At 56.0% G+C, this 55,954-nt stretch carries 55 protein-coding genes, 1 tRNA gene and 1 pseudogene (1 of these 57 running past the window's edge); 19 read left to right on the top strand and 38 right to left on the bottom strand.

Going from position 1 to position 55,954, the window contains the following annotated elements; translation table 11 throughout:
• Nucleotides 1-306, top strand: partial view of a carboxymuconolactone decarboxylase family protein gene (locus HCH49_RS13575; protein ID WP_014882392.1) — the 3' portion only. It extends 174 nt beyond the left edge of the window; only the last 306 of its 480 coding nucleotides appear in the window; its start codon lies off the left edge, out of view; its stop codon occupies nt 304-306.
• Here HCH49_RS13575 and HCH49_RS13570 read toward each other — a convergent pair.
• Nucleotides 293-1,195 (bottom strand): LysR family transcriptional regulator, encoded by a 903-nt coding sequence (locus HCH49_RS13570; protein ID WP_221702827.1) that lies wholly within the window; start codon nt 1,193-1,195, stop codon nt 293-295. The two genes, HCH49_RS13575 and HCH49_RS13570, sit on opposite strands and share 14 nt — an antisense overlap.
• Nucleotides 1,196-1,295: 100 nt before the next feature.
• Here HCH49_RS13570 and HCH49_RS13565 point away from each other — a divergent pair, with 100 nt between their 5' ends.
• From HCH49_RS13565 to HCH49_RS13540, 7 genes and pseudogenes are all read left to right on the top strand, one after another.
• Nucleotides 1,296-2,711 carry an aldehyde dehydrogenase family protein gene (locus tag HCH49_RS13565; protein WP_221702826.1) on the top strand — a complete coding sequence of 472 codons (1,416 nt, stop codon included), beginning with the start codon at nt 1,296-1,298 and terminating at the stop codon, nt 2,709-2,711.
• Between the two features lie 152 nt (nt 2,712-2,863).
• Entirely contained in the window at nt 2,864-3,187 is a 324-nt protein-coding gene (locus tag HCH49_RS13560) for an antibiotic biosynthesis monooxygenase family protein (RefSeq protein ID WP_033144543.1), read from the top strand.
• A 4-nt stretch (nt 3,188-3,191) separates the two neighbouring features.
• A pseudogene (locus tag HCH49_RS22325) lies at nt 3,192-3,281 on the top strand (amino acid-binding protein); the annotation flags it as partial.
• Nucleotides 3,256-3,951, top strand: coding sequence for a helix-turn-helix transcriptional regulator (locus HCH49_RS13555; RefSeq protein ID WP_221702825.1), 696 nt, complete (start codon nt 3,256-3,258; stop codon nt 3,949-3,951). The pseudogene HCH49_RS22325 and the gene HCH49_RS13555, both read left to right, overlap by 26 nt.
• Before the next feature lie 148 nt (nt 3,952-4,099).
• On the top strand, nt 4,100-4,570 hold the full coding sequence (locus HCH49_RS13550) for a MarR family winged helix-turn-helix transcriptional regulator (RefSeq protein ID WP_221702824.1): 471 nt from the start codon (nt 4,100-4,102) through the stop codon (nt 4,568-4,570).
• A complete protein-coding gene (locus HCH49_RS13545) occupies nt 4,567-5,634 on the top strand; it encodes an HlyD family secretion protein (protein ID WP_139153136.1) in 1,068 nt (355 codons plus the stop codon). Before HCH49_RS13550 ends, HCH49_RS13545 begins: the two co-directional genes overlap by 4 nt.
• The gene (locus HCH49_RS13540; protein WP_023310256.1) at nt 5,624-6,700 is read left to right on the top strand and encodes a DUF2955 domain-containing protein; all 1,077 of its coding nucleotides are present in this window, start codon (nt 5,624-5,626) and stop codon (nt 6,698-6,700) included. The genes HCH49_RS13545 and HCH49_RS13540 overlap by 11 nt, the downstream gene beginning before the upstream one ends.
• Here the strand turns inward: HCH49_RS13540 and HCH49_RS13535 are convergent.
• Nucleotides 6,697-7,968: a DUF445 domain-containing protein gene (locus HCH49_RS13535; RefSeq protein ID WP_045404523.1), complete on the bottom strand. Its 1,272-nt coding sequence runs from the start codon at nt 7,966-7,968 to the stop codon at nt 6,697-6,699. The two genes, HCH49_RS13540 and HCH49_RS13535, sit on opposite strands and share 4 nt — an antisense overlap.
• A 245-nt stretch (nt 7,969-8,213) precedes the next feature.
• Here HCH49_RS13535 and HCH49_RS13530 point away from each other — a divergent pair, with 245 nt between their 5' ends.
• From HCH49_RS13530 to tssD, 3 genes are read left to right on the top strand one after another with little or no spacing between them, the layout of a single operon-like run.
• Complete coding sequence (locus tag HCH49_RS13530; RefSeq protein ID WP_221702823.1) at nt 8,214-8,576, top strand: tlde1 domain-containing protein; 363 nt, start codon at nt 8,214-8,216, stop codon at nt 8,574-8,576.
• Complete coding sequence (locus HCH49_RS13525) at nt 8,576-9,088, top strand: hypothetical protein (protein ID WP_221702822.1); 513 nt, start codon at nt 8,576-8,578, stop codon at nt 9,086-9,088. The genes HCH49_RS13530 and HCH49_RS13525 overlap by 1 nt, the downstream gene beginning before the upstream one ends.
• Nucleotides 9,089-9,580: a type VI secretion system tube protein TssD gene (tssD, locus tag HCH49_RS13520; RefSeq protein WP_221702821.1), complete on the top strand. Its 492-nt coding sequence runs from the start codon at nt 9,089-9,091 to the stop codon at nt 9,578-9,580. It begins immediately after the preceding gene.
• Nucleotides 9,581-9,670: 90 nt separating this feature from the next.
• Here the strand turns inward: tssD and HCH49_RS13515 are convergent, their stop codons facing one another.
• The 6 genes from HCH49_RS13515 to HCH49_RS13490 form a co-directional block, all read right to left on the bottom strand.
• Nucleotides 9,671-10,594, bottom strand: a complete 924-nt coding sequence (locus tag HCH49_RS13515; RefSeq protein ID WP_221702820.1) for a DUF5655 domain-containing protein — start codon at nt 10,592-10,594, stop codon at nt 9,671-9,673.
• Nucleotides 10,587-13,847: a type I restriction endonuclease subunit R gene (locus HCH49_RS13510; RefSeq protein ID WP_221702819.1), complete on the bottom strand. Its 3,261-nt coding sequence runs from the start codon at nt 13,845-13,847 to the stop codon at nt 10,587-10,589. Before HCH49_RS13510 ends, HCH49_RS13515 begins: the two co-directional genes overlap by 8 nt.
• On the bottom strand, nt 13,844-15,163 hold the full coding sequence (locus HCH49_RS13505; protein WP_221702818.1) for a restriction endonuclease subunit S: 1,320 nt from the start codon (nt 15,161-15,163) through the stop codon (nt 13,844-13,846). Before HCH49_RS13505 ends, HCH49_RS13510 begins: the two co-directional genes overlap by 4 nt.
• Nucleotides 15,163-17,430 carry a class I SAM-dependent DNA methyltransferase gene (locus HCH49_RS13500; protein ID WP_221702817.1) on the bottom strand — a complete coding sequence of 756 codons (2,268 nt, stop codon included), beginning with the start codon at nt 17,428-17,430 and terminating at the stop codon, nt 15,163-15,165. Before HCH49_RS13500 ends, HCH49_RS13505 begins: the two co-directional genes overlap by 1 nt.
• 178 nt (nt 17,431-17,608) lie before the next feature.
• A complete protein-coding gene (locus HCH49_RS13495; RefSeq protein WP_221702816.1) occupies nt 17,609-18,247 on the bottom strand; it encodes a LysE family translocator in 639 nt (212 codons plus the stop codon).
• A gap of 47 nt (nt 18,248-18,294) precedes the next feature.
• Nucleotides 18,295-19,038: an AraC family transcriptional regulator gene (locus HCH49_RS13490; protein ID WP_221702815.1), complete on the bottom strand. Its 744-nt coding sequence runs from the start codon at nt 19,036-19,038 to the stop codon at nt 18,295-18,297.
• 151 nt (nt 19,039-19,189) lie between these two features.
• On the opposite strand from HCH49_RS13490, the gene HCH49_RS13485 reads away from it, so the two are divergent.
• Nucleotides 19,190-20,560 (top strand): NAD-dependent succinate-semialdehyde dehydrogenase, encoded by a 1,371-nt coding sequence (locus HCH49_RS13485; protein ID WP_221702814.1) that lies wholly within the window; start codon nt 19,190-19,192, stop codon nt 20,558-20,560.
• Between the two features lie 44 nt (nt 20,561-20,604).
• On the opposite strand, the gene HCH49_RS13480 is transcribed toward HCH49_RS13485, so the two are convergent.
• Nucleotides 20,605-20,925 carry a hypothetical protein gene (locus HCH49_RS13480; protein WP_033144551.1) on the bottom strand — a complete coding sequence of 107 codons (321 nt, stop codon included), beginning with the start codon at nt 20,923-20,925 and terminating at the stop codon, nt 20,605-20,607.
• Entirely contained in the window at nt 20,925-21,470 is a 546-nt protein-coding gene (locus HCH49_RS13475) for a YfaZ family outer membrane protein (RefSeq protein WP_023310269.1), read from the bottom strand. Before HCH49_RS13475 ends, HCH49_RS13480 begins: the two co-directional genes overlap by 1 nt.
• Before the next feature lie 411 nt (nt 21,471-21,881).
• Here HCH49_RS13475 and HCH49_RS13470 point away from each other — a divergent pair, with 411 nt between their 5' ends.
• Nucleotides 21,882-23,240: an esterase-like activity of phytase family protein gene (locus tag HCH49_RS13470; RefSeq protein WP_221702813.1), complete on the top strand. Its 1,359-nt coding sequence runs from the start codon at nt 21,882-21,884 to the stop codon at nt 23,238-23,240.
• Nucleotides 23,241-23,721: 481 nt separating this feature from the next.
• Here HCH49_RS13470 and yjiA read toward each other — a convergent pair whose 3' ends face one another.
• The 14 genes from yjiA to hpaG all read right to left on the bottom strand — a co-directional run bounded on the left by yjiA (nt 23,722) and on the right by hpaG (nt 38,725).
• Nucleotides 23,722-24,675 (bottom strand): GTPase, encoded by a 954-nt coding sequence (yjiA, locus tag HCH49_RS13465; RefSeq protein ID WP_221702812.1) that lies wholly within the window; start codon nt 24,673-24,675, stop codon nt 23,722-23,724.
• A 10-nt stretch (nt 24,676-24,685) separates the two neighbouring features.
• The gene (locus HCH49_RS13460; protein ID WP_003856610.1) at nt 24,686-24,889 is read right to left on the bottom strand and encodes a YbdD/YjiX family protein; all 204 of its coding nucleotides are present in this window, start codon (nt 24,887-24,889) and stop codon (nt 24,686-24,688) included.
• Between the two features lie 100 nt (nt 24,890-24,989).
• Nucleotides 24,990-27,143, bottom strand: coding sequence for a carbon starvation CstA family protein (locus HCH49_RS13455; RefSeq protein WP_023334384.1), 2,154 nt, complete (start codon nt 27,141-27,143; stop codon nt 24,990-24,992).
• Between the two features lie 191 nt (nt 27,144-27,334).
• Nucleotides 27,335-28,252, bottom strand: a complete 918-nt coding sequence (locus HCH49_RS13450; RefSeq protein ID WP_221702811.1) for a YafY family protein — start codon at nt 28,250-28,252, stop codon at nt 27,335-27,337.
• 180 nt (nt 28,253-28,432) lie between these two features.
• Entirely contained in the window at nt 28,433-28,945 is a 513-nt protein-coding gene (locus HCH49_RS13445) for a 4-hydroxyphenylacetate 3-monooxygenase reductase subunit (RefSeq protein WP_047173281.1), read from the bottom strand.
• 17 nt (nt 28,946-28,962) lie between these two features.
• The gene (gene hpaB / locus HCH49_RS13440) at nt 28,963-30,525 is read right to left on the bottom strand and encodes a 4-hydroxyphenylacetate 3-monooxygenase, oxygenase component (RefSeq protein WP_033144556.1); all 1,563 of its coding nucleotides are present in this window, start codon (nt 30,523-30,525) and stop codon (nt 28,963-28,965) included.
• A gap of 177 nt (nt 30,526-30,702) precedes the next feature.
• Entirely contained in the window at nt 30,703-31,623 is a 921-nt protein-coding gene (gene hpaA, locus HCH49_RS13435) for a 4-hydroxyphenylacetate catabolism regulatory protein HpaA (protein WP_221702810.1), read from the bottom strand.
• A 9-nt stretch (nt 31,624-31,632) separates the two neighbouring features.
• On the bottom strand, nt 31,633-32,985 hold the full coding sequence (gene hpaX, locus HCH49_RS13430; RefSeq protein ID WP_181594331.1) for a 4-hydroxyphenylacetate permease: 1,353 nt from the start codon (nt 32,983-32,985) through the stop codon (nt 31,633-31,635).
• Between the two features lie 21 nt (nt 32,986-33,006).
• Nucleotides 33,007-33,804 carry a 4-hydroxy-2-oxoheptanedioate aldolase gene (gene hpaI / locus HCH49_RS13425; protein WP_221702809.1) on the bottom strand — a complete coding sequence of 266 codons (798 nt, stop codon included), beginning with the start codon at nt 33,802-33,804 and terminating at the stop codon, nt 33,007-33,009.
• A 10-nt stretch (nt 33,805-33,814) separates the two neighbouring features.
• Nucleotides 33,815-34,618 (bottom strand): 2-oxo-hept-4-ene-1,7-dioate hydratase, encoded by an 804-nt coding sequence (hpaH, locus tag HCH49_RS13420; protein ID WP_039262280.1) that lies wholly within the window; start codon nt 34,616-34,618, stop codon nt 33,815-33,817.
• Between the two features lie 122 nt (nt 34,619-34,740).
• Nucleotides 34,741-35,121: a 5-carboxymethyl-2-hydroxymuconate Delta-isomerase gene (locus HCH49_RS13415; RefSeq protein ID WP_087823458.1), complete on the bottom strand. Its 381-nt coding sequence runs from the start codon at nt 35,119-35,121 to the stop codon at nt 34,741-34,743.
• A gap of 9 nt (nt 35,122-35,130) precedes the next feature.
• Entirely contained in the window at nt 35,131-35,982 is an 852-nt protein-coding gene (gene hpaD, locus HCH49_RS13410; protein ID WP_221702808.1) for a 3,4-dihydroxyphenylacetate 2,3-dioxygenase, read from the bottom strand.
• 2 nt (nt 35,983-35,984) lie between these two features.
• Entirely contained in the window at nt 35,985-37,451 is a 1,467-nt protein-coding gene (hpaE, locus tag HCH49_RS13405) for a 5-carboxymethyl-2-hydroxymuconate semialdehyde dehydrogenase (RefSeq protein WP_045888121.1), read from the bottom strand.
• On the bottom strand, nt 37,448-38,725 hold the full coding sequence (hpaG, locus tag HCH49_RS13400; RefSeq protein ID WP_221702807.1) for a 4-hydroxyphenylacetate degradation bifunctional isomerase/decarboxylase: 1,278 nt from the start codon (nt 38,723-38,725) through the stop codon (nt 37,448-37,450). The genes hpaE and hpaG overlap by 4 nt, the downstream gene beginning before the upstream one ends.
• A gap of 271 nt (nt 38,726-38,996) precedes the next feature.
• Between hpaG and hpaR the strand changes: the two genes are divergently transcribed.
• Both hpaR and tsr read left to right on the top strand, forming a co-directional pair.
• Complete coding sequence (gene hpaR, locus HCH49_RS13395) at nt 38,997-39,437, top strand: homoprotocatechuate degradation operon regulator HpaR (protein ID WP_182072977.1); 441 nt, start codon at nt 38,997-38,999, stop codon at nt 39,435-39,437.
• Between the two features lie 83 nt (nt 39,438-39,520).
• Complete coding sequence (tsr, locus tag HCH49_RS13390) at nt 39,521-41,185, top strand: methyl-accepting chemotaxis protein (RefSeq protein WP_033146482.1); 1,665 nt, start codon at nt 39,521-39,523, stop codon at nt 41,183-41,185.
• 90 nt (nt 41,186-41,275) lie between these two features.
• Here the strand turns inward: tsr and HCH49_RS13385 are convergent, their stop codons facing one another.
• The 10 genes from HCH49_RS13385 to HCH49_RS13340 form a co-directional block, all read right to left on the bottom strand.
• Nucleotides 41,276-41,791: a GNAT family N-acetyltransferase gene (locus HCH49_RS13385; RefSeq protein ID WP_221702806.1), complete on the bottom strand. Its 516-nt coding sequence runs from the start codon at nt 41,789-41,791 to the stop codon at nt 41,276-41,278.
• The gene (opgB, locus tag HCH49_RS13380; protein WP_221702805.1) at nt 41,791-44,082 is read right to left on the bottom strand and encodes a phosphatidylglycerol--membrane-oligosaccharide glycerophosphotransferase; all 2,292 of its coding nucleotides are present in this window, start codon (nt 44,080-44,082) and stop codon (nt 41,791-41,793) included. Before opgB ends, HCH49_RS13385 begins: the two co-directional genes overlap by 1 nt.
• 270 nt (nt 44,083-44,352) lie before the next feature.
• Entirely contained in the window at nt 44,353-44,835 is a 483-nt protein-coding gene (locus HCH49_RS13375; protein WP_072196596.1) for a DUF2501 domain-containing protein, read from the bottom strand.
• Between the two features lie 83 nt (nt 44,836-44,918).
• Nucleotides 44,919-45,656, bottom strand: a complete 738-nt coding sequence (dnaC, locus tag HCH49_RS13370) for a DNA replication protein DnaC (RefSeq protein WP_023334409.1) — start codon at nt 45,654-45,656, stop codon at nt 44,919-44,921.
• Nucleotides 45,653-46,198: a primosomal protein DnaT gene (gene dnaT / locus HCH49_RS13365; RefSeq protein WP_221702804.1), complete on the bottom strand. Its 546-nt coding sequence runs from the start codon at nt 46,196-46,198 to the stop codon at nt 45,653-45,655. Before dnaT ends, dnaC begins: the two co-directional genes overlap by 4 nt.
• Nucleotides 46,199-46,346: 148 nt before the next feature.
• Nucleotides 46,347-46,775 (bottom strand): organic hydroperoxide resistance protein, encoded by a 429-nt coding sequence (locus HCH49_RS13360; protein WP_023310299.1) that lies wholly within the window; start codon nt 46,773-46,775, stop codon nt 46,347-46,349.
• A gap of 83 nt (nt 46,776-46,858) precedes the next feature.
• Nucleotides 46,859-47,311 (bottom strand): MarR family winged helix-turn-helix transcriptional regulator, encoded by a 453-nt coding sequence (locus HCH49_RS13355; RefSeq protein ID WP_033146484.1) that lies wholly within the window; start codon nt 47,309-47,311, stop codon nt 46,859-46,861.
• A 41-nt stretch (nt 47,312-47,352) separates the two neighbouring features.
• Nucleotides 47,353-47,994 carry a TetR family transcriptional regulator gene (locus tag HCH49_RS13350; protein ID WP_023310301.1) on the bottom strand — a complete coding sequence of 214 codons (642 nt, stop codon included), beginning with the start codon at nt 47,992-47,994 and terminating at the stop codon, nt 47,353-47,355.
• Nucleotides 47,995-48,061: 67 nt separating this feature from the next.
• Nucleotides 48,062-48,535 carry a threonine/serine exporter gene (locus HCH49_RS13345; protein WP_023310302.1) on the bottom strand — a complete coding sequence of 158 codons (474 nt, stop codon included), beginning with the start codon at nt 48,533-48,535 and terminating at the stop codon, nt 48,062-48,064.
• Nucleotides 48,526-49,302: a threonine/serine exporter ThrE family protein gene (locus HCH49_RS13340; RefSeq protein ID WP_023310303.1), complete on the bottom strand. Its 777-nt coding sequence runs from the start codon at nt 49,300-49,302 to the stop codon at nt 48,526-48,528. Before HCH49_RS13340 ends, HCH49_RS13345 begins: the two co-directional genes overlap by 10 nt.
• A 409-nt stretch (nt 49,303-49,711) precedes the next feature.
• Here HCH49_RS13340 and HCH49_RS13335 point away from each other — a divergent pair, with 409 nt between their 5' ends.
• On the top strand, nt 49,712-50,449 hold the full coding sequence (locus HCH49_RS13335; protein WP_167818849.1) for a response regulator transcription factor: 738 nt from the start codon (nt 49,712-49,714) through the stop codon (nt 50,447-50,449).
• Nucleotides 50,446-51,081, top strand: coding sequence for a DNA-binding transcriptional activator BglJ (gene bglJ / locus HCH49_RS13330; RefSeq protein WP_033144569.1), 636 nt, complete (start codon nt 50,446-50,448; stop codon nt 51,079-51,081). The genes HCH49_RS13335 and bglJ overlap by 4 nt, the downstream gene beginning before the upstream one ends.
• A 38-nt stretch (nt 51,082-51,119) precedes the next feature.
• Here the strand turns inward: bglJ and HCH49_RS13325 are convergent, their stop codons facing one another.
• Nucleotides 51,120-51,578: a YbaK/EbsC family protein gene (locus tag HCH49_RS13325; RefSeq protein ID WP_008502085.1), complete on the bottom strand. Its 459-nt coding sequence runs from the start codon at nt 51,576-51,578 to the stop codon at nt 51,120-51,122.
• Between the two features lie 328 nt (nt 51,579-51,906).
• On the opposite strand from HCH49_RS13325, the gene HCH49_RS13320 reads away from it, so the two are divergent.
• Complete coding sequence (locus HCH49_RS13320) at nt 51,907-53,253, top strand: PTS sugar transporter subunit IIC (protein WP_221702803.1); 1,347 nt, start codon at nt 51,907-51,909, stop codon at nt 53,251-53,253.
• Between the two features lie 95 nt (nt 53,254-53,348).
• Here HCH49_RS13320 and fhuF read toward each other — a convergent pair whose 3' ends face one another.
• Nucleotides 53,349-54,137 (bottom strand): siderophore-iron reductase FhuF, encoded by a 789-nt coding sequence (gene fhuF, locus HCH49_RS13315; RefSeq protein WP_221702802.1) that lies wholly within the window; start codon nt 54,135-54,137, stop codon nt 53,349-53,351.
• A 95-nt stretch (nt 54,138-54,232) separates the two neighbouring features.
• Nucleotides 54,233-55,297, bottom strand: a complete 1,065-nt coding sequence (locus HCH49_RS13310; protein WP_221702801.1) for a GGDEF domain-containing protein — start codon at nt 55,295-55,297, stop codon at nt 54,233-54,235.
• Nucleotides 55,298-55,512: 215 nt separating this feature from the next.
• On the opposite strand from HCH49_RS13310, the gene HCH49_RS13305 reads away from it, so the two are divergent.
• Entirely contained in the window at nt 55,513-55,782 is a 270-nt protein-coding gene (locus HCH49_RS13305; RefSeq protein WP_032660829.1) for a DUF1435 domain-containing protein, read from the top strand.
• Between the two features lie 42 nt (nt 55,783-55,824).
• Here HCH49_RS13305 and HCH49_RS13300 read toward each other — a convergent pair.
• Nucleotides 55,825-55,910: transfer RNA gene (locus HCH49_RS13300), tRNA-Leu, on the bottom strand.
• Nucleotides 55,911-55,954 lie beyond the last annotated feature (44 nt).

The following is a 55,954-nucleotide window of genomic DNA, read 5'->3' as shown; positions in this document are numbered from 1 at the left end:
GCCAAAATTGCCGGCGAGCGCGAGCTGCGCCTGTACCATCTGGCGGCCTGGCGCGAGTCCCCGCTGTTCAGCGCCCGCGAGAAAGCCGCGCTGGCCTTCACCGAAGCGCTGACCCAGATTGGCGTTCACGGCGTGAGCGACGCGCTGTACCGCAGCGTGGCGGAGCACTTCTCGGACGTCGAGATTTCAGAGCTGAACTTCGCCATCGTGGCGATCAACGCCTGGAACCGTCTGGGGATCACCTCCCGCATGGCGCCGGGCTCGCTGGATGCGGCTTACGGGCTGAATAAGGCTAACCTGGAATAATCCCGCGCTCGCGGATCGTTGCCACCAGCGCCCGCAGGCCTGGCGGGACGTGGCGATGGCCGGGGTAGTACAGGCGCAGTCCGGCAAAGGGCTGCGCCCAGTCGTTTAGGACGCTCACCAGTTCTCCACGCTCCAGCTCTTCCCGGATATACAGCTCCGGCAAAAATCCCACCCCTAATCCCGCTTTTACCGCCCGGATCGAGGCAAAAAGATCGGACGTCGCAAAGCGCGGCGGCACGGCAAGGGCGTACGTTTCCCCCCGACGGGCCAGCTCCCAGCGGTAGATCCCGCCGTGGGCCATGCGCATGCCAATCCCCTGATGCGAAAGCAGATCGTCCGGCGTCTGCGGAATGCCGTGGCGTGCAAAATAGTCCGGCGTGGCGGTGACCAGCTGGCGGATCTCCCCGGTCAGCGGCACGGCGATCATGTCCTGCGGCACGGACTCTTCAAGGCGGATCCCCGCGTCATAGCCTTCCGCGACGATGTCGATCATTCGCGCTTCGCTGACGGTCTCTACGCGCATCTTCGGGTAGCGGATCATAAACTCGATCAGCAGCTGGTCCAGAAACAGGGCGCCGATATGGTTCGGCACGTTCAGACGCAGCGTGCCGGCGGGTTCCCCGGTGTCGCTGTGGATCTCCTCGCTGGCGAGACGGATCTCCTGCAGGGCCGGGCCGATACGTGCCACGTAGCGCTGTCCGGCGTCGGTGAGCGCCACGCTGCGGGTGGTGCGGTTAAAGAGGCGGGTATCAAGGCGGCTCTCCAGCCCGGCGATGGCGTTGCTGACCGCCGTGGCCGACATGCCCAGCTCCTGCGCGGCGGCGCGAAAGCTGCCGCGTCGCACGACCGCCATCACCACTTCCAGCTCTGTCAGACCTGAACGATGCATAGATTATCCTGAAAATCGAAACAACCCTTGCAGCATAGCGTGGATTATCGCAACGGAGAAGCCGTGACAGACTGTGCTCACACAGCCTGAGGAGGTTTATATGCACACCATCGAACAGATCTTTATTAACGGCGAATTTGTTACCCCGCACGGCACCGAGTGGTTTGATTTGTACAACCCGGCGACGGCGCAGGTCATCGGCCAGGTTCGTCTGGCGGACGAGGTTGACGCGGAGCGCGCCGTTGCGGCGGCGAAAGCGGCGTTTCCGGCGTGGTCGCAGACCACAAAGCAGGAACGCATCGCGGCGCTTAAACGTATGCACGCCGCCGTGGCCGCTCGCCACGACGATCTGCTGGAAGCGGTCATTGAAGAGTACGGCGCGCCCGCCTCGCGCTCGGCGTGGATGGCCAGCTATCCGGCGGAGGTGATTGCTCAGGCCATCGAGGCGCTGGAGGCGTTTGAGTTCGTCATTCCCGCAGGCGCAGCGACGGTGCAGATGACGCCGCTTGGCGTGGCCGGGCTTATCACGCCGTGGAACAGCGACGCGGGGTTTATCTGCGGCAAGCTGGCGGCCGCGCTGGCTGCGGGCTGTACGGCAGTCATCAAGCCGAGCGAAATGAGCGCCCTGCAAACCCGGATTGTCACCGAAGCGCTGCGCGATGCCGCGCTGCCGCCGGGCGTGTTTAACATCGTCACCGGACGCGGCGAAACCGTCGGTGAAACCATCAGCCGTCATCCGGACGTGGCAAAAATCTCGTTTACCGGCTCGACGAATACCGGCAAGGCGATCCTGCGCAACGCGGCGGAGAGCTTTAAGCGCGTTACCCTGGAGTTAGGCGGTAAATCGCCGACGATCCTGCTGGATGATGTGGATCTGGCGCAGGCGATCCCGCTGGTGATTCAGGCCGGATTTATGAACAGCGGGCAGGCGTGCGTGGCCGGAACGCGCATTCTGGTGCCGCAGGCGCGCAAGGCGGAGATCGAAGCCGCATTGGCGCAGGCCGTGGCGGCGGTGAAATCGGGCGATCCGCGCGATAGCGCGACGGACGTCGGCCCGATGGTCAGCGAAAAGCAGTGGCAGCGGGTGCAGGGCTATATCCGTAAAGGAATCGAAGAGGGCGCGCGCCTGCTGGCGGGTGGTGAAGGGAGACCAGACGGCACGCGAGACGGCTGGTTTGTGCGCCCTACGCTGTTTGCCGACGTGAACAACCAGATGACGGTCGCCCGTGATGAGATTTTCGGCCCGGTGCTGTGCGCGATCCCCTATCGTGACGAGGCGGAGGCTGTCGCCATTGCCAACGACACCGACTACGGCCTGAGCGCGATGGTGCTGGGCGGCGATGTGAACCGCGCGCGACGCGTGGCGCAGCAGATTGTTTCCGGTCGCGTGCTGGTGAATACTCTTGCCCATGAGCCGAAGGCGCCGTTTGGCGGGTTTAAGCACTCCGGCGTGGGGCGCGAGATGGGCGAGTGGGGGATTCGGGCGTTTATGGAGCCGAGGTCGATTCTGAGCTAAAACCTGCCCGGTGGCGCTGCGCTTACCGGGCCTACAGGAGCCCACAGGCCGGATAAGCGCAGCGCCATCCGGCACAACACTTCGCTCTTTGCCGAAGCATCGTTCCTCTCTACCCTGCATTCTCTCCCCAACATCACTACGGAGAGACCATCATGATTGCAGTCATTTTCGAAGCCAAAGCCGCGCCCGCCCATCAGGCGCGCTACCTACAGCTCGCTGCCGAACTCAAACCTCTGCTGGCGGACATCGACGGCTTCATTGATATCGAACGTTTTCAGAGCCTGACGACCGACGGCAAAATCCTGTCGCTTTCCTGGTGGCGCGACGAAGAGGCCGTCCGCCGCTGGAAGCAGAACGTATTCCATCAGGCGGCGCAGGCCGAAGGGCGGGAGTCGATTTTCGCGTACTACCGTATCCGGGTGGCGCAGCTGGTGCGGGAGTACAGTTCCGAAACCGGAGGGCACGCGGATGTATGACGTTCACCTTATTCTGCTGACGGATGATGATAAGCTGGCCGCAGAGATCACCGAACCCTGGGCAACACATGTTAAAAACGAGCCTACCTCCTGAGAACGGCGCGGCGCTGGAACAGGCCATTGCCGCGGTGGCTGCCGCAATGGCCGATCCGTCGCGTGTAAAGATGCTGTGCGCGCTGATGGACGGGCGGGCGTGGACCGCTACCGAGCTGAGCGCGGCGGCAGACGTTGCGCCGTCGACCGCCAGCGGCCATCTCGCCCGGCTGGTGGAAGGGCAATTGGTTACCTGCCTGTCGCAGGGGCGGCACCGCTATTATCGTCTGGCGGGGCACGACGTGGCGGCGCTGGTCGAGCATATGATGGGGCTCTCCTGGAGCCGCATCACCCCGCCGGAAACAACCGCGCCGAAAGCCATGCGCGAGGCCCGAACCTGCTACGACCATCTTGCCGGAAGGGTTGCGGTGCAAATCTACGATTTTATGCAGGCGGAAGGCTGGCTGGAGGCAGACGGTTCAGCGCTCACGCCGTATGGCCGCGAGCAGTTCCTGAAGCTCGGCGTTTCGTTAAGCGCTCACCCGCGCCGAAAAGCCTGCTGCGCCTGTCTGGACTGGAGCGAGCGGCGGTTTCATCTGGGCGGTGAGGCGGGCGCGGCGCTGCTCATTCATCTGGAAAGCAAAGGGTGGATCCAGCGGGTGGTGGGATACAGGGAGGTGGTGGTGACGGCTTCAGGTAGGGCTGCTGTTAAGAGACTTTTTAGCCGCTAAACTTCGCTGCGGGCTGGTGCCCTCACCCCGACCCTCTCCCACGGGGAGAGGGAGACGTCGTTTCGCAATTCCTGCTCTTTCACCTCTCGTTTCTTGATACTTATCCTGATAACTATTATCGTGGCCGCGTGTGACGAGAGGTTTCCCCATGAGCGAAGAAGAACTGTTTAGCCGCAGGCCGATGGGCATGCGGATGGCGATGATCGTGCGCCAGTGGCGTGCGGTAATCGACGACGCCATTCTCGATACCGGGTTAACCCAGTCGAGCTGGACGGTGATGATGCAGCTTCATCAGCTCGGGGATAACGTCTCCGTGAGTGAGCTGGCGGAGGTGCAGGGCATTGAACTGCCGCCGCTGATGCGCACCCTGACACAGCTGGAAAAGCAGGGTTACCTGCTGCGCTCCGTATCGCCTTATGACAAGCGCATCCGGCTTCTGACGCTGACGCCTGAGGGAAAAGCCATATTAAAAAGGCTCACTCAGGTGATTGAGACCTATCAGGCGCGCGTATCGCAAAACATCGCGTCGGAACATATCGACATTTTCAGCGCCACCCTGAATCAATTCGCCTGCAATTTGCGGACAATCCGCGAAGAAGATAACAAGACCGAAAAATAATGACCCCTGAACAAAAGTTTGCCCGCTGGGTAAGGGTGAGTATCGCCTCTTTCCTGCTGATGTTTGTCTACTTTATCGTCGCGGATATCTGGATCCCACTGACGCCGGACTCCACCGTGATGCGTGTGGTGACGCCGGTTTCTCCGCGCGTCTCCGGCTACGTGGCGGCGGTACATGTCCACAACAACAGCCAGGTGAAGAAAGGCGATCTGCTGTTTGAGCTCGACGACACGCCGTTTCGCAATAAAGTGGAAGCGGCGCAAATCGCGCTTGAGCAGGCACGCCTTTCCAACGAACAGCTGGATGCGCAGATCGCTGCCGCGCAGGCCAGCCTGAAAACCGCCGTGCTGACCGCGCGTAACGACAAAGTGACCTTCGACCGCTACCAGAAGCTGAGCACCCTGCAGAACGTCTCGCAGGCGGATCTGGATAAGGTTCGCACCACCTGGCAGAGCAGCGAGCAGTCCGTCAGCTCCATTCAGGCCAATATCCATAACCTGCGCATTCAGCGCGGCGAGCGGGACGAGCATCGCAACGTGACGCTGCAAAAATACCGTAACGCGCTGGATGAGGCGGAACTTAACCTCGGCTGGACGAAGGTCTATGCCCAGGCGGACGGCACGGTCAGTAACCTGCAGTTAAGCCCGGGCTTTTACGCTTCCTCGGGTTCAGCCGCGCTGGCGCTAGTGAACAACCAGACCGATATCGTCGCCGATTTTCGCGAGAAGAGCCTGCGCCACACCCATCAGGGCACCGACGCCGCCGTGGTGTTCGACGCCTTCCCGGGGCACGTTTTCCGCGCCCACGTGACCAGCAGCGACGCGGGTATACTGGCGGGTCAGGAGGCCGTTAACGGTCAGCTGTCCGAACCTGAAACCTCCAACCGCTGGGTGCGCGATGCCCAACGCATGCGCATTCACGTGACGCTGGATGAAGCGCTGCCGAAGCATCTGCCGACCGGCGCCCGCGCGACCGTGCAGCTCTACAACAGCGAAGGGCCGTTTGCGCGCTTTTTCTCCGGGATGCAGATCCACCTGGTGAGCCTGCTTCACTATGTCTATTAGCACCCTGGCGCGGGTATTTACCCCGCACGGCAACATCGTCTATACGGCAAACGACTTTCGCCAGACCCTGCGCATCGTCTTCGCCGGGATGATTGCGCTGAGCATCTCCAGCTTCTACAACACCAGCTACGGCGTATTTTTCGTGGTCTACCCGATCATGCTCCTGTCGCTGGTGCCGGTGTTTAACCGCCACGTGGCGAAGCAGTTTATCTTCAGCGCCGCGCTAAACTGCGTCGAAATGATCTTCATTATCGGCTATCTGTCGCAATGGCCGGTCATCATGACGCTGGTGGTGTTCGCCCTGTACGTAATGCGTTTTCGCTTTATGAGCAAGGGGCCGCTGTTCCTGTTTGGCTCAATGGGCGTGGTGTGCCAGAGCGTGATGCTCAACTTTATGAGCTACCCCACCACCAGCTGGCACACGCTGCTGTTTTCCAACATCGAAGCGAGCGTGATGGCGGTGTGCCTGAGCGCGCTGATGAACTATCTCCTGCCGGACGTGGAGCCCCGCAGGCCGCCGCCGCTGATTGAGAAAGACGATGCCCGCGTGCGCCACGAGTCGCTGCTCTCCGGCACCGTCGCGACGCTGATATTCGTGGTGTTTCAGATTAGCGACTTAAGCGATTCGCTTTCGGCGCTGATGGCGGGGATTTTGATCCTGTTCCCCATGCACTACCGCGGTTCGGTGATGAGCTCGATCTGGCGCGTGGTCGGCGTGGTGCTGGGCTGTCTCTACATTCTGGTGGTGCAGCTGATTCTCTACGATCACAGCAGCCATATGCTATTGATGATGCCGCTGATTGGCCTCGGGCTGGCGTTTGGCGCGCGCCTGCACGTGATGGAAAAGGTGGGCGCGGGCGTGGGATTTTCCAGCATCACGACCATCGGCATTATGTTCGGGCAGAACATGCACCCGGACACTGACCTGGTGTTCAGCGATCTCTACCGCATCACCTCCGTCACCTTTTCGCTGGTCGCAACGCTGACGATGGTCTTCCTGGTGCACCTGATCCTCAACCGCTTCGAGGCGACGCGCTACGTTATCGCGCCGCCCAAAGTAGATTAATGTCCCAGCACGGCAGGCAGCTGCGAGAGTAAAAACAGGATCAGGCCAATCGTCCCGCCGACCAGCGTGCCGTTGACGCGGATGAACTGCAGATCTTTACCGATGTTAAGCTCAATCTGGCGGGACATGTCTTTGGCGTCCCAGCTTTTGACCGTGTCGCTGATGTGGCGCGTCAGAAACGCCGCGAAATCCGGTGCGAGGCGGTGTGCCGCCTGCTCCAGATGCTCGTTCAGCGACGCCCGCAGGCTGGCGTCATTAGAAAGCGTTTCGCCAAACCACAGCCCGGCGTTGGCGATGCGCTGCTTCACCCGCGAATCTTCACTTTGCATATCCGCTTTTAGCCACTGGCGCAGGTCAGCCCACATCTCTCCCAGATAGCGATTAAACGCCTCATCGTTTTTCAGGTAGTGCTTGATGTTGTCGGCTTTCGCCGCCATCTCCGGATCGTTTTTCAGGTTGTCGATAAGCTTCAGCGTGGCGCGGTCGAACGCCTGGCGGATCTGGTGCGTGCGGTCGTGGCTGATATCGTCCAGCAGCGTGTTCACCGCGTTCGACACCATCTCCGCGCTTTGATCGCCCAGCCACTCGGTGGGCAGCACCATCGCCTTGCGCGGATGTTCGGTCTTCAGCCAGTGGACAATCTGATCGGCAATAAAGTCCCGCGTGCTCTCCCGCTGAATCAGGGTAATCAGACGATTGATGATCGCATCCAGCAGCACCTGGTGGCGGTTGTTTTTGGTCATGCTCTCCAGCATCACGGCGCTGGTTTCGGTGAAATCGACCTTGTCGATGGCCTTATGCACCGCCCGTTTCAGCAGGCGCTGAATGCGTCCGTCGTCGGTGAGTTCGAGAAAACCGCTCATCACCTGCATCAAGTGCAGCCCGACGCGCTGGGCGTTGTCGGGCTTGCTGAACCAGGCGCCGATCATCTGGGCAGGTTCATAGCGGCGGATGAGTGCCACCAGCGACTGGGTATCAAGAAACTTCTCCTGCACAAACTGGCCGAGATTGTCGCCGATCCGGTCTTTATTGCGCGGGATAATCGCCGTATGGCGCGAGATAAACGGAATAGGCACCCGGCGGAACAGCGCAACTACGGCAAACCAGTCTGCCAGCGCGCCGACCATCGCCGCCTCGGCAATGGCCTTCACGCCGCGCACCCAGAAGGTCTGCGGCAGGAACAGGGTGGTGATAAACGCCGCGGCGGCAATCAGCAGCAGCGACAGCGCCAGCAGCTTGGCGCGTTTGAGTTCAGCTATTTTTTCCATGGGTTAAGGATAGAGGGAAGTTCACCAAAAGTGCAAAACTGGTGTAAGAGGAGGGGATGCATAATCTGAGCGAACAGACCGCTATTATATTAAAAAATATATGTATTAAAATTACCTATTATTCATTTTTATATATTTTTTGTGCTTGTCTATTCTCGGCAGTAAGTTTTTGTGATCTTCATGGTAATTTCGATTTTCTTGTCCGTAATAAGATAAAGAACTATTCGTAAAAGGAGGTGGTATTAATGACATGGGAATATAAAGTATCGACAGGAGTATTGAGCCATAACGGTGAGTTTGTCGCAAACTGCTACAGCGGCGCTGGTGAATCGAAAGATAAACCTGAGTGTGAAAGTCTACGAAACAGAGGGCCCATCCCCAGAGGTATTTATTTTATTGCCGGATGGAATAATCATAAAAGTGCAGAGGCCATAATTCTTGAGCCTATAGCCGGAACCAATACCTTTGGTAGAGATCACTTTCAAATTCATGGTGATAAAAAAGGACTGCCGCCAGGTTCTGCGTCAGCAGGTTGCATCATAATGAACGGCCAGGACAAGCGCCATATAATTTATGATTCAGGTGACACAATACTGGTGGTACGATAATGAAATATATTATTGCGCTATTCTTTTTGTCCTTACCGATGGGCTTATTTGCCAAAAATCATACGCCTGAACAGATTTTACAAATGATAAACGACAAGGGGGCCAGCACTGTTGTTGGTGAAATGAACTCAAATGATAACGGTGAGTCGGAATGGTGGAACCATGTCATCCCGAAAATCAGGAGCGGAACACAAGCATGGTTAGCGGTGGCGAGTGCCCTTGAACCCGGAGTAGACGCCAGTACGGCTGAAGATTTAAAGGCGGCGCTTTCAGAAGCCATCCCGCATAACCCTGAGGGTGTCTTAGCAATATTAAAAGACGATAAACCGTTGCTCACTATTGAACAAGTCTGCGCTTTTGCTAATTTCCCTGAGACGGAAGCAGAGAGCAATAAGCTTTATGTAGATTCCATCAGGGAGATGTTTAAAATAAAAAGCCCTGAGGGTAAAAGATGTCTCGCCGTCATGATCGCCACCGTTGAACACTCTGTTCCATTCGATAAGGATATTTAAATGGCCATTCCGGGATATATGTCATTAACTGACGATGCGGGTAATATTATAAAAGGGAGCGTGAGAGTTAAAGACCGTGAAAACCAGATTGAGGTTTTAGGGCTCTACCATAACGTAAGCTATAATTCTGACCTGCATAATGGCAGAGTGTTGAGCAAACGCCAGCATCGCCCCTTTCTGATTGAAAAGGAAATTGATGCCTCCAGCGTTTATCTCTATAAAGCGCTCAGCACGGGCGGTACGCTCAGGAAAGCGACTATCGACCTTTACAGAATCAATGATGCCGGTCAGGAAGAAATCTATTTCACGATAACGCTGGAATCGGTAAAAGTCGTCACACTGTTTTCATTAATGCATGACGTGAAAGAGACTTATCATGAAAAACAGGGGCATCTTGAGCTTGTTCTGCTTCGTTATGAAAAGATTATCTGGCATTACCGTGACGGTAACGTTATTCATTCGGATGACTGGGATTATCGGTTAGGGGCTTGATTAACCTGCTCCGGGAGAAAAATCTTCCCGGAGCAAGAAAGCATGATGACGAACAGAATTTACCACTCTCGGCCCTGAAACAAATTAGTATCAATTCTCCTGATAAGCCTTTTCGATCAGCAGTTTCGCTTTCATCAGGTCATTTTCATTGCGAACGACTAGCTCAACGTTGCCCGTTCCCCAGTGCCCAATATGAGTTACATCCCGGCTAAATCCTTCTTCTAACTGAATATGCTCAGGATCCAGTTTCAGCCACAAACGGATATGGGGATCTGTAACGGGGTAAACGCCGGCGCAAACAAAATTTCTCATACGGCGGAATGCGCCGTATAGCTTTAGTTCTTTGTATTGCACCTCATCGCCAAGAGACAGGACGTAGCTTTTAAGCTGTTCGAACAAAGTGGCTAATTCGGTGGACGCGCTGGCGATCTGTTCGCTATGCGACCGTGTGTTACGCTTGCCAGCGGCAGCGGTTAGCGTATCGGTTGCAGCCTCTGAAAACGCGTTTTCAACCACGGCATTGACCAGTTCGAACATCAACAGATCGTCAGAAAAAAGCTTGTAACGAATCAGGCTGATATTACGGTTAATTTGCTGAACGGCATGTTCGTCATACTTATTGAAATCAGCAGCAATACAGAGCAAGCGCGTGCCAGACCAGTCGATGGCCTCTGCCGTCTCTTTGCCGAGCTTCTCCATCACCAGCCACTTAAATTCATCCTTATGATCGAGAAGCCAGTCCAAATAAAACAGCCCCTGATTGATGACATTTTCATTGCTGTGACGTTTATATTCGATAATGACCGGGCAGTTATTTTCGTCCAGACCCAGTGAATCAATGCGTCCACGGTGGGTCTTACCGGTACTGTATTCACTGTCGAGAAAACGAACGCCGAGAAAGGTATTCATTCGGGATTCGATCAAGGATTGCAGCTGTTTTTCGATGGTTGCTGCTTTACCGGAAAGTTCTTTTACGCCGCTAGCACTATAGCTAAAAAGTTGAATATCACTCATGAGTTAATTCCCTGCGCATTTTTGCGATGTCATACATCAGATGAGCAAACCCTTTGGCAACGTCAGGAGACGATAAATACTGCATCATCATCTCCTTGTGCGCTTCGTTGCTGTCTATCACGGCGTCATCAATGGCTTTCGTAAAGTCGCCCAGCATGGCCTGCTCACGAGTGTTATTGTCGAGTTGGGTCATGACAAGTTTGTTTTCTGCGAGCTTATCGTAAACCACAAAGGCATAGTTGAGCATATCTTTGTCGGTCAGATTTTCGGTGATAAACAGCTCGTTGAGCTGCGACAGCACCTGCGACATAAACTCCTCTTTCTTATCTTTTGCTTTTGCGGTGCCGACGTCATTAACCGGGTTGAGCTTATACTCTGCCGCATCCTCCTGAAGCTTGATATGCTGCTCCAGGATTTTTGAAAGCCGATAGTGGCTCATTTCAACATTGGAAAGATCGACGTCATCTTCATCTATTGCCTCTTCGCGCAGTAAGGGGCGAAGATGTCGACAATAAAGGCTTAACTTCTCCAGCGACTTGTCATCGTAGGCGACGATCTTGGACATAAATTCATAAAAGCGTACAAAGCTGCCGAGATCTTTTTTGAAGATCTCCAGACGATCTTTTTCCTGCTTGCAGGCTTTAAAACTGTTTTCCGCGTTCGCGAGCAAAATGGGGTTAGGTGAATCCTTTTTTGTTAATTCATAGATTTGTTTAGCGCTGATATACGCCTCTTTCGCGGAGGCATACCGCATTGCCCAGCGGTTTACTGCAGGCAGGCAAATATTGCTGAGCGTCGCATTCGATTTCTTCTTACTGTAAAAAGCCTCGCATAGCTGTTCGACTTCGTGCCATAAAAATATCCCCGTCGCGCGAAGTTTCTCGTACAGATCGAACACCAGACCTGGATCGCTGACATCGGTCAATTCAGCCGTTTGGTAGTAGGGTTGGAAGGCAGCCAGGATGTCGTCAGGTTCGTTATAAAAATCGAGTACAAAGGTGCCGGATTCCTTTTTACCAGGATAGGTTCGGTTCAGCCGCGACAGCGTCTGTACGCACTCCACGCCGCCAAGCGCTTTATCCACGTACATGGCGCACAGTTTCGGCTGGTCGAAGCCGGTCTGGAACTTGTTGGCTACCAGCATCACCTGATAATCATCGGTATCAAACGCCCTACGCATGTCGCGGCCCTTGAGCGCCGGGTTCATATTGATTTCAGTGAATTTCTGGTGCAACAGCGCAAGGCTGTTCATGTCATTTTCCTGGAACTCAACTTCGCCTGAGAATGCCACCATCGCAGTGATCTTCCCGTAGCCCATGTCGGCAATGTATTTATCAAATGCCAGCTTATAGCGCACGGCTGCTTTGCGAGAGCTGGTGACCACCATCGCTTTTGCCTGCCCGCCGAGCAGATGCATCACGTGCTGGCGGTAGTGCTCAATGATGACTTTTACCTTTTGCGAGACATTGTGGTCGTGCAATGTTACCCACTGGTTGAGCCTGATCTTCGCCCGATTGCTGTCCACTTCCCGGTCTTTATCACCCATTTTTTGCAGCAGCTTATAGGCCACTTTGTAATTGGTGTAGTTCTTCAGCACGTCGAGGATAAAGCCCTCCTCGATGGCCTGGCGCATGGAGTAAACATGAAACGCCGCAGGTTTATTGGTTCTGGATGCGGGCTCGTGCGGGTTGGGTCTCCGTCCAAAAAGCTCCAGGGTTTTCGCCTTCGGCGTCGCGGTGAAGGCGTAGAAGTTAAGATTGCTGCTCCCGCTTCGCGCGGCAAGGGTGGCGTCGAGGATGTCTTCAGAGGTGAGGACCACATCGTCGTCGGTCCCTTCGCTCATCAGCACCTCTTTCAGCTGGCGCGCCGTGGAGCCGCTCTGGGAGGAGTGCGCTTCATCTGCGATAATCGCGTAGGTTCGCTCTTTGAGACAGGTGCTGTTTTCGATTGCTTTAAGTACGAACGGGAAAGTCTGAATGGTGACGATGATAATGGGCTGCGAATGCTCCAGCGCGCTGGCGAGCTTTTCCGATTTCGAGCCTTCCCCCTCGCGGTTGTTGATTCGCCCGACCACGCCGTCCGCATGTTCAAACTGATAGATGGTGTCCTGCAGCTGATCGTCCAGCACGGTGCGGTCAGTCACAACAATCACCGAGTGGAAGCGTTTTTCCCCCTTTTCGTTATGCAGACACGAGAGCTGATGCGCCGCCCAGGCGATGGAGTTCGATTTTCCGGATCCGGCGCTGTGCTGGATGAGGTATTTGTTGCCGGTGCCTTCCTCATCTGCGGCGGCAATGAGCTTGTTCACGACGTCCCACTGGTGATAGCGCGGGAAGATCAGGCTCTCTTTTTTGACCTTTTTACCGTCCCAGTCCTCTTTTTCCTCAATTTGCAGATGCACAAAGCAGGCGAGGATCTTCAGCAGATTGTCGGGGAGCAATACCTCGTTCCAGAGATAGCGGGTGGCGTATTCATGGTGATCCTCCGGGATGTCGTTACCCGCGCCACCCTCTTTAGTGCCTTTGTTGAACGGCAGAAAGAACGTGTCGTCACCGGCAAGCCGGGTAGTCATGTAGACCTCGTACTGGCTGACCGCGAAATGCACCAGCGCGCCGCGCTTGAAGGTCAGCAGCGGCTCAGGTTTGTTGGTCTCCGGATCTTTTGGCAGGCGCGTTTTTTTGTACTGGTTGATGGCGCTGTTGACCGTCTGCTTGAATTCGGATTTCAGTTCGAGAGTGGCAACGGGAAGGCCGTTGATAAACAGCACCAGGTCGATGCGCCAGCGTTTGGCTTTTGCATCCGTGGCGTTGCTGGTGGCGTGAGGGCTGTAAACCAGTTCCGGGACGATACGGCAAATGTTTTGCCGATAGCGCGCAAGGGTGTCCGGGTTGAGGTTGTGGTCCGGCTTGAACTGGCATAACGAGAAGCGCGCGTTATGGCTTTTGATGCCGTGACGCAGCACCCCCAGGGTTCCGTAGGTTCGGGACTGGAGATCGGTGGCGTTGGCATCGGCTTTTTTAAGCTGCGCCACCAGCGCATCGAGAAAATGACGCTCGGTGTCATTGGGATAGATGCGGGTAAATTTTTCCCACTCCTGCGGCTGGGTGATTTGGACAAACGTCAGCGCATCCTGCGGATAGAGTGCACGTTCGCGATCGTACTTGCTGCCCGTGCCGGGGATCCAGCCGTTCTGACACATCTGGTTTATGATATCGGTCTGCAGGTTCGATTCTTTGGTGACGTCGGCGATCATGCGGTGGCCTCCTCAGCGGTGAGGGATGCTTCGCTGCTGCTGGCGGGAGGCGTCCAGTCGCGGAGATCGATTTTGCCGGTGACGGCGGCGGAGATGAGGGCGGTGCGGCGCTCTTTTAGGAGATCGATTTGATGGAGTTGTTTTTGGATTAGGGTGTCGATTTTTTTTGTTTTGATGTCAATAAAATCTAATATTTTTTGTTGCTCAGTAGGATCTAAGGAATAACAAAGGGAAAAACTCCCTAAGTTTTCTTGTGTCATGCTTGGTAAGGCAGTATTCGTTGAGAATTTATCGAATTGTATGGTTGATGATATATAGTACAAGTATTTAGCTATGATGTTCTTGTTTACTTCAGTGTAAAACATAGTATCTACAACCCAAAAACAAGAATCCATATATAATGGCTTATCAATAGTACCTTTTCTACCAAGAAGCACTGAGGGCTTGTCATACATGTAATTTTTTGCATAAGCAAATTGCCCTCCTGAACCTATGACAGGAAATCCTGTTTCTGACTCAATGGATTTATAATCTTGCCCATTCCGTATTTTAGCTAATTGTTTAAGGTGACACACGATCCAATGCATTGGAATCTTACCCAACCACTCAATCCCTGAATCTTTCATCGGTACATCAGGGTTTAGCCCTTTGGTTACAGCGTGGCTAATCACTGCCTGACGTTTTTCTTTTAGTAGTTCGATGAGTTGTTGTTGCTTCTCCATCAGGTTATCGATTTTTGTGGTTTCGTGATCTAGGAAAGCAGTAATAATTACTTGTTCTGATAATAGAGGTACAGGAATCCTAATATTACCAAGAAGCCCTCGACTAATTCTTTGCATAGTGGTGCCACGAGCCAGGTTACCAGTGTGCTGGAAGTAATAATTACTTGAAAAAAGGTATACTAAATATTTTTTGTTATAAGGTTCATCTGTTCGGAATATCACATTATCAACAGATGTAACAGTTTTAAAATTGAGTTCAGATATTAAACATGCTCTTCCAATTGGCTTATTTAACCTAGATATTAATATATCCCCCTCTAATATCTCAGTGCAATCAAGTTTATTAAAAGTTTTTTCGGTTATAAATCCTGAACCTTGTTCTTTGTAGAAACCTTCGCCTATATTACCAGTAGTAATATAGCGAACACCGTCATCAGAGAGATCCTTGCTTTCAATCCAGTCACCATCAAGAAAAACAGAACTAGCAGCCAGTGCGAGATACTTGATTGGTGCTTTCGACCAATGAGCAGGTGTAGAGTTTAACCACTCAACCCCAGAATCCTTATATTCCGGATACGCCTTATACTTAGCCATCAGGAGTGTACCTCCTGCAGCAGCTTCATTATCTCCGCACTCAGCGCATCCAGCTCCGCGTCAATCTCCTCCAGCGGGCGCGGTGGCTTGTACACATAAAAATGCCGGTTAAATGGAATTTCGTACCCAACAACCCCAACCTCGCCGTCGCGGGCGTCGCGCTTATCGGCATTAATCCAGGCGTCTGGCACGTGCGGCAGCACTTCCGCCTTCACATAGCCTTCAATCAAATCGCTGGTCGAAACAGACGGATTGAGCGCCACGTTCTCGTTGTCGCGCAGGTCGCCGTCCTGCTCAAACTCCACCACCTGTCCGCGGTACGCAAACGCGCCGTACAGCGGCTGCGCATCTTCCCTGAGCACCTTTTTGACGACCGGCTCCGCGTCGGGGTTTTTGCGGGTAATGGCCTCGATGAACTGCTTATGCTCTTTGGCATCCAGCTTAACGGCGGCGGTTTTAAACGCCTCTTTGAGCGTCAGCTGGAACTGATTGAAATCATCGCTCGGCTGAGCGAGACCACCTGCTTTCCCGTCGAGCGCCGTCTGGATTTTTTGCGCTTTGACCATCAGCGCGCGCTGTTGTCGCCACAGCGTTGCGTCGAGCAGATCTTTAATCTGCTTCTCTTTAAGCTCAGGGAATTCAGCTTTGATAACGGCGCGTGCTTCCACCTCGAACTCGGCAAAGTTGCCGTAGTTCTCGTCCTGCCAGAAGGCACCGAACGCGTCATACAGGCACCCCATCGGTGCGTTAAGCGGTTTTGGCGCAAAGCGCAGCGCGGCGATGGATTCATCCGTGACCTGCGCCGTCAGGCGCAGCGGGCGCTCAATCGTCAGCCGGCGGAAGCCAAAGTCTGTGCTGTTGAAAATCTTGCTGGCGACGGCGCGCTTGTCGTCCGCGTCCTTAAGATCCACGACCTCGGCGTCGCCAAAGGTGCGGGTGATGAGCCGAATGTCTACCTCGCTCATCATGTTGCGCTTCGCGCCCAGTGACTTACGCATTTTGCTGCACAGCTTGCTGGCGTCGATCAGCTGGATCTTGCCCTTACGCTCCGCCGCCTTTTTGTTCGACAGGATCCACACGTAGGTGGCGATCCCGGTGTTGTAGAACATGTCGGTGGGCAGCGCGACGATCCCTTCCAGCAGATCGGCTTCAAGGATGTAGCGGCGGATCTCGCTTTCGCCGCTGCCCGCACCGCCCGTGAACAGTGGCGAACCGTTGAGAATGATCCCGATGCGCCCGCCGGTATCCGCTTCGCGCATTTTGCTGATCAGGTGCAGCAGGAACAGCAGCGAGCCGTCGGAAACGCGAGGCAGGCCGGGCCCGAAACGGCCATCAAATCCTTTACGATGCTCGTTGTTAACGTCGGCTTCGATCTTCTTCCAGTCCACGCCAAACGGCGGATTCGACAGCATGTAATCGAAGCGGTCTGCTGGAAGCTGATCGTTAGACAGGGTATTGCCCAGCTTGATGCGGCTGACGTCCTGACCCTTTATCAGCATATCGGCCTTACAGATAGCGTAGGACTCCGGGTTCAGCTCTTGCCCAAACGCGCGCATCACCGCATTCGGGTTGAGTTCGTGAACGTACTCCATCCCGGCAGAGAGAAATCCGCCCGTGCCTGCCGTCGGGTCGTAAAGGGTTCGAATAACGCCCTCTTTGGTGAGCGCCTCGTCGTCTTCCATAAACACAAGCGAAGTGGTGAGGCGAACGATATCACGCGGCGTGAAATGCTCACCGGCGGTTTCATTCGAGCTTTCGGCAAAACGACGGATCAGCTCTTCAAAGACCAGCCCCATGTCATGGTTGGAGATGGCCTGCGGGCTGAGGTCGGTGGTGGAAAACTTCTGCACCACTTTGTAGAGGAGGTTGGCATCATCAAGTAACCCAATGAATTCGCTGAATTTAAAGTGCTCGAAAATTTCCCGCGCATCTCTGGAAAAATACTGAATGTAGTTTTCCAGGTTGGCCCTGATGTCGTTTTGGCCCATTTTGCTCAAATCCAGCGGCGAGGCGTTAAAGAACGTCAGCCCGTTGGTGACGCGCAGGATTAACTTTTCTTTCGCTTCTTCAGGCAGGGGAGAAGAGCGGACTTTTTGAGCCTCAATAACGACGGCCTCTTTAGTCTCTTCAAGCACGCATTCCAGGCGGCGCAACAGGGTAAACGGAAGAATAATGCGGCCATATTGAGATTGCTTAAAATCACCGCGCAGGAGATCTGCAACAGACCAGATAAAGGCTGCCGTTTGGGAGAAATTCAGGGTACTCATAAAAGCGTCCTTGCCCATTTTTCAGGCATTTTTGATGATGAATTAAAACCCTCTTTTTATCATGGTTAAAAATATAGATCGACTAAAAAATAGATCTAAATCAATGGTTTATGTTTATGAATTACAATAATTCATGGGTGTCATGAATGTGAATTTCAATGCAAATGATGGAGCAGGGTCAAAGAGTATTAACGCACAATCGCCACAGCACCCACCCGCCAAATCCCATCAGCACCACCCCCGCCGTGCGCTCAATCCACCACAGCGAACGGCTGAGCTTCTGTTGTACCGCCGATAGCCCCATCAGCGACACCAGCGCTACATCCCACGCCAGCACCACCATCACCATCCAGACGCCGCAGGTCGCCTGCTGAAGCAGCGTGACGTCCGGCCCCAGCAAGGCCGTCATCAGCGCCAGATAGAACAGCGCGTTCTTCGGGTTTAGCAGCGCCGAACCGAGCCCCAGCAGGATCTGCTTGCGCAGCGAAGGGAAGCGCTGGTGGGTTTCATTCAGCGCCAGCGCCTGCTGGCGGCTGCGAATCAGATGCGAGCCGATCCACAGCAGGTACAGCGCCCCGCAAAGCTCGATAAGCGTAAACAGCCACGTAAACTGGCGCAGCGCGCTCCAGCCGATAATCACCAGAAGAATATAAAGCGCGTTGCCCGCGGCAATGCCGAGGCACAGTCCGGCGCTGCCGCGCAGTCGGTAACGTGCGGCGTAGCCCACCAGCAGGAAGAAATCCGGGCCCGGGCTTAGCAGGGCGACAAAGTGCGCCAGCGCCAGGGCGAGAAAAGCGGAAGGGAAGAACAGTTCCATAGCGACCTCATTTAACAATCCGAGGTCAGAGTACGGCGCTGCAGAACCTATTTATTGTCTGATATTGATCGGCCGGTGGCGTACTGGCGCGGCGTGGCGGCGGTATAGCTGACGAAGGTCTTATGAAAATGGCTCTGGTCGGCAAAGCCGCTCTGGTAGCCAACGTCGGCAATATCGTCCCCGGCACGCAGCCGCACCTTGGCGTACTCCACGCGGGAGATGTTGAGAAAACTGCCCGGCGTCAGGCCGATGTCCTGCCTGAAGGTGCGGATCAGCGTCTCCTTGCGCAGCGAGAAGCGTTGGGCAAGCTCGTCGAGGGAAGGCGGGCAGGCGAGATCGGAAAGGAATGCCTGCTGAACCTGCTGGCTGGTTGCGCGAAGCGCGTCAGCGTTATCCGCGGCGCGGGGAAGGGAAGAAAGCAGCGTTTCCAGTGATGCCGGAGACAGGGTCTCAACAACGTCCAGGTAATGGGCAAACAGGGTTGGGCTACGAATCACCTGTAGCGCCAGCGGAAGCCCTGTGTCGATGTAGAGCATATGGTAGCTGCGCGGTTGCCCGGCGACGGGGTTACAGCTGTGCGGCACACCGGCCGGGATCGCGATGAGGTCCCCGGGGTTAAGGATGTACTCTCTGTCATGACACACGCAGCAGGTTTGGCCCTCCACAATCGCTCCGATGGAGAGCTGAGGGTGACTGTGGCGTTTGTACGCCTGCGTACTCTGCCAGGTGCTGCGCAGCTCAAGGCCTGAGGTGCGGTGAAAAGTCTGGCGGATATGTCGGGTATCGGTCATGGTCGCTCCTTCTGGAGGTTTTTTATACCACGTCAGCGAACCGTCCGGCAGCGCTTCATTAAGAACCTTCCGGATATACCCAACTTTACGTCCACAGCCAGTCATGTTGACTACCCTTAATACCCTAAGCGGTAAAACAAGGAGATTCGACATGGCTTATCAGACAGTAAATCCTGCCACTAACCAGCTCATCAAAGAATACCCCTCACATACCGACGCGGATATCGAAGCGGCGCTGAAGGCGGCCGATGCGCTTTATCATTCGGACTGGGCGAAAGGCGACATCAGCCAGCGCCTGCCGGTGCTGCATAAGCTTGCCGATCTGATCGACGAGCGCGTGGAGGATCTGGCGAAAATCGCCAGCCAGGAGATGGGTAAGCTCATCGAACAGAGCCGCGGCGAGGTGAAGCTGTGCGCGCAGATCGCCCGCTACTACGCCGACAACGCGCAGCGGTTCCTGGCCCCGGAGAAGTACGACTCTGAGCTCGGTGAAGCCTGGGTGGAGCATCACCCCATCGGCGTGCTGATGGCCGTTGAGCCGTGGAACTTCCCGTACTACCAGCTGATGCGCGTCCTGGCGCCAAACCTGGCGGCGGGTAACCCCGTCATCGCCAAACATGCCAGCATCGTGCCGCACTGCGCCGAGACCTTTGCCCATCTGGTGCGCGAGGCGGGGGCGCCGGAAGGGGCGTGGACCAACCTGTTTATTTCGTCCGAGCAGGTGGCAAACATCATTGCCGACGATCGCGTGCAGGGCGCCGCATTAACCGGCTCCGAAAAGGCTGGCAGCGTGGTGGCGGCGCAGGCGGCGAAGCACATCAAGAAATCCACGCTGGAGCTGGGCGGTAACGACGTCTTCGTGGTGCTGGATGACGCAGACCTTGAGAAGGCCGTGAAAATTGGCGTTAACGCGCGGCTCAACAATGCCGGGCAGGTCTGTACCGCGGCGAAGCGCTTTATCCTGCATGAAAAGATTGCAGAGGCCTTCCTGAGCAAATTCACCGAGGCGTTTAAGCAGGTGAAGATTGGCGATCCGCTGGACGAAAGCACCACGCTGGGGCCGCTGTCGTCTAAAGATGCGCTCGAAACGCTGACCAGACAGGTTAACGAGGCGGTGAAAAACGGCGCCACGCTGCACTACGGCGGCAAACCGGCGCAGCGCGACGGGAGTTTCTTCGAACCGACGATCCTGACGAATATTTCCCGCGATAACCCGGCGTATTTCGAAGAGTTCTTCGGCCCGGTGGCGCAGATGTACGTGGTGAAAAACGACGACGAGGCGGTCGCGCTGGCGAACGACTCCCACTACGGCCTGGGCGGGGCGGTATTCAGCCAGAATATCGAGCGCGCGAAGAAAATGGCGTCGCGGATTGAGACCGGGATGGTGTACATCAATTGGCTCACCGATACCGCGCCGGAGCTGCCGTTCGGCGGCGTGAAGCGCTCCGGCTACGGACGCGAGCTGTCGGATCTGGGGATCAAAGAGTTTGTGAACCAGAAGCTGGTGGTGGTGCGTAAGTAAGAGATAATAAAAAACCTGCCAGCCGGCAGGTTTTTTTTAAGGGATTATTGCACTTCGATCTTGTCCCAGCCGCTTTTAAACATGCAGCTGTCAACTAACGTATCCCGGCGATATTCGTTCGCGTCTTCAACCGTGTAGCTCGTGGAAATATCCTTTTTCTTGTTCTTTTTGTCCGTTTTTTCCGAGCTGGATCCGGTCACGACGTTATCCGGGGGCAGATCGATTAGCGCCTGCGCTTCGCATTCCGTGAGCTTTTTATTCATTTCCGCATCGCTGACGCCCGGTTTCACCCATTTGTACTGGACGCAGCCGGCGAGCATCAGCGTGAGGCTCAGAACGCAAAGCGCGGTAATGCGGTGTTTCATCAGAAGGTGACTCCACCGCCTACGTATGCGCCGTCAATCAGCGTGTGGCCAGGACGACCGTCTTTGCCGTCCACGCTCACGTGGCGGTAGCCCACTTTCAGGGTCACTGGCGTAATTGGCGTCCAGCTTACGCCGCCGTTGGCTTCGACGTAGTTTTTCACGCTGTTGTTCAGGCCTTCTGGTGCGACATAGCCTTCACCGTAGACGTGGATGCTGTCGGTCAGGGCAACGTTTACGCCGCCGCCAATCGGGAACGCCACGCCGTTATCGCCTTTTTTCGGGCCGAGGTAGATGGCTTTTGCGCCCGCGTTCAGCATCACCGGGCCAAGACCCAGGTTGTAGCCTGCGCCCACGCCGCCGGTCTGGGTACCGTCGTCGGTGTTTTTCAGCCAGTTACTTTCCAGATAAACACCGGATGAGGATTTCCCCATTTCCAGGTTGAGGTTGGTAAAGTTTTTACCCTGCTCAACGGTGCCGCCCATCGCCAGTGCGGAACCCGATACGGCAGCCAGAGCAGAAAGAAGAAGGATATTCAGTTTTTTCATGTTTTTTGCCTCGTCATTAAATTCATCTGGGCGCACCTTAACAAGCGATGTTAATGACTGCAAATGTGATATAAATCGCGGTTTTATACTGATATTGTTAACTTTTTTATTGAAGTTGTTGCAATGATGTTTGATTGTCGGGGTGTCAACAGGGGATGTTTTTAGCGTTTAGGAACCGTTTAGTTTTTTGACTAAACATAAACTGAACGAGGCGGGGATAGTGATTTGAGATGAATTAATTGGGTTTCTAATAATTTCCAAAAATGTTTCGCCTGTCACACAAAACAACAAAGCCTTACATTTCGAGCGATGAATATACGTTCAATCGCGCAGGCCGTTTTCCCTTCCATGTCATTTTTCTGACACGTTTATTCTTTACGTTGTTGGCTTCACTAACTGGATGCTAACAATATGAAAAGAAAAATTATTCCTGTGCTAATCGGCTGTGCGCTCTCTTTCTCTGGCCTAGCGGCGCAGCCCACTGCTGAGCGCTATGTCGTCAGCTTCCCTGAAGGCTCCCACGTGAGCTACAGCGGCGCGTTTGCCAGCGCGTTTCCGGACGGACTCCCCGTGGGAATCGGTTCTGGCCTGCTGTTTACGGGCAAGCAGGGCGACGCCCTGACCTTTGCGACCGTGACCGATCGCGGTCCAAACGCCGATGCGCCAAAAATGGGTAAAAACGAAGCCAAAATATTTGTCACACCTGATTTCGCGCCGCTGCTGATGACCATCCGCGTTCAGAACGGCAAAGCGGAGGCTGTCGATGCCCGCCCGCTGCATGATGATAAAGGCGAGATTAACGGTCTGCCGCTGCAAAGCGGCGTGATTGGCTCCACCAATGAAGTGGCGTTCAGCGACACCCTCAAGATCCTGAAGGGTGACAACCGCGGGCTGGACACGGAAGGCATCACCCCGGACGGCAAAGGCGGCTACTGGCTGTGCGACGAATATGGCCCGTTCCTGATTAACGTCGACAGCAAAGGGAAGATCCTGGCGATCCACGGGCCGCAGGCCGCGGAAGGGGAGAAATCCATCGCGGGCGGCCTGCCAAACATCATCAAATGGCGCCAGGCGAACCGGGGCTTTGAAGGCCTGACCCGGATGCCGGACGGGCGGATTATCGCGGCCGTGCAAAGCACGCTGGATATCGACGGCAAGAGCAAAAAGCAGGCGCTGTTTACGCGTCTGGTGAGCTTCGACCCGGCGACCGGGAAAACGGCGATGTACGGTTACCCTATCGACAGCGCGGCCTACAGCAAAAACAGCGACGCCAAAATCGGCGACATCGTGGCGCTCGATGACCAGCACATCCTGCTGATTGAGCAGGGAAGCGATAAAAACGACGGGATGCGTAACCTGATTTACAAGGTGGATCTCAGCAAGGCGAGCGACCTGACCACCTTCGACAAGCCGGGCGAATACCCGGAGTTTGATGATGAGAAAACCCTGGCGCAGCGCGGCATTACCCTTGCGGCTAAAACGCAGGTCGTCGATCTCCGCGCGCTGGGCTGGCAGCAGGAAAAGGCCGAAGGGCTGGCGCTGATCGACAGCAAAACGCTTGCGGTAGCGAACGATAACGACTTTGGCGTAAAGGTGGCGATGCAAAACCCGGTCGAGGGCAAGAAGCTCAAGGATTATCGGGTGAACGCGGAAGGCAAGCTGACGCTGGATGATAAGCCGGTGGAAACCACGCTCAGCGTGAAGCCGCTGAAGAAGCCGGAGTCGGACAGCGAGCTGTGGATTGTGACGCTGCCGGAGGCGGTGAAATAAGTTTACCCCACACCCTCTTCCCCAGGCTGAGGAATCTCCAGTAATTTTTTACTGAAAGCGACGAGCGTAGTTTCAAGAAAATTAAGGGCTTATAGCGACGACCTGGTCCGGCTGTAAATCGCTGAGGCGTTTCCTGCAGGCCGGGGCGAGGCGCAGGGATGCGCCGAGAGGGCGGGCTTTACAGGGATGTTACCTCCGCCCGTCCCCGATAAGCCGAAAGGAATAAGCCGAAGGTACCGCGCAGCGGCGATTTACCGCCGGGAGCCCGGGTTGCCAGGGTGGCGGCGACTGAGCCACCCTGGCACGTTCACCGGTCACATCGTTACAGAGTAGCAAGGAACATAAAGTGAACGGAATAACCTCCACAGCCGTATGTTCCCCCTCACCCCAGCCCTCTCCCTCAAGGGAGAGGGGGCCGTCTGTGCAGGTAATATTTTATGGGGATCCCTCAGCCCCACAGGGGAGAGGAGATGCATAGCGGTTATTTTTTCAGACCCGCAAACGCCGCCCGAATTTCTTCTTCCGGGAGTTGGATACCGATAAACACCATCACGCTGTGCGGCGCTTCCTCGCCCCAGGGGCGATCCCAGTCGGCGCTGTACAGGCGCTGCACGCCCTGGAACAGCAGGCGGTTCGGCTCGCCGTCAATCCACAGCATCCCTTTGTAGCGCAGCAGCTTGTCGGCAAACGACAGCAGCAGGTTTTCCATCACGCGCGAAACCTCGCCGATGTCCACCGGGTAGTCCAGCTCCACCACAATCGATGCCACGTCGTTTTGCCTGTCTCCCATAAAGTGGAAGCGCGGTTTTGCGGTGACGTTCTCCTCCAGCATAAAGCCGTTGGTGTTGAACAGCTGAGACAGATCGATGTCGCCATGCGTCACCGTGTAAACCGGCGCGCGAGAGTTAATGCGCGTCAGGCGTTCGCGCAGCTTAACGCTTTCGCCCGCCACGTCGGTTTTGGTCAGCAGGATGCGGTCGGCGTAGCCCACCTGAGACTGGGCGATGGTGAACTGGTTCATCTGATCGTCAGCGTGAACCGCATCCACCAGGGCAATCACGCCGTCCAGCAGGTAGCGTTGGCAGAGGATCTCGTGAGAGAAAAAGGTCTGAATAATTGGGCCGGGGTCGGCCATGCCGGTGCACTCGATCACCAGGCGGTCAAAGTCGATCTCGCCGCGATCGCGGCTGTCGAGCAGGTCCAGCAGGGCGTCTTCTAATTCGTTAGAGCGGGTGCAGCAGATGCAGCCGTTGGTGAGGGTTTTGATCTGGGTGGCGCGATCGCCAATCAGCTGATCGTCTACCGAGACCTCACCAAATTCGTTTTCGATGACGGCGATTTTGAAGCCGTGCTGTTCGTTCAGGATGTGGCGCAGCAGGGTGGTTTTACCGGCGCCGAGGAAACCGGTCAGCAGGGTAACGGCAATCGGGGTCATGGTCTCTCCTTTAGCAGCAGCGGACGCCGCCTTCTCCACTTCCGCCGTAGCGCGCTTCCTGGCGCTCGCGGAAGAATTCGGTGTAGGTCATGTACGGCTTATCCGGATGGTTGGTCTTCATGTGCTCAACGTAGTTGTCATAGTCCGGAATGCCAATCAGCATTTTCGCCGCCTGACCGAGGTATTTTTTTGCTTCGCCTAAGTTACCAAACATTGTGGGTTCCAGACAGAAAAAGCCCGGCGATGTGAGTCCGCTGGGCTTATGTTCCCCTCACCCCAGCCCTCTCCCAAAGGGAGAGGGGGAGGATTGCGGATTAATGGTGTGAAGAGGTCTTCACGCCGCCTTCCGGCACCGGCACGTACGGGGTTTCTTTATCCGTACGGCCGTCGGCGTTGCGCACGTTCAGCCAGGTTTTGATGCCGTAGAAGATGATGCTGTACACCACCACCAGGAACAGAATGCTCAGACCCGCGTTGGTGTAGTTGTTCACCACGATATGGTTCATGTTGGCAATCTGCTGCGCGGTCAGGTCCGCGCCGCCTGCGGCAATCTTCTCTTTGTACTGGTTAGCCATGAAGAAGAAGCCTTCCAGCTGCGGGTTGGCGCTGAACAGCTTCAGGCCAAGCGCCCAGGTGGTGCAGAGCAGCAGCCACAGCGCAGGAACAACGGTTACCCAGATGTATTTGGTGCGCTTCATCTTCACGAGGACCACGGTACCGAGCACCAGAGCAACGGCTGCGAGCATCTGGTTAGAGATACCGAACAGCGGCCACAGGCTCTTCACGCCGCCGAGCGGGTCGACAACGCCCTGATACAGCAGGTAGCCCCACAGGCCGACGCAGCCCGCAGTACCCAGAATGCCCGCTACCAGAGAGTCGGTTTTCTTCAGGAACGGCACGAAGTTACCGAGCAGGTCCTGCAGCATGAAGCGGCCCGCACGGGTACCGGCGTCCAGCGCGGTCAGGATGAACAGCGCTTCGAACAGAATACCGAAGTGGTACCAGAAGCCCATGTCCGCCCACGGCAGCACCTTGTGGAACACGTGTGCGATACCGACGGCCAGCGTCGGTGCGCCACCGGCGCGGTTCAGTACGGACGGTTCGCCGATGTCTTTCGCCGTCTGCATGATTTGCTCAGGCGAAATCACGAAGCCCCAGGAGCTGACGGTCGCCGCCGCGTGTGCGCTCGCGTCCTTCAGCTGCGCCATAATCAGCGCCGCGTTGTCACCGCCCATCTCGTGCAGGTTTGGCATGGTAATGCCGAGGCCCGCAGGCGGGGTGTTCATCGCGAAGTAGAGACCCGGTTCGATAATGGAGGCTGCAACCAGCGCCATGATCGCCACGAAGGACTCCATCAGCATCGCGCCGTAGCCGATCAGACGCGCGTCTTTCTCGTTCGCCAGCAGCTTAGGCGTGGTGCCGGACGCAATCAGGGCGTGGAAGCCGGAGACCGCACCGCAGGCGATGGTGATGAACAGGAACGGGAACAGGGCGCCTTTCCACAGCGGGCCGGTACCGTCGATGTACTGGGTTACCGCAGGCATTTTCAGATCCGGGTTAATCACCAGGATACCGATCGCCAGACCGACGATAACGCCGATTTTGAGGAAGGTCGCGAGGTAGTCACGCGGGGCCAGAATCAGCCAGACCGGCAGCAGCGCGGAGATAAACGCATAGCCAATCAGCGCGAAGGTAATGGTAGTGTCCTTGAAGGTCAGCGCCGGGCCCCAGTAAGGGTCGTGCGCAATCACGCCGCCGAAGTAGATGGAGGCTACCAGCAGCACGATACCAATCACCGACACTTCACCTACGCGTCCCGGTCTCAGGAAGCGCATGTAGATCCCCATGAACAGCGCAATTGGCACGGTTGAGCAGACGGTGAAGACGCCCCACGGACTTTCGGCCAGCGCTTTCACCACGATCAGGGCCAGCACCGCGAGGATGATGATCATAATCAGGAAGCAGCCGAACAGAGCGATCGTCCCCGGCACGCGGCCCATCTCTTCTTTGACCATCTCACCCAGAGAGGCGCCGTTACGGCGAGAAGAGATAAACAGCACCATAAAGTCCTGCACCGCACCCGCCAGCACCACGCCTGCGAGCAGCCACAGGGTACCCGGCAGGTAGCCCATCTGCGCGGCCAGCACCGGGCCGACCAGCGGGCCTGCGCCCGCGATAGCGGCAAAGTGGTGACCAAACAGCACGTAGCGGTTGGTTGGCACGTAGTTCAGGCCGTCATTGTTAATGACCGCCGGGGTGGCGCGCGTCGGGTCGAGCTTCATGACCTTCTGCGCGATGTACAAGCTGTAGTAGCGATAAGCAACAAGATAGACGGAAACGGACGCAACCACGATCCACAGGGCGCTTACGTGTTCGCCCCGGCGTAATGCGACAACCGCCAGACAAAAAGCGCCGAGGATCCCGAGTAAGGCCCAGGGCACGTGCTTCAGTAGTTTTTTAGTATCCATAGTAAGACCTGGTTTTTTATGTAAAGAAAAAAGGGTCAGGGTTCGTTGTGAGGAGGTATTGATTAATGCTGGAGCGATCGTGCCAGATCCTCGCGCGTGTAAAGGACGGTAAATGAATGAGTGGTTGAAAGTGCCGGGTGAGCGGTCAAAGGGGGCGACGAGCGGTTCCGGCTCGCCGCCAAGGGGCGAAATTATGTGAGTGAGATCACTTGATTATTCGGGTTACGCTCCACCGCCAGATAGTTCTCCAGCGTTCTAATCAGTTTTTCCTTCAGCCAGTTCGGTTCCAGAATCTGAATGTGGGGCAGCCAGTAGAACAGCAGCGGTAGGATCTGGTTCTCGTGCGCCGCCTGGCAGCGCAGCGTGACGCCGCCCTGCTGCTCCTCCAGCAGCTCCTGTTCCGGCAGAAGATCGCGGCGCAGGAAGTAATGTGAAATATTATCTTTGATAAATATTTTCACCGCGAAAGTATTTTCAGACACCCAGGGATCGAGGCTTTTCTCCAGCAGCTCAAGGACATTTTCTTCGGGCGTGAAGGTCGTTTTCTGAATATCAAACCAGCTAATCTGGCTCAATGAGAAGGATTTCAGGCGGCTATTTTCGGTGGCTTGTAAATACCATATATTTTTTTTGTTAATGAGTTTATAGGGATTAATCAGACGGGTTTTTCCCTTATAAACGATCTGACAAACATTATGGTTTTTAATCGATCTCTCGATTTTCGTTAAATGACGGCGAATATCACGTTCTACCGTGTGTTCTGCCTCATTTCCAAGAATGAGAATATGGTTTTCGTCAACGCGCGTTTCAAGCTTTTGCCAGAATTCCATATTTCTTTCAGGGAAAAAGCTGTCAGCATTCAGGAAGTTAGCAAGGGTGTGATGTAAGCCTTGTCCGCCGGGCGATTGTGCAGAATGGATCAGCCGATATAGCCCGTTACCGGTATGTTCAACAATAGGAGAGAGGGCATTTAAATCCCGGTAGACGGTACGCTCGGTAATTTTAAATTTTTCCATTAGCGCACTGCGGTTTACCACACCGTTTAAATGTAGCTCAACCAGAATATCGACCAGACGTTCAGCCGAGCGGCTCCGCGTCGTTTTAGCCATAAGGTCATCCTGTATATTTAGGTATGCGCTGAATGATGCGGATGCACTGACAAAGGGTGTCAGTATTCAGTCACAGAAAATTTCTCTTATGGGTATATAACGGCGTGATTTAGCGGAAACCTTAGGAGTTTTTGTAGAAAGCGGCGCTGGCCGGAAAAAAAGGCCAGCGCGAGGGGGGGATCACACGGCGGCTTCCGCCTCCAGCATGACCGGGTGGAAACGGCGCTTGAAGTAGATCAGACCGTGTCCCGCGTCACTCAGAATGATGTTCTTAACTTCAACAAGGTAGACAAGATGCGTGCCGATGGTTTGCACCTGGCTAATCTCGCCCTCAAGGCTGGCGAGCGCGCCCTTGAGCACCGGCTGCGCCAGCGGCCCTTTCTGCCAGCAGGAGAGGGCAAAGCGCTCCTCCATCGTCATACCGGTCATCCCCGCAAAATGGCGAGCCATGATCTCCTGTTCGTGGTTCAGCACGTTAACGCACAGCCTGCCGTTGCCCTGAAATACCGGGTTCATGGCGCTGTTGGCGTTGATGCACACCATAACCGACGGCGGGGTGTCCGTGACCGAACAGACGGCGGTGGCGGTAATGCCGCAGCGGCCCGCCTCGCCCTCGGTGGTGATCACATTAACCGCCGCCGACAGGCTGCTCATTGCGTCGCGAAAACGCAGGCGTTGTTCATCTGAATGCATTGCAACCTCCCGCTGCGCTATTTCAGCAGCTTGTCGAGCATGTTGATATCGCTGTTGTTGTGCAGGTGCGGCACCGTCCAGCCGTGCTGGTCGTATTCGGACATGCAGCGGTCGACCATCGCCATCATTTTGTCCATGTTGCCAGAGCTCTGCGCCTGGCGCAGACACTGCAGGCGGATCTCATCCTGGCTGCCGGAGTAGTTGATTTCGTACAGCTCGTGACGGCCGCCAAACTCGCTGCCGATGGCGTCCCACATCAGCTTCAAAATCTTGATGCGTTCGACGTGATCCATGCCGTTGGAGCCGCGCACGTATTTCGCCAGATACTGGTCGATCTGCGGGTTGTTCAGATCCCGGGCGCTGGACGGCAGGTAGATCAGCCCGGACGTCACGTTACGCTCGATGATGTTCTTGATCTTCGCGTAGGCCATCGGCGCCATCACGCGGTAGGTTTGCAGCGCGGCGTGATCCGGCAGATACGCGCCGTTGACCCACGGGGTGGCTTCGGAGCACATGGAGTCGCTCAGCGCCCAGAACATGTTGCGCCAGGCCACCACTTCGCCCAGATCCGCCTGCACGCCGCGGAACTCCAGGGTGCCGGTGCACTCCAGGGATTTCTTCAGCAGGGCGGTGATGAAGTCGAGCTTCACCGCCAGACGCACGCAGGCCTGCAGCGGGTACATGCGGGCGAAACCGCCCTCCATCGTCCAGCGACGGCAGCGGTCGAAATCGCGGTAGATCAGCACGTTTTCCCACGGGATCAGCACGTGATCCATCACCAGGATCGCGTCGTTCTCGTCGAAGCGGCTGGAGAGCGGGTAGTCGTACGGGGATCCGGTTGCGCCTGCCACCATCTCGTAAGAGGCGCGGGAGATCAGCTTCACGCCTTCGGCATCCATCGGCGCGACGAACATCAGCGCGAAGTCCGGGTTTTCGCCCATCACCTGCGCGGAGCCGAAGCCGATCATGTTGTAGTGGGTCAGCGCCGAGTTGGTTGCCACCACTTTCGCGCCGCTGACGATAATCCCGGCGTCGGTCTCTTTCTCCAGCTTGATGTAGACGTCTTTCACCTCGTCCGCCGGCTTGTGGCGGTCGATCGGCGGGTTAACGATGGCGTGGTTGAAGTACAGGCCGGTTTCCTGAATGCGGGTGTACCAGTTGCGGGCGTTCTGTTCGAACTGGCCGTAGAAGGCCGGGTTGGCGCCGAGCGCGCAGCCGAACGCGGCTTTGTAGTCCGGCGTGCGGCCCATCCAGCCGTAGCTCAGGCGCGACCACTCGGCGATGGCGTCGCGCTGCTGGCGCAGGTCGTCGGCGCTTTTCGCCACGCGGAAGAACTTGTGGGTATAGCCGCCGCTGCCGGTGTCGGTGCCCCAGCAGAGCGTGTCCTGCATCTCCGGCTTGTGCAGCGCGTCGTACATCTGTGCGATGGAGGCCGCCGCGTTGCGAAACGCCGGGTGGGTGGTGACGTCTTTGACGCGCTCGCCGTAGATGTAAATCTCACGGCCGTCCTGCAGGCTTTTTAAATACTCTTCGCCGGTTAACGGACGTTTGGCATCAGCGCGGAAATCTTCAGGCTTCATAGGGACCTCGTATCGGAATAAGGTTGTTAAATTTATGTTTTGTTTTTGTTGTTTAATTGAAGCCTGAGAGGGGCGGAACGTGAAGGGACGATTGGGACAACGACGGGTACTTTTCGCGAGAGATCGCAGAGTGTGATTTCCCTCACCCTAACCCTCTCCCAAAGGGAGAGGGGACGGTTACTCCCTCTCCCTTTGGGAGAGGGGAACAGGCGACACCGGTACTTTCTGCGCCCGATACGCGCTCGGCGAGCACCCCACTAAGCGGTTAAAAAACCGGGCAAAATAGGCCGGATCCTTAAACCCCAGCTGCCAGGCAATGTCGCTGACCGCGCTGTCGGAGAAGAGCAGCAGCCGCCTGGCTTCCCGCAGCTGGCGGTCGAAGATCAGCCGCTTCGGCGGGCGGTTGGCGAAGCGGCGGCAGATATCGGTCAGGCGGGATTCGGTCAGGTGCAGCTCGCTGGCGTATTCCGGCACCGTCCAGTGCTGGTGGTAATGAACGTCAATCAGCTGGGTAAAGCGCTGGAACAGCTTCAGCTCGCCGCGCATGCCGCCCGAAGCGTGGTCGTCGAGCTTCGCGTTGCGCAGCAGCAGGGTAAACACCGCCTGCGCCAGCAAGACCAGAGTATGTTCGCGCCCCGGCAGCTGTTCCGTGGATTCCCGGGCGATAAGCTGCCAGTAGTGCTTCAGCGCCGCCAGCTCGTCCGGCCTGTCGGCCAGCGAGAGGCAGATCCCCGGCAGGCCAAACGCTTCCCGCGTGCCGGGATAGAGCACCTCCAGCAGCGGCCAGATCAGATCCTCGCGCACCGTCAGCACGTGTCCGTCGCTGTCGGATTCGGTGATAAACGCGTGCGGCACCGACGGCGGCGTGAGGACGAACAGCGGGGCCTGCACCGAGTAGCGATGATCGTCGAGCTGGAGCTCAATCTGCCCGGTATCGAGAAAGTGCATCTGAAAATACTGGTCGTGACGGTGCGCCTGCATGTCGCGGCCAAAAAAGGCCGCCATGCGCGCGAACGACTGGTAGTGCACATCGTCAGTGCCCAGACTTTCGTCGTACTCCTTGCTGATGTCGATGTTGGTAATGGGGTTCTGGCACATGGCGACTCCCTAGTGGATCTTCTGCGCCGCGACGCCCGGCTCGCGCTCAAGGCTTTCGCGCTGCGTCATCGGGATGCGCGTCAGCACAAGCGCGCCGACCACCAGCAGCCCGGCCACAAACCACAGTCCGGAGCTGAAGCTGCCGGTCGCATCACGCAGAATGCCGATCAGCAGCGGGCTGACGGCGGATCCGACGTTGCCGATGGCGTTGATCACCGCCAGCGCCACCGCGCGGGACTGCAGGCTAATCACCCGATCCGGCGTGGTCCAGAATATCGCCATGGCGGTAAAGGATCCGGTTGAGGCCATAATGATGCCAAGCAGCTGGATCAGGCTGTGATCGGTGGCCGAGGCCAGCATCCATCCCGCCGCGGCGAACAGGTACGGCAGGATGGTGTGCTTTTTTCGCTCTTTCAGCCTGTCGGAGCGTCGGCTCCACCAGATCATCCCGAGAATGGTGCAAAACTGCGGGATCGCCGCCAGCAGGCCGATGACGATATTGCTGCTTCCCGTGTTGAAGCTTTGCAGGATCTGCGGCGTCCAGATGTTGATGGCGCTGAGCGTGTTGGTCAGGCAGAAGTAGGCCAGCGTGTAGAGCAGCACCGCCGGGGTCAGCACTTCGCGCAGCGTCGATCGCGGCGTGACGGACTGGGCAATGGCGACCTCCTGCTCGCGGGCGATCATCGTTTTCAGCGCCTGCTTTTCGTCGTCGTCGAGCCAGGTAGCTTGATCCGGCGTGTCGTTGAGATAAAACCAGGTCACCACGCCGAGCACCACCGACGGCAGCCCCTCCAGCAGGAACAGCCACTGCCAGCCCTTCAGGTTCCACAGCCCATCCATCGCCAGAATGTAGCCGGAGAGGATCGAGCCGAGCATCATGGTCACCGGCATGGCGATCATAAACAGCGCGTTGGCGCGGGCGCGGTGATAGGCCGGGAACCACCATGTGAGGTAGACCAAAATCCCCGGCAGGAAGCCCGCTTCGGCAATGCCCACCAGCATGCGCAGAACGTAGAGCGTTTCAGGGCTGGTGGCAAACATGGTGCAGGTGGAGGCGATGCCCCACACCACCATGATCCCGGCGATCCAGCGCCGCGCGCCGATCTTCGCCAGCATGATGTTGCTCGGGATCCCGCACAGCACGTAGGTGACGTAAAACAGCGTCGCGGCCAGGCCAAACATGGTCGACGTGAGGCCCAGATCTTTGCCCATCGTCAGCCCGGCAAAGCCGATGTTGATACGATCGAGAAACGAAAAGACAAACAGGATAAAGAGAAAGACGATCAGGCGTCGGAACAGCTTGTTAATGGCGCGATGTTCAACAGCTTTATTATCATGGGTTTGCAGGGTAGAGGTCGTCATGGTGCGCTCCAGATCTTACGTTTAGTAGACGGATTTATTGTTATTAACTGACGTAACCGGTTGTTCGATAAAGCGTGCCGCCAGCGCTTCGGCGCCGCGGGCGAGCAGGGTGGTGTCGACGCCGACGGCGACAAACAGCGCGCCAAGCTCGAGGTAGCGTTTCGCCAGCGGCTCGTTCGCCATCAGGATGCCGGGCGCTTTGCCCGCGCTGAGGATTTGCGCGATAGCCTGCTCGATGGCGGCCTGCACCTCCGGGTGCTGCGGATTGCCGGCAAAGCCCATGTCGGCGCTCAGATCCGCCGGGCCGATAAACACGCCGTCGACGCCTTCCACGTCCAGGATCTGCGGCAGATTTTTTAGCGCCTCGCGGGTTTCAATCTGCACCAGCACGCACATGGCGTCGTTGGCCTGCTGCAGGTAATCCGGGATGCGGTTCCAGCGCGAGGCGCGCGCCAGGGCGCTTCCGACCCCGCGAATGCCCGCGGGCGGGTAGCGGGTGGCACGTACCGCCAGCCGCGCTTCGTCGGCGTTTTGCACCATCGGCACCAGCAGGGTTTGCGCGCCCACGTCCAGCAACTGTTTTATCTGCACCGGGTCGTTCCACGACGGGCGCACCACCGGCTGGCTGGGATAGGGCGCGATGGCCTGTAATTGGGTTAACACGGTTTGCACGCTGTTCGGCGCGTGCTCGCCGTCGATCAGCAGCCAGTCGAAGCCTACCCCGGCCAGCAGCTCGGCGCTGTAGCTGCTGGTGAGCCCCAGCCATAAACCGATTTGCGGGCGGCCCGCCTTCAGCGCCGCTTTGAATGCGTTTTGCATGGTTGTCTCCTTACACAAAGCGGCAGCTGATGGAGCCCATGTTGCCGTAGTCGACGTGGAAGGTGTCGCCTCTGCTGGCGGGCACCGGGCGGGTAAACGAGCCGCCGAGAATAATCTGGCCGGGCTCAAGCTGCACGTCGTACGGTGCCAGCTTGTTCGCCAGCCACGCCACGCCGTTCGCCGGGTGGTTAAGCACGCCTGCGGCGACGCCGGTCTCTTCGATCACGCCGTTGCGGTAGAGCAGGGCGGAGATCCAGCGCAGATCCAGCTCGTCGGGCTTAATCGGACGGCCGCCGAGGATCACCCCCGCGTTGGCGGCGTTATCGGAGATGGTGTCAAACACCTTGCGCGGGCGCTGGGTTTCCGGGTCAACGTTGTGGCAGCGGGCGTCGATCAGCTCCAGCGCGGGGATCACGTAGTCCGTGGCGTTGTAGACGTCGAAGATCGTGCAGTTCGGGCCGCGCAGCGGTTTTGCCAGCACGAACGCCAGCTCCACTTCGATGCGCGGGACGATGAAGCGATCGACCGGGATGTCGCTGCCGTCGTGGAAGAACATGTCGTCCAGCAGCGCGCCGTAGTCCGGTTCGCTAATCTGCGAGCTGGCCTGCATCGCTTTGGAGGTCAGGCCGATCTTGTGGCCCTTCAGCACGCGGCCTTCGGCAATCTTCAGGCTGACCCATTCGCGCTGTACGGCGTAGGCGTCGTCGATGGTGATCGTCGGGTAGTCAAGGGAGATCTGGCGGATCTGCTCCCGGGACTGTTCCGCCTGATGCAGACGATGGGCGATCAGGGTATGGGTATGTTTGTCGAGCATGGCGATATCCTGTTTTACGTTTGTTTTCTCCCTCTCCCCGTGGGAGAGGGACGGGGTGAGGGCATCAGGCCGCAGAGATTTCCCCTCACCCTAACCCTCTCCCAAAGGGAGAGGGGACGGTATTACTTAAACAACGCGTGCACGTTGTTTTGTTTGTAATTGAGCGTCGGATGCAGCTCCTCGAGCTCGAACGACAGCGCCAGATAGCGGCTCGCCATTAGCGCCGAGAAGTGCGTTTTGATCAGCGCAAACAGCATTTCCCCCACGGCTTCCCGGCTCTCCAGGCTGCGCCCGGCGCCAATCTTCAGCGTCATATGCACAAAGGCGTAATCGTGCCTGCCGTCGGCCATCTGCCAGGTGTCCAGCCAGTGGGCGCGGCTGCGGATGCCGCCGATGGGGAAGATGCCCGTGGCGGCGAGCGCCTCGTTCACTTTGGCGAACAGCCCCGGCAGGTCGGCCTGCTCGCGGATGTTGTCGGTACATTCAGCAATAAAGTGCGGCATGGTGGCTCCTTACGCGGGCAGCGGGAAAACGGCGTTAACCTGGCCGGTGCCGGAGCTGGCGAACAGCTCGGTGAGGAACTCCACCTTGCCGTCGTATTTGTCCCAGCCGAGCATCCCCAGCAGCATCACCGTGTCGTGCATGTTGCCCTCGCCGTAGCAGTAGTCGGCGTACTCCGGCAGCATGCTGCAAAACTCTTTGAACTGCCCCTCGCGCCACAGCTTCACCACGCGCTCGTCCATCTGGCGGTCGAACTCGCGGGTGTAGCTGTTCATCCCTTCTTCCGCGCGCTGGTCGTCGATAAAGCGGTGCGACAGCGAGCCGCTGGCGAACACCGCCACGGTGCCGTCGTATTTTTCGATGGCGCTGACGATGGCCTCGCCCAGCCTGCGGCTGTCGGCGAAGTCGTGGACCGTGCAGAACGCCGAGATGGAGACCACTTTGAAGTGTTTATCCGCGTTCATGTAGCGCATCGGCACCAGCGTGCCGTACTCCAGCTTTAGGCTCGGGATGTTGTGCGCTTTGGCGCGCACGCCGAGCTTCACCGCCTCGTCGGCAATCAGCTGGCCGAGCGCCGGGTTGCCGTCGTAGTCGTAGGTCATGTCGCGGATAAAATGCGGCAGCTCGTTGCTGGTGTAGACGCCCGCAAAATGGTCCGCACAGTTGATGTGGTACGCGCTGTTCACCAGCCAGTGGGTGTCGAACACGATGATGGTGTCCACGCCCAGCTCGCGGCAGCGCTTGCTGATTTCTTTATGCCCGTCGATGGCCGACTGGCGGCAGCCGTGGTTTTTCCCCGGCAGCTCGGAGAGGTACATCGACGGAACGTGGGTGATTTTTGCCGCTAACGCTAATTTACCCATGGTCAGATCCCCCACTTTGGAATCGGATGGTCGCCCATGGAGATGCAGACGTTCTTCATCTCCGCGAACACCTCGAAGCTGTACTCACCGCCCTCGCGGCCGGTGCCGGAGGCCTTCACGCCGCCAAACGGCTGGCGCAGGTCGCGCACGTTCTGGGTGTTGACGAACACCATCCCCGCTTCGATATTCCGCGCCAGGCGCAGCACTTTGCTGACGTCCTGGGTCCAGATGTATGACGCCAGGCCGTACTCCACGTCGTTGGCCAGCCGCAGGCCTTCCGCTTCGTCCTTAAACGGCAGCAGGCAGGCCACCGGCCCGAAGATTTCTTCCTGCGCCACGCGCATGCGGTTATCGACGTCCGCCAGCACGGTTGGTCGCAGAAAGTTGCCGCCCTTCAGGTGTGCAGGCAGATCGGTCGGTTTGTCCGGGCCGCCCGCCAGCAGGGTCGCACCCTCTTCAATGCCGAGGCGGATGTAGCCGGAGACTTTCTCCCAGTGCTGCTTGCTGATGAGTGCGCCGATCTGGGTGTTCGGATCGGTCGGGTCGCCCACGCGCAGGCGGTTGGCGCGCTCGGCAAAGCGCTTCACGAATTCCGGGTAGATGCTCTGCTGGATGAAGATGCGCGAGCCGGCGGTGCAGCGCTCGCCGTTGATGGAGAAGATGGTGAACAGGGCGGCGTCCAGCGCGCGCTCTATGTCGGCATCTTCAAAAATCAGCACCGGGGACTTGCCGCCCAGCTCCATGGAGTATTTCTTCAGCCCGGCGTTTTTCATGATGTTGCGCCCGGTGGCGGTGCCGCCGGTGAAGGAGACGGCGCGTACGTCGTGATGGCGCACCAGCGCGTCGCCTGCCGTCGCGCCGTAGCCCTGCACCACGTTGAGCACGCCCGCCGGAATGCCCGCCTCCAGCGCCAGCTCGCCCAGACGGTCGGCGGTCAGCGGGGAGAGTTCAGACATCTTCAGCACCGCGGTGTTTCCGAGTGCCAGGCACGGCGCGACCTTCCAGGTGGCGGTCATAAACGGCACGTTCCACGGCGACACCAGCGCGCAGACGCCCACCGGCTGCACCAGGGTGTAGTTGAGCATCTTGTCGTCGACCGGGTAGGTTTTGCCGTTCATCTGCTGGCACACCTCGGCGAAGAACTCGAAGTTGTGCGAGGCGCGCGGAATGAGCACGTTTTTGGTCTGGTGGATCGGCAGGCCGGTGTCGGCGGTTTCCATGGCGGCGATCTCGGGCACGTTCTGGTCGATCAGGTCACCCAGACGACGCATCAGGCGTGCGCGCTCCTTCATCGGCAGGTTGGCCCATTTCGGGAACGCCTCTTTGGCGGCAGCGACGGCCTGGTGAACTTCAGCTTCATCGCCGGCGGCGACTTCCGCTAATACCTCGCCGGAGGCCGGGTTGGTAGTGTGGAAGTACTCGCTTCCGGCGACGTTTTTACCGTTGATCCAGTGGTTAATCTTTTTCATTTTGCAGTCTCCTCGCTGACAATCCGGTTCACCAGGCGTCCCACGCCTTCCACTTCCACCACCACTTCATCGCCCGGCACCACGTCGGACAGCCCCTTCGGCGTGCCGGTGGCAATCATGTCGCCCGGCTGCAGGGTCATAAAATCGCTCAGGTACGCAATCAGGTACGGGATGCTGAAAATGAGATCGGCGGTGGTGCCTTCCTGCCGCAGCTCGCCGTTGACGAAGGTGCGCAGGGTGAGGTTGTGCGGATCGGGGATGGCTTCTTTTGGCACGATGTTTGGGGAAATGGGGGTCAGCCCGTCCCGGCTTTTCACCCTCAGGTTCGGTCGGTAGTAGTTTTCCAGGTAGTCGCGGATGGCGTAGTCGTTGCAGACCGTATAGCCAGCCACGTAGTCCATCGCCTCGGCTTCGCTGACCTTACGCGCGGTTTTGCCGATGACCACCACCAGCTCCGCTTCGTAATGCATGTATTCGATATTGTTCGGGCGCACCGACGTCTGGCCGTCGCCGTTGAAGGTGTTTGGCGCTTTGATAAATACCAGCGGCTCGGTTGGCGGCTTAAAGTCCAGCTCGCTGGCGTGGTCGGCATAGTTCAGACCGAGGGCAAACAGCGTGGCGTGCGGCGGCGTGCTGTGCGTGAAAGCGACATCGCGTTCATCTACCACCGGGTTTTCCAGCGGCGGAAAACCTTCCGCCAGAACGCGCACGCGATCGCCCGGGCGGATCTCCACGCGGCTTTGCGGGGTGCCGAGCAGGATCGCATCGCCGGGATTGAGGGTGGCGAACTCGCTCAGGGCGCTCAGCAGTTCGGCGGCGCTGCGCTGAAGATCGGCCGTGTTCCAGTGGTCCGCTTCGCGGCCGTTGATCTCGGTGATGATGGTCAGGTTATCCACGTTATCCACGGCGACCAGTTCGCCGAGCGGGCAAAATCCGTCCCGGCATTTGGCCTTGATGGCCGGGCGGTAGAAGCTCTCTTCCGGCAGGCTCACCTCGTTGGCGAGCGCATATCCCGCGATGTACTCCGCGGCGTCCTCCACGCGAACCTTGCTGGCGGTTTTGCCCACGACCAGCGCCACCGTCGCGCCGCTTAATACCGTTTCCCCGTGCGGGAAGGGGATCGGCTCGCCCGCGCGGATCACCGTGTTATGCGGTTTGATAAACCACACCGCTGTTTTCGGCGGCGTGTTGTAGGGCGCTTTTTCAAAGGCCTCACGCCAGGCTTCACGCTGGCTTTGATGGTTGAGGGCGACGGCAAAAACGGTACCTTTCATTCATATACTCCTCACCCCGGTGGTCCGGGTTGTGATTTCATTAATATGTTAATGATCTGGTTTTATGCTTTTGCTGTTTATTTCGCAATCAGAAGTGAAATATTTGTGATGTGAATAACAATAAATTTACATATGGGGTTTTATTGATAATAAAATCATATGCTTAATAAAATTGATGGGTTTCTGTTAGACTTTTTGACGGAAAACGTGTTGTTTATAAAAACATCTTTTAGGGATTGTTTACTTGTTAATGATGGGAAGGGGAAAGGCTATGCATGATTCATTAACCATCGCGCTGCTGCAGGCGCGGGAAGCGGCGATGTCGTACTTCCGCCCGATCGTGAAGCGCCATAACCTGACCGAGCAGCAGTGGCGCATCGTGCGCGTGCTGGCTGAACATCCGTCGATGGATTTTCACGATCTGGCGTTTCGCACCTGCATCCTTCGCCCGAGCCTGACCGGCATCCTGACGCGCATGGAGCGCGACGGCCTGGTGCTGCGCTTAAAGCCGGTGAACGACCAGCGCAAGCTGTACGTGTCGCTGACCAAAGAGGGGAATACGCTGTATGAACACGCCCAGGCGCAGGTCGAAGAGGCGTATCAGCAGATCGAGGCGGAATACACGCCGGAGAAGATGAAACAGCTGACGGCGCTGCTGGAAGAGTTTATTGAACTCGGAAACCGGCATAACGCAGCGCGGGAAGAAGAGTAAAAACCACAAATTCCAGGATGATTTTCGTAAAGTTTTCCCTTTCCAGGCCGAAAATTCTGTATCTGTCTGAGGAAAGAGAAAACATGTTAAACCGTATCAAGATTGTCACCAGCTTAATGCTGGTTTTAGCGATATTTGGCCTTTTACAACTCACGTCCGGTGGTCTTTTCTTTAATGCCCTTAAGAATGACAAAGAGAATTTCACCGTCCTGCAAACCATTCGCCAGCAACAATCCACGCTGAATGCCAGCTGGGTCGCGTTGCTGCAAACCCGTAATACCCTGAACCGTGCGGGTATCCGCTACATGATGGATCAGAGCAATATCGGCAGCGGCGCGACCGTTAACGATTTGATGCAAATCGCGTCTACGTCTCTGAAACAGGCGGAAAAAAACTGGGCTGCCTACGAAGCCCTGCCGCGCGATCCGCGTCAAAGCGATGCGGATGCCATGGAGATCAAGCGTAACTATGATATTTACCACGGTGCGCTGGCGGAGCTGATTCAGCTGCTGGGTGCCGGCAAAATCAACGCCTTCTTCGACCAGCCGACCCAGAGTTATCAGGACGGTTTTGAGAAGCAGTATGTGAGCTACCTGCAGCAGAACGACAAGCTGTATCAGACGGCGGTCGAAGACAGCAACAGCTCCTACAGCCAGGCTATCTGGGTGCTGATCAGCGTTCTGATTGCCGTGCTGGTGGTGATCGTGGCCGTCTGGCTCAACATCAAGCAGACGCTGATCTCTCCGCTGAATCGACTGATCGACAACATTCGCCATATCGCAAGCGGCGACCTGGTGAAGCGCATTGAGGTTCAGGGCACCAACGAGATGGGTGAACTGGCCGACTCGCTGCGCCATATGCAGAGTGAGCTGGTGCGTACCGTTGGCGACGTGCGTAACGGCGCGAACGCGATCTACAGCGGCGCGAGCGAAATTGCGATGGGCAATAACGACCTCTCTTCCCGTACTGAACAGCAGGCCGCTTCCCTGGAAGAGACCGCTGCCAGCATGGAGCAGCTGACGGCAACCGTTAAGCAGAACGCCGAAAACGCCCGTCAGGCGAGCCACCTTGCGCTGAGCGCCTCTGAAACCGCGCAGAAAGGCGGCAAAGTGGTGGATAACGTGGTCCAGACTATGCGCGATATCGCGGGCAGTTCGCAGAAAATTGCCGACATTATCAGCGTGATCGACGGCATTGCCTTCCAGACCAACATTCTGGCACTGAACGCGGCGGTAGAAGCGGCGCGTGCGGGCGAGCAGGGCCGTGGTTTTGCGGTGGTGGCAGGTGAAGTGCGTAACCTGGCCCAGCGCAGCGCCCAGGCGGCTCGCGAAATCAAGAGCCTGATTGAAGACTCCGTGGGCCGCGTGGAAGTGGGCTCAACGCTGGTAGAAAGCGCCGGTGAAACCATGGGTGAGATCGTGAACGCGGTGACCCGCGTAACGGACATCATGGGTGAAATCGCCTCTGCGTCTGACGAGCAGAGCCGCGGTATCGACCAGGTGGGTCTGGCGGTCGCTGAGATGGATCGCGTGACCCAGCAGAACGCCTCGCTGGTTGAAGAATCTGCCGCAGCGGCGGCCGCCCTGGAAGAGCAGGCGAGCCGTCTGACTCAGGCCGTGGCGGTGTTCCGCATTCAGCAGGAGCAGATGAAAGCGCGCGAATTCGCTGCGGCTAAAGCGGTTTCCACGCCGGTGATGGCGCGTAAAACCGCGACGGCCGATTCAGGCGATAACTGGGAAACGTTCTAACCCGGTGCGTTGTGCCGGGTGGCGGCTACGCCTTACCCGGCCTACGGAAGGTTGTTGCAGGCCCGGTAAGCGAAGCGCCACCGGGCGATATCAAAGCGGCAGACGCATGGCACAGCGGGAGTTATACGCTAAGCCGTGCGCTGCTTCTTCTTCACGTTTTTCACGCAGTTCAGGCGTGAGTTCAGCTACGTATTCAAACCCCAGCTTTGCATAGAACGGCGCGTTCCACGGTACGTCCCTGAACGTCGTCAACGTCAGCGACGCCAGCCCCAGCGTGCGGGCATGGTCTGCCACGCAGGCGATGAGTTGCCTGCCGATCCCTTTTCCCTGCCAGTCCAGATCAACCGAGAGTTCGACAATAAACAGTGATGAAGGGTGTGCCTCGGCGAGGATAAACCCGACGGGCTGGCCGTTCGCCAGCGCCAGCCAGCTTAGCCCACGTTCGGCATATTCCAGGTGCTGCTCAGCGGAAATGACCTCACCGTCGGCAAGCCAGGCGAGATCCGGGCTTTCACGAAAGCGCTCGCCCGCCGCACGTTCAATGGCGGGCAGGAAGGCAACGTCGCCGGGACGCGTGGGGCGGACGGTGAGGTTAAGGTCGACCATTAGCCTGCGCGACTCACAATTTTAATTTCGACCATGCCAATGCCGAGCTCGCGCGGTGAATGGCCGAGAATATTCCCTTCATTGGTGGACTGCGGATCCGGCGGCACGATCACCAGGGTATTGCTGCGCGATGGGTTCTCAAAATGCAGCGTGTGCGTGCTCACGTCGTTCCCGAGCGTCAGCATCTGCTCCTGGCTGCCCACGCGAACCGGTACGGGCTTGTTAGCGTTGGGGCCATACGCTCTGGCGGTGATCACCAGGTCGAATTGTTCCGGCAGGGGATGGGCGTATTCAATTTTCACCTCGTTGCCCAGCTGCGCGTTGGACCAGCGCCCCCAGGACTCCGGACGCGAGATGCCGCTAAACTGCTTCACTTCCTCGGGCGCGCCGGCCACGTTAAAGATAAAGCTGTCCGCTTTGTAGCGAATGTCGTTATCGCTGATTTTCAGCATGTCGACGTTACGCTGATAGCGCGCGGTATCAATCACCGTATCGTTAAACGCGGTTTTGCCTTTCCACTGGGCTTTATCCACGTGCTGTACGGTTTGCTCCCCGCCGAGCTGACCCTGAGAGACGCACCAGTTGGTAGAAAGCGCCAGCGGCTGCGACCAGAGCTGGCCCATTTTGTAACATCTGTCGACCCAGACGAAATTATCGCGTGGGGCAAAATCGGCCAGCTGATAGCGCAGCGGCGCGGAATATTCACTTTCCGGCAGCGGCTCGACGCGCCCCGCCGACACGCGCACCAGCAGCGGCAGACGGAAGCTGCTGCCCGAGAAGGCAATCGTGTTTTTATCCCGATCGACGGTGAAGTCCTTCATCTCTTTCGGGAAGTTCCACAGGCGGATGATGTCTGGCTTCCAGGCGAGGATTTTATCCTTCATGTTGAGGAACACTTCCGACAGGGATTGTCCCGACAGCGTGCTGCGGCCCAGGCCAATAAAGTTGTCGCCGCCCAGAATGTCCAGCACGGTTGCGCCGTTATCCATGGAGTTGCGTTTGGTGGCGATGACCTCCTGCTGCGGCTGGTCGCCGCGCAGGACGAAGAACAGGTTGCTGCGATCCTGCTTGTTGAGCCGATCCCAGGCGCTGTTTTTCATCGCCAGATGGTCAGACGAAACGACGATGACCGTGTTTTTAAACCAGGGCGAGGCTTTGATTTTCTCGACCAGCGCGGCAATGTGCTCCTGACTGCAGGTCACGGCGCTGAAAGACGTGTTGTTTTTGCCGTCCACGTCATAGCTTTTGCGTTTGCAGCTGCGTGAGACGAACCCGTCCGGATGGTGGGTGTCCACCGTCAGCGCAAAGAGGGAGAAACGCTTGCCCGCGCGGGAAAGCTCCTCGAATTTCTTCCAGGTTTCGTCAAGTACCGTATCGTCATAGAAGCCCCAGTCGTTACGGTAGCTCGGATCGGCAACCGTCGTTTTTAACTCTTCTGAGCCATACAGGTGGTCAAAACCGTGGGATTTCAGGAACACGTCTTTTCCGGCAAAGCGCAGGTTTGCCCCCTGCACGAAATAGTTTTCGTAGCCGGAGTTTTTCAGAATATCGCCGAGGCAAATATTCTGGGGGAAGAACGTCGACATCGAGGCTGAGGCGTTACCTTCAAAAGGCGCGAACAGCGGGATACCGCACTGGGAGGCAACCATCCCGGCAATCGTATAATCCGTACCCGGCAGCTGCATGGTGTGGCTGAAGTCGAGCCCTTCGTTTTTCAACGCGCCCAGGTCTGGCGTCAGGTTCGGGAAGGCATCGTTATCAAAGTACGTGCGTTCCAGGCTTTCACCGTAGATGTAGACCAGGTTGAGCTTCGGGCTGGCGATCGTTTTGGACGGTTCTTTGTAGTAAGCCGCGAAATCCGGATCGCCGTCGCGCGACTGGGATTTCACCAGCTCGGTGATCTGATGGAACGCCGGGCTGGCGTCGACGGAGGCCAGCGCCAGGAATAACGCCAGCAGGCTGTAGCCATGATGGTGCGGAAGATGGCGACGTCGACGCAGCACCCAGGCCAGCGCGCCAAAAATCGTCACCAGCGCGACGATAAGGCCGAGCCCCGGAAGAATGTATTTGCCCACGCCCGCGCCCGTCAGGCTGTTCGTCAGCGTGTAGAGCACCGCATCGTTAATACCGTCACCGGTAAAGTAGTCGCTGGCGTATAAGGTAATGTTTAAAATAATAAAAATGCCGAGTACCACCAGCGTGGCGATAAACCACCAGGTGTGACGGCCGGCTTTCCAGGCGTAAACGCCGACAGAAGCCAGAAAAAGGATAAGAGACATGAATTCTGACAACAGCATATCCTCATGACGCCAGGTGCTTCGCTGGCTAACTGTTTATTTTTTGGGTCATACAATGTAATTGCGATGTCGTTAAGCTGCAATTTTAGTGTCACGAAAGTGTGCTGTTGTTAGGATTTGGTTTAGAAAATCGTTTTTATGAAGAAGGTCGCATCCTGACAAACGGACGCTGAGACGGTGGCAGGTGGGAAAAACGTTCGTTTAGCGCCGCGTTGCAAGACTATCGCATTAAACGCGGCGTGTTGTGGCAGAAAAAGGGGTGGATCAGGAGATGAAATTAACGCCTTGTTTCAGCACCAGATCGCAGGCTTTGGTTTTCACCTGTTTTGCCAGAGAAGAGTTGCCGAGGGTGCTCAGGTTAAGCTGCTGCCCGTTTTGCGCGTTAAGCAGGCCCTGAATGCCGTCCATATAGTTGGTGTCCGCTTTTTGCTCCTGGGTATCCAGACCCAGTTTACCCAGCACCTGGTTTTTCACGTTTTTCGCGTCGGTCACTGAGGCCAGCTTTTGCTTCGCGCAATATTCCAGAATCCCCGCCGCGTTGTTCATCGTGCCCGCGCTAAGGCTCTGAGAGCTGTTGCCCAGCAGGCTGGTGAGGGAAGAGGCGGAGAGTCCACCCTGAGAGCTGCTGCTCTCTTTGGTCAGCTCATTTGCCGCGCTTGACAGGGACTCCTGCCAGGACGCCGCTTGCGCTGCGCCGGTTACCAGCAGCGCGCCTAAAAAGGTGCTGATTAGAATCTGTTTTTTCATCATGGCTCTCTCAAAAAGGTCCGTTTTGGGCCGAAGGGGTTCCAGTATATACCTGTGCCCTGGCAGCGATTCCTGGAACTGTCTTAATACTCTTTGCCGGTAACGCGGCTGCGGTAACTTTCCCAGTCGAAGATGACATAAAGACTATTACCCAGCTTCATGCGGTCCATGACGCGTTCACCCAGCAGGCGGGTCATCTCGTCGATATTGTGGTTCGTCAGCATGCCGGTGGGGCGTTTGGACGAGGAGCGGCGGTCGACAATCTGGTTGATGATCACTTTTTCATAGCGGGATTCTGTCTGAACGCCAATCTCGTCGATGACCAGTAAATCGACATTGCTCAGATCGTTGAGCAATTGCTCTTCGCTGGTTTCGCGGTTGCTGAAGGTGTCTTTCATCGCGGACATGATATCGGCCACGGTGATGATAAGAACTGATTTACCCCGCAGAAGCAGCTCGTTGCAGATGGCGGCTGCAAGGTGGTTTTTTCCGGTACCCGGCTTGCCGCTAAAGATAAAGCTGGCGATATTGCCGTCGAATTCATCCACGTACTGACGGGCGGCGGCAAGGGCGTTCATTTGTCCGTTGGTTTCGACTTTATAGTTATCGAACGAGCAGTTCTGGTGCAGGGGACGGATACCGGAACGGTTAAAGGTGCGCTGCATTTTCATCGCCCGGTTTTCCCTGGCGAGCGCGGCGGCGCGGATCTCACCTTGCTCTTTTTGCCACGCCAGCAGCTCTTCACCCGTGGTGAAAGCGGGCTTCACGTTGGCAGGCATCATTTTTTGCAGACGTTTCATCAGGTCGCCGACGTTCTTCATTTCGCACCTCGGAATCCGCTGGGGATCTGTTTATCCGGTTCGGAAAACGCGTTGATATCGCGTTTGGGCTGGCCGTTGTTGCCGGCGCGGGTAATTTGAAGATGACGCGCGAGCTTTTGCTGCCATTGAATATGGGTGAAGACTTTACCTTCCGCCTGCCACCAGGCGGTAAACGCGGCGAGCTCTTCCGCGGTGGCCGGCTGGGTTAGCGCAATGCCCCACAGCGCGGCCTGCCGCTGAAAATCCGCATCCGGCTGCCAGCCCGCGTACAGGGCAAATTTTCCCATCGGAACGGTCACGGGGACGTTAACCGGTTCATCAAAGAACTGGTTGTCCAGCGTGATATCGCTCGCCGGGCGTGACAGTTGCGCTTCAATCTCCAGAAGCTTTGCCAGGCGTTCCGGCGTGATTGCGTAGAACGCCGGCGCGTTGTCGGCAAAAACCGCAACCGTGCCGCCTTCAGCATGGGTCAACACACCGAGTGGGTCGCGCATAAAGGCATCAATGCCAGCAATGCTGGTGGTCAGAATTCTGGAGGACATAACGCTTACTCTACTGATTACTACGGGCGTGATATGGGCTTATGGTAGCACAGAGAGAGGAAAGGGAAGGAGGGGATTTCCCCGGTGGCGCTGCGCTTACCGGGGCTACGGTCGTAGGCCTGAAAAGCGCAGCGCCATCAGGTATTTATCACGCGATGATGTTCAGGGTCACGTCGATGTTGCCGCGGGTCGCGTTAGAGTACGGGCAAACAATGTGCGCCGCATCGACCAGCTTTTTGGCTTCCGCGGGATCCATACCCTCAACGTGGATGTTCAGTTTTGCTTCGATACCAAAACCGGTTGGCAGCGGGCCAATACCCACTTCGCCTTCAATAAAGGCATCTTTTGGCAGGGTAAATTTGTCGCGTGCGGCCACGAACTTCATCGCGCCCAGGAAGCAGGCAGAGTAGCCCGCAGCAAATAGCTGCTCAGGGTTCGTCACTTCTCCGCCCATGCCGCCCATCTCTTTTGGCACGCCCAGTTTTACGTCCAGTACGCCATCGGAAGAGGTCGCGCGGCCGTCACGGCCACCGGTTGCTTTTGCTTTGGCGGTATACACTACTTTTTCTAAAGACATGGCAGGTTCCTCATCTTGCTTTAATGTGTGCTATTAAATAGCGTGCGATATATATGGGTGATAATCACGCGTAAAGTATAGCTTTACGCGCGGTGTAGCTGTTGTCGCAAAAGTTCGAGCTGCTGTTTGAGCGCCAGCAAAGTGTCGGTATCACACTGCGCTGCGCAACCCACCGCATGGGGAATACCCAATGCCTGCTGCTGAAGTTCACGTCCCGCTTCACTCAGGGTGACGGCGACCTGACGTTCGTCTTTGCGCGAACGGTGGCGGTTGATTAACCCACCGCTTTCCAGCCGTTTTAACAGCGGCGTCAGGGTTGCAGAGTCCAGAAACAGGCGTTCGCCGATGTCCGACACCGTGACGTCATCCTGCTCCCACAGCACCAGCATCACCAGATATTGCGGGTAAGTCAGGTTCAGCGGTGCCAGCAGTTGCCGGTACAGCTTATTAAGCGCCAGATTTGCCGAATAGAGTGCAAAGCAGAGCTGGTTATCCAGCTTGAGCGCAGCGGTTGCGTCGTTCGTTTTCGCGTTCATGAGATGAATATAGGTAGTGTGCGATTTAATTGCAAGCAATTTTATGGGCAGGTGTAGCGGAGCGCCACCTGAACGGCCATTTTGCGGTAGTGCTGGCGCTGAGCCTGTTCGTCCGCCCCGTCTTCAAACAGGAGCGTGAAGGTATAGCTGTTGGCAACGTAGTGAAAGCTGAAGCTGCTTATCAGGCGGTGAAGATCGCGGGCGTCAACCGTCTGGCTGAAGAGCTGTTTTTCTTTGCCCCGGTGCAGGATGCCCTCCAGCAGGTCGAGCGCGCTACGGTTAACCTGGCGCAGATAGCTCGACTGCTGCATAAAGCGGCCGCGCTGCATGTTTTCCATGCAGATAATCCGGATGTAGTCCGGGTGGTCGGCATGATAGTCAAAGGTGGCTTCAACCAGATTGACCAGCGCTTCGACGGGGGGCATTCCTGCCAGGCTTAGCGCTTTTTCACTGGCGCGAATCTGGGTGTAAACATGTTCCAGAACCAGAAGATAGAGATTCTCTTTATTCTTAAAATGATAAACCACCATGCGTTTGGTGGTACCCGCTTTCTCCGCGATCTGCTCCATGCGGGCACCGTTCAATCCATACTCGGCAAAAAGCGCGATGGCGCTCTGAAAAATTTTCTCTTTCAGGCTGGATTCTTCGCTGTGCTCGGGGTGTTCGCTGCCAGGGTTAGCCACATCCTTTCCTTATTTTCACCAAACGGACGAGAAAGATTATCTCCATGGCAGCGAAATAACACAAATATCAAACGCGTGGGCGTTTGCGGTACAGCCACAGCCCGGGGATCGACAGCCCGATAGAGAGCGCGCCGACGATGGACGACGCCTTAAGAAAGTTGCTCAGGAGGAGGATCATCTGAGGCTCGGTGTAGCCAAAATGGCTGATTTTCACCGCGGAAATCATTGCCGTATAGGCAGATATGCCTGGAAACATTGGGATCACGGCGGCGACGGTGAACACCTTGGGATGCGCCAGATACCAGCGCGACCACTGGATGCCGATACTGCCAACCAGCATGGAGGCCATAAATGTCGACCATTCGATGTTAAATCCTGCGGTCATCATCACCATTCGCGAGCCATGACCAATCGCGCCCAGCAGCGCACACCATCGCAGAGCGCGTTGCGGAACGTTAAACACCATCGCAAAGCCGACGGCAGGAATGGCGGCCAGAAGCATGTCCTGTGCCAGCGCCAGCAGAAAATCTATCACGCCCATCCGCGTAACCCCCAGAGTGTCATGGCCATCACAACGCCGATGCAGGTCGCCAGCGTCAGCAGGCTGGCAATAGCCCAGCGTGCCAGACCGGTATTGATGTGTCCTTTAAACATGTCGGCAACGGCGTTGATCAACGGAAAGCCCGGAACAAGCAGAAGCACGCTGGCGGCCATGGCAATCGTCGGGGTAGTGGCAAACTGCGGCAGGCGCAGCAGCAGGCCGGAAACCGTGGTGGCGACAAACGCGGTAATGCAGAAGTTAATTTGCGGATGCAGCTGCCGGTGCGTCAGCAGCTGGCGAACATACATGGCGATACTGCTGGCGAAAAAGGTGACGATCGCGCCGTCCCAGCCGCCTTTGTTGAGCTTACAAAAGCAGGCGCAAGACAGCCCTACCATCACCACGACAAGCCAGCGCGGATAACGCAATGGCTTAATTTGGCTGAACCGTTTTTCAATCTCCCGAAGATCGAGAAGCTTATGTTCAGCAAGGATGACGATGTGCTGCACTTCGGTCACGACATGCATGTTAATGCCGCGATCATGGTTTTTGCGGGTGGAGGTCAGGCACTGGCCGTCTTTGATCGTGGTCAGCACGATGGCGTTAGATGAAATAGCGCTTTCAACGCTATCCATACCCAGCGCCAGTCCCAGCCGGGTGGAAAGCTCCTCAACCAGCGCGCTTTCCGCGCCGTGCTGGAGCAGAAAAAGACCGCACTGAATACATAGCCGCGTGATAGCACGCTGCGTTGACCGATCTGCCTGCATGTATTGTCCTGAAGAAGGTGGAAAGTTGCCGGTTGGCCTATAGCGATTACTTTTAGCACAAAGTGCAGTGCCTCTTGCTGTGGGCCAGATCAAGGTTTATGCAAACAGTTGCAGCCCCTACGTGCGGAAGGGGTTGGGATTAATTCATCATTCTGGTGAATTATAATTATTAAAAGATAAGTTATATATATTTAGTTATTCTAATTTTATATTGTAGTTATTTTAATGACACTGCAATTAAATTTAATTTCGCTTTGTGAGATATTACTGCTGTTTAGGTATTTCTTAAACTAAGAATACATCTCATCTTCTGCTTGTATTAACCTGCTTTACACTCAGGGACGAAAATACTCATACGTTGATGCATTTTAACGTTACTCATCACATGAAGAATGGACATGGAGGGTCTATGTTGTCTTTGCACGGTAAGCATAGCGTTATCATTAGCCGGATACCGGTCATGCAAAACGGGTTGGGGGGCGTAATGACTCGCCATTTCCCCGATTTTGAATTGACCTATTGCAGCTCATTGCAGGAGTTAACACTGCTCCAGCTACGCCGCGCTGACGTCATCATTGCCGATATTACAGGCGAATACTGGAATCCTCGGGGCGCGCTCGAAGAGTATTTCAATTTATTGAATCAATACCGGAACATTCACTGGATCTTTTTAGTTTCGCGGCCGCTTAACCCTATTGCCGTTGAGCTACTTGTGCGCCCGGAAAGTACGTTGCTTTCTGATATGGAACCCATTGAAGGCCTGGTGAACGCTATTCGGGCAGGTAGCGAACGCGCAGAGCGGGTAAGCCAGACGTTGTTAGCCCCTGAACCTCAAAGTACGGGGGATGAAGACGAAAACGTTATTGCCCTTACGCACTCCGAACGCAAAGTATTGCGGCTGTTAGGTAAAGGATGGGGGATTAACCAAATCGCCACATTGCTCAAGAAGAGCAATAAAACCGTCAGTGCACAGAAAAACAGTGCGATGCGACGGCTGTCATTACGCAGTAATGCCGATATGTACGCCTGGATAAACAGTACACAGGGAATGCGAGAGCTGAGTTTGATGTCAGCCTATGGAGAGTTCGAGGAATGGAAAAAACCGATTCAACAAGACATATCGCCATCGTCGAAAATTGCACGATGAGTGCTGTTGGGCTGCAGCATCTTTTTGCGATGCCCGGCCTGAATCATTATCAACTGCATCTGTTTAGTGAATTTGACAGCTTTCAGAAAGCACTTCAGCACGTCAATTTTTTCTCGCTGATCTATTCATATTCCGATGCACGAGACGACCGTCGTAGCTGCCTGGCGCACCTGCGGGATTTTGCCTTTACGCATGGCCACATCCAGCGCATTATCCTGGTCGCTGATGAGATGGAAGCAAGATTGATTAGCCATCTTTCCCCGTCACGCCTTCACGGTGTGGTCAGTAAATCGCTGAAGCTTGAGCTCCTGCAGAAGGAACTCATGGTGTTGCTGAGCGAAACCCTGCGCATCAATGACAATATGATGAATCACTGGTACCAGAGTCAAAGCAGAATGTTAAGCCCAACGGAACGGGCAATATTGCGTTATATGTCTTGCGGCTATTCCATTCCTCAAATCGCGGCACAGCTTGAACGCAATATTAAGACCATCCGGGCGCATAAGTTTAATGCGATGGTCAAGCTGGGGGTGAACTCTGACGTAGGGCTGCTCGATGCGGCGGATATTATTACCCACCTTTCGGCAAGAGAACCGCGAAGTTCGATACTCAGCAAGCCGACTTTTTTATAACCTGTCTGTTGCGCGCCAGACAGGCTCTGGCGCATCAATCAGATGCAAACATCAACCCATTTTGCGGAAGTCAGCTCTGCCATTCTGTCAGGTGAAATACGCACGGCACTGTGAATTGCGCCTGCTGCGGGCAGAACTTCGGCGTACTGCTTTAATGAGATATCGCAGTAAACCGCGAGCGGGTTTTCAAGGCCGAACGGGCACACGCCGCCAACGGGGTGACCGGTGATGGTCACCACTTCATCACTGCTGAGCATGCGCGCTTTTGCACCAAACGTATCTTTCAGCTTTTTGTTATCCAGGCGCGCATCGCCTTTCGCCACCACCAATATCACCTCATTTTTCACCTTTAATGACAAGGTCTTGGCGATTTGCCCCGGTTCAACACGATGGGCGGCAGCAGCCAACGCAACGGTAGCGGTACTCTGACTAAGTTCAATGACGTCTATATCCGGCGCGTTGTCGGCAAAAAACTGCTGTACAGACTGCAAACTCATTGTTTCCTCCTGACAAATATCCTGCGTAATCTGTCATAAGAATTTATGCTCTGTAAATATCTCTTCAGTAACAAATATCCCGAACGGCTGATTTCTGGATCCTCTTCACAATCACGGAAACCGGTTACAGTAACCGGTTGCAGAGCGTGATGCATCGATTAATACTGAGTACGTAACGTCCCCTGTATCCAATAATAAGAGCAAATTATGAAACCATTCCGTCTGAGCAGTACCACTGGTACACAAGCCAGCAAGGTTGTGAAGGTGATTTATGGAACAACGTGCGGCGCAAATGCGCCCGTAACAAACGTCTGACAGGAGATCTGCCATGTCTGCCAACCATGCTGCGTTTAACCTGATATTCCGTTTTGTTGAAAATTACGTCAGCCCGATTGCCGGGCGGATCTCTTCCCAGCGTCATGTCATGGCTATCCGTGATGGGTTTATCTCTGCGATGCCATTTATGATTGTGGGCTCGTTTCTGTTAGTGTTCGCATACCCGCCGTTTTCGCCGGATACCACCTGGGGTTTCGCCCGAGCCTGGCTGGATATGGCGAAGCAGTTTGAAGGCCAGATCCTGACGCCGTTTGATATGACGATGGGCATTATGTCCATTTATATCTGTGCGGCCATCGCCTATAACCTTGGCAAACACTATGTCAAATCACACCAGTTAGACCCGTTTATGTGCGCCATGCTGTCGCTGATGGCGTTTCTGCTGGTCGCGGCACCGAAAACCAAAGGCACGCTGCCTGTCGATAGCCTGGGTGGGACGGGCATTTTTACCGCGATTCTGGTGGCGATCTACTGCGTTGAGATGATGCGTTTCCTCAAGGCCCATAACATCGGTATTCGCCTGCCGGACCAGGTTCCTCCGATGATCAAAAACTCTTTTGATCTGCTCATCCCGGTGATGGTAGTGGTGTTGACGCTTTATCCTCTGAGCCTGCTCATTCAGTCTCAGTTCGGCATGCTGATCCCGCAGGCCATTATGTCGGTCTTTAAACCTCTGGTTTCCGCAGCGGATTCCCTGCCTGCGATCCTGCTGGCCGTGTTGATTGGTCATCTGCTGTGGTTCGCCGGGATCCACGGAGCCGCCATCGTCTCCGGGATGCTGCAGATGTTCTGGCTGACTAACCTGGGTGCGAACCAGACCGCGCTGGCCGCCAGTCAGCCTCTGCCGCATATTTTTATGGAGGCGTTCTGGACGTTCTTTATCGTGATTGGCGGGTCGGGCGCCACGATGGGGCTGGTGATTTGCTATCTGCGTAGCCGTTCAGCGCATTTACGCTCTATCGGGCGTTTGAGCGTGGTACCCAGCTTCTTCAACATCAATGAACCCGTTATCTTCGGTACGCCAATCGTGATGAACCCGGTGTTCTTTATTCCGTTCCTGCTGGCACCGATGGTAAATGCCGTGCTGGCCTGGGCGGCGATGACGTTTGACCTGATTGGCCGCGTCATCTCAGTGGTTCCCTGGACGGCACCGGCGCCAATAGGCGCAGCGTGGGCTCTGGGCTGGGATTTCCGCGCGGCTATTCTGGTTGTGGTCCTGGCCTGCGTATCGGCAATCATCTACTTCCCGTTCTTCAAAGTGTACGAGAAACAGCTGCTGGAGCAGGAAGCGGAAGAAGCACAGCGTAACGCGGAAGAGGACAATCAGCAGGTGGCTTAGGTTAAAGCAAAACGGCAACTCAGGTTGCCGTTTTTAGTGTTTGTTCCCTCTCCCTGTGGGAGAGGGGCAGGGTGAGGGCATCAGGCCGTGGCCGATTATTTCAGCGTGCAATCCCCGCACTGCTTAACGTCTGGCAGGCGATAGCGCTGGCAGCATGTGCGGCGAACCAGAAGCCCATCACGGAGCACGACGGTACGGAATAACGGGTTGTCACGGCTATCGGAAAGCTGTTTTGCAAAGAAACAGGACTGACGCAGGGCATCAACGTTCTCATCACCAAGCAGAGGCTTCATTTCCGTTAAATACCAGTGGATTAAATAGCCCGTATTGCTCCAGATAAGCTTCGCGTTAATCTCTCCCGTCGCTTCAAGCGCGTCCACGACCGGGATCAGGGCCTGGGTGATAAGCTGCTCCATGCGTTCCTGAGCCGTCAGGCGTTCCGCGTTCTGATCTTCGTGCAGATCAATCCAGAAACAGGCTGCGCGCCCGGTTTCGTGAAACTCGACGTGGAAATTATCCGGCGAGAGTTCCAGCATGCTCTTCTGGGTTAACAGCGCCAGCATGAGGGGAGGCACCATCAACCCGATATACCACTGCGCCCAAAGAGAGAGCAGTGGTTTATTTTCCCGCGTAAGAGTGGGCTGATTGCGATAGATATGGTCGGAATAGGTGGCCAACAGCGACTGCAGTTTTGTCGGTTGACGCCACTCTGAGAGCGTCATGGCGTGGTTCGGGTGCGCTTCATCAAGGCGGATAAAATCCAGCAGGTGGGCGCGCGTCTCCGCAATCTTATCCCGTATGGCATCCGCAAGCGAAGCATTCCCGCTGGTGAGGGGCGCTCGCCAGAGGAGGGGCTCGACGATGTGTGCGGTATGCGTAGCCATAGTATAGATAGAAATCTAAATGATAATGATTGCCAATCCTAACTATTGCTCATATCAATGGCAAGACTTTTGTCTTTAAGACACCGCCGTGATGTTTATGCCGTCTGCAGCTCTTCACTTAACAGAATGTTATTGCGCCCCATATGCTTTGCTTCGTAGAGGGCTTTGTCCGCTTTTTCCAGCGCGCCTTCCACGTCTTCATCCTCGAAAATAGCAATACCAATGCTGATGGTGACGTTTGTCGCGACACTCTCGTTAAACAGATGCGGAATTTTCAAATCGTAGACTTTCTGACGGATCCGCTCGGCCGTCTGGCGAGCATGTTCGAGTGAAATATTGGTCAGCAGCACCATGAACTCTTCTCCGCCAAAACGCGCCACAATATCGCGAGAACGCACGGCGTCGCGGATTGCCGCAGAGACGCGCTTCAGCGCCTGGTCGCCCATCATATGGCCATAATGGTCGTTATAGGCTTTGAAGTGATCGATATCTATCAGCAGGACAAAGTGCTCGCCATTTTCTACCGTCGGCAGGTTCTCCAGACGGCTTTGCAGACCGCGACGATTATAGAGCCCGGTAAGCGGGTCCATCATGCTGAGATCGGTAAGGGTTTCTCGCTCTTCCAACAGGCGCGAGAGCAATTCCTGAGCGAAACGGTCGTTACGCGTTTGCAAAATGTTATGAATAGCAATTGCCACCACAGGAAGTGCGAAAGAATAGGTCATTCTCAGCCATATATCGTGATCGCTTAGCCACAGGCAGACAATAAAGGTGGGCAATGAGTGCAGCGTAAATGCTTTGATATTACTCGCGAATGCCAGCGTTCCGATAAAAAGTACCGTTAATAGAGCGATTAACAAATACGTCGCGTGGTCGTGGGTAATTAAGGCGAATTTAGACTCAATTTGCCAGGCCCACAAAATACCGAAGATACCTGAAACAACGGGAATATTTATCTTCCGCGCGCGCTTTCTCCAGTGCCAGACGAACAGGCCGGTGCTGATGGAGAAAATAGCAATAAGTGGGGCAGATAACAGGCGTACAGAATTGAGCGGATTTGTTACCGAGAACACTGCCGAGGTTGCGTTCAGAAATAAAAATAAACGTAACGACAATTGATATTTTCTGTGAACCAAAGACCGCCAGGATTGTGATGTCATAGTCGTGCGTTTTTATTAAAATTTAATTAAAACAAATAAGTAGGTGCTGTTTCGCAATAAAACATGCAAAAAACTCAAAGAGTAATTATCAGAAAATCTTTAGATGTTGTTAACAGGTGTGCAATTTATCACCTTAGGCAATTCCTGTCATTACGGGAAAGGTAAAGGTCGATGGATTTTGATTCATTCAGCTGACAAATGATAATCTGTGTCATATGATATTGGTTATCATTATCGTTGTGAGAGGGCAGATCATGTTGAACAGGGCGCTTGGCAGTGGTTGGGGGGTATTGCTACCGGGAGCCATTCTCGGCGGGTTGATGTTTGCCGATCTCTCCCTTGATACCTGGAAAGCGATCATTGTGTCAGGACTGTTAGTCACGTCAGGCATGATCTGGCATAAGCAGCTTCGCCACTTTGTTTTACTGCCATCATGCGTAGCACTGGTCAGTGGAATTCTGGTGATACTGATGAGTTTGAAATAACAGGGAAAAACAAGGGGAACTTCAGAAGGGATGTAAGATAATTGGTGCGAGGGGGGGGACTCGAACCCCCACATCCTAAGGACACTAACACCTGAAGCTAGCGCGTCTACCAATTCCGCCACCTTCGCACAGTCATCTTACTATTTTTGATATCGCCTCGTTGGTGCGAGGG

Origin of the sequence: Enterobacter sp. Y17 (genome assembly GCF_019730495.1) — a bacterium.
In the GTDB taxonomy this organism is placed as follows: domain Bacteria; phylum Pseudomonadota; class Gammaproteobacteria; order Enterobacterales; family Enterobacteriaceae; genus Enterobacter; species Enterobacter asburiae_B.
Note: the sequence above shows the minus strand (reverse complement) of the source record. Positions and strands in the feature narration are given on the sequence as shown.

Coding starts and splice junctions, on each gene's coding strand:
- HCH49_RS13570 (WP_221702827.1), bottom strand. CDS start 1,195: ATGCATCGTTCAGGTCTGACAGAGCTGGAAGTGGTGATGGCGGTCGTG.
- HCH49_RS13565 (WP_221702826.1), top strand. CDS start 1,296: ATGCACACCATCGAACAGATCTTTATTAACGGCGAATTTGTTACCCCG.
- HCH49_RS13560 (WP_033144543.1), top strand. CDS start 2,864: ATGATTGCAGTCATTTTCGAAGCCAAAGCCGCGCCCGCCCATCAGGCG.
- HCH49_RS13555 (WP_221702825.1), top strand. CDS start 3,256: ATGTTAAAAACGAGCCTACCTCCTGAGAACGGCGCGGCGCTGGAACAG.
- HCH49_RS13550 (WP_221702824.1), top strand. CDS start 4,100: ATGAGCGAAGAAGAACTGTTTAGCCGCAGGCCGATGGGCATGCGGATG.
- HCH49_RS13540 (WP_023310256.1), top strand. CDS start 5,624: ATGTCTATTAGCACCCTGGCGCGGGTATTTACCCCGCACGGCAACATC.
- HCH49_RS13535 (WP_045404523.1), bottom strand. CDS start 7,968: ATGGAAAAAATAGCTGAACTCAAACGCGCCAAGCTGCTGGCGCTGTCG.
- HCH49_RS13530 (WP_221702823.1), top strand. CDS start 8,214: ATGACATGGGAATATAAAGTATCGACAGGAGTATTGAGCCATAACGGT.
- HCH49_RS13525 (WP_221702822.1), top strand. CDS start 8,576: ATGAAATATATTATTGCGCTATTCTTTTTGTCCTTACCGATGGGCTTA.
- tssD (WP_221702821.1), top strand. CDS start 9,089: ATGGCCATTCCGGGATATATGTCATTAACTGACGATGCGGGTAATATT.
- HCH49_RS13515 (WP_221702820.1), bottom strand. CDS start 10,594: ATGAGTGATATTCAACTTTTTAGCTATAGTGCTAGCGGCGTAAAAGAA.
- HCH49_RS13510 (WP_221702819.1), bottom strand. CDS start 13,847: ATGATCGCCGACGTCACCAAAGAATCGAACCTGCAGACCGATATCATA.
- HCH49_RS13505 (WP_221702818.1), bottom strand. CDS start 15,163: ATGGCTAAGTATAAGGCGTATCCGGAATATAAGGATTCTGGGGTTGAG.
- HCH49_RS13500 (WP_221702817.1), bottom strand. CDS start 17,430: ATGAGTACCCTGAATTTCTCCCAAACGGCAGCCTTTATCTGGTCTGTT.
- HCH49_RS13495 (WP_221702816.1), bottom strand. CDS start 18,247: ATGGAACTGTTCTTCCCTTCCGCTTTTCTCGCCCTGGCGCTGGCGCAC.
- HCH49_RS13490 (WP_221702815.1), bottom strand. CDS start 19,038: ATGACCGATACCCGACATATCCGCCAGACTTTTCACCGCACCTCAGGC.
- HCH49_RS13485 (WP_221702814.1), top strand. CDS start 19,190: ATGGCTTATCAGACAGTAAATCCTGCCACTAACCAGCTCATCAAAGAA.
- HCH49_RS13480 (WP_033144551.1), bottom strand. CDS start 20,925: ATGAAACACCGCATTACCGCGCTTTGCGTTCTGAGCCTCACGCTGATG.
- HCH49_RS13475 (WP_023310269.1), bottom strand. CDS start 21,470: ATGAAAAAACTGAATATCCTTCTTCTTTCTGCTCTGGCTGCCGTATCG.
- HCH49_RS13470 (WP_221702813.1), top strand. CDS start 21,882: ATGAAAAGAAAAATTATTCCTGTGCTAATCGGCTGTGCGCTCTCTTTC.
- yjiA (WP_221702812.1), bottom strand. CDS start 24,675: ATGACCCCGATTGCCGTTACCCTGCTGACCGGTTTCCTCGGCGCCGGT.
- HCH49_RS13460 (WP_003856610.1), bottom strand. CDS start 24,889: ATGTTTGGTAACTTAGGCGAAGCAAAAAAATACCTCGGTCAGGCGGCG.
- HCH49_RS13455 (WP_023334384.1), bottom strand. CDS start 27,143: ATGGATACTAAAAAACTACTGAAGCACGTGCCCTGGGCCTTACTCGGG.
- HCH49_RS13450 (WP_221702811.1), bottom strand. CDS start 28,252: ATGGCTAAAACGACGCGGAGCCGCTCGGCTGAACGTCTGGTCGATATT.
- HCH49_RS13445 (WP_047173281.1), bottom strand. CDS start 28,945: ATGCATTCAGATGAACAACGCCTGCGTTTTCGCGACGCAATGAGCAGC.
- hpaB (WP_033144556.1), bottom strand. CDS start 30,525: ATGAAGCCTGAAGATTTCCGCGCTGATGCCAAACGTCCGTTAACCGGC.
- hpaA (WP_221702810.1), bottom strand. CDS start 31,623: ATGTGCCAGAACCCCATTACCAACATCGACATCAGCAAGGAGTACGAC.
- hpaX (WP_181594331.1), bottom strand. CDS start 32,985: ATGACGACCTCTACCCTGCAAACCCATGATAATAAAGCTGTTGAACAT.
- hpaI (WP_221702809.1), bottom strand. CDS start 33,804: ATGCAAAACGCATTCAAAGCGGCGCTGAAGGCGGGCCGCCCGCAAATC.
- hpaH (WP_039262280.1), bottom strand. CDS start 34,618: ATGCTCGACAAACATACCCATACCCTGATCGCCCATCGTCTGCATCAG.
- HCH49_RS13415 (WP_087823458.1), bottom strand. CDS start 35,121: ATGCCGCACTTTATTGCTGAATGTACCGACAACATCCGCGAGCAGGCC.
- hpaD (WP_221702808.1), bottom strand. CDS start 35,982: ATGGGTAAATTAGCGTTAGCGGCAAAAATCACCCACGTTCCGTCGATG.
- hpaE (WP_045888121.1), bottom strand. CDS start 37,451: ATGAAAAAGATTAACCACTGGATCAACGGTAAAAACGTCGCCGGAAGC.
- hpaG (WP_221702807.1), bottom strand. CDS start 38,725: ATGAAAGGTACCGTTTTTGCCGTCGCCCTCAACCATCAAAGCCAGCGT.
- hpaR (WP_182072977.1), top strand. CDS start 38,997: ATGCATGATTCATTAACCATCGCGCTGCTGCAGGCGCGGGAAGCGGCG.
- tsr (WP_033146482.1), top strand. CDS start 39,521: ATGTTAAACCGTATCAAGATTGTCACCAGCTTAATGCTGGTTTTAGCG.
- HCH49_RS13385 (WP_221702806.1), bottom strand. CDS start 41,791: ATGGTCGACCTTAACCTCACCGTCCGCCCCACGCGTCCCGGCGACGTT.
- HCH49_RS13375 (WP_072196596.1), bottom strand. CDS start 44,835: ATGAAAAAACAGATTCTAATCAGCACCTTTTTAGGCGCGCTGCTGGTA.
- dnaC (WP_023334409.1), bottom strand. CDS start 45,656: ATGAAGAACGTCGGCGACCTGATGAAACGTCTGCAAAAAATGATGCCT.
- dnaT (WP_221702804.1), bottom strand. CDS start 46,198: ATGTCCTCCAGAATTCTGACCACCAGCATTGCTGGCATTGATGCCTTT.
- HCH49_RS13360 (WP_023310299.1), bottom strand. CDS start 46,775: ATGTCTTTAGAAAAAGTAGTGTATACCGCCAAAGCAAAAGCAACCGGT.
- HCH49_RS13355 (WP_033146484.1), bottom strand. CDS start 47,311: ATGAACGCGAAAACGAACGACGCAACCGCTGCGCTCAAGCTGGATAAC.
- HCH49_RS13345 (WP_023310302.1), bottom strand. CDS start 48,535: ATGGGCGTGATAGATTTTCTGCTGGCGCTGGCACAGGACATGCTTCTG.
- HCH49_RS13340 (WP_023310303.1), bottom strand. CDS start 49,302: ATGCAGGCAGATCGGTCAACGCAGCGTGCTATCACGCGGCTATGTATT.
- HCH49_RS13335 (WP_167818849.1), top strand. CDS start 49,712: ATGTTGTCTTTGCACGGTAAGCATAGCGTTATCATTAGCCGGATACCG.
- bglJ (WP_033144569.1), top strand. CDS start 50,446: ATGAGTGCTGTTGGGCTGCAGCATCTTTTTGCGATGCCCGGCCTGAAT.
- HCH49_RS13325 (WP_008502085.1), bottom strand. CDS start 51,578: ATGAGTTTGCAGTCTGTACAGCAGTTTTTTGCCGACAACGCGCCGGAT.
- HCH49_RS13320 (WP_221702803.1), top strand. CDS start 51,907: ATGTCTGCCAACCATGCTGCGTTTAACCTGATATTCCGTTTTGTTGAA.
- fhuF (WP_221702802.1), bottom strand. CDS start 54,137: ATGGCTACGCATACCGCACACATCGTCGAGCCCCTCCTCTGGCGAGCG.
- HCH49_RS13310 (WP_221702801.1), bottom strand. CDS start 55,297: ATGACATCACAATCCTGGCGGTCTTTGGTTCACAGAAAATATCAATTG.
- HCH49_RS13305 (WP_032660829.1), top strand. CDS start 55,513: ATGATATTGGTTATCATTATCGTTGTGAGAGGGCAGATCATGTTGAAC.